This is a genomic window from Nonomuraea sp. NPDC050663, assembly GCF_044456985.1.
Lineage (GTDB): Bacteria > Actinomycetota > Actinomycetes > Streptosporangiales > Streptosporangiaceae > Nonomuraea.
The window spans coordinates 388041-442544 of the sequence record NZ_JBITGL010000001.1 but is presented as its reverse complement, the minus strand read 5'-3'; the positions used below and the strand labels follow the sequence as shown (position 1 = coordinate 442544).

Here is a 54504-nt window from a genome sequence, read left to right as displayed (position 1 = left end):
TCTGCCCGAACGACCGGCGCGGCGTCTCGGTGTGCATCACCGACATCGGCCGCGCCAAGCACGCCGAGGCCCTGCCCACCCACCGCGCCGTGCTCCACGAGATCTTCGCCCCCGTGCACTGAGCGGGCGATCTTCCCAAAGCGTGCCATCCCTTGAGATGCGCCCGATGAGCACGCGGGGATGCCCCTGCTCATGGGAACCGTCTCGCGCGGGTTCAGCGGCACGCACTTCCGCAGACCCGGCCCCGAACTCGCGGACCGGGTGCCTCCGGGGCAGTACCTGGCCGCGGGGTTTCCCGTCCTGACCGCGGGCGCCACCCAGCACATCACCACCGACCGGTGGAGCTTCACCATCCGCGGCGGCCGGGCCGAGCCCAGATGGACCTGGGACGACCTGCTCGCGCTGCCCGCCGAACGGTTCACCGTCGACATCCACTGCGTCACCCGCTGGACCAAGCTCGACACCACGTGGACGGGCGTGCCGCTCGACACGCTGCTCGCCGAGGCCGATCACGACGCGGCCTTCAGCCTCGCCGTCAGCTACGGCGGCTACGCCACGAACCTGCCCGTCGCCGAGATCACCGGTGGCAAGGCCTGGCTCGTCTACCGCTACGACGACGAGCCGATCATGCCGGAGCACGGCGGGCCCGTCCGCATGCTCGTCCCCGGCCACTACCTGTGGAAGAGCGCCAAGTGGATCCGCGAGCTGTGGCTCATGGACGAGGACAGGCCCGGTTTCTGGGAGCAGTCCGGCTATCACAACTTCGGGGACCCATGGCGGCAACAGCGCTACTTCAACGACTGACGTGGCTGCCCGCCGTCATCGCCGACGCGCGGACCGAGACGCCACAGGCCCGCACGCTGGTGCTCGACGTGCCCGGCTGGCCGGGCCACCGCGCCGGCCAGCACGTCGACGTACGGCTGACCGCCGGCGACGGCTACCAGGCGGTGCGCAGCTACTCCCTGGCCTCGGCACCGGGCGAGGAGCCGGCCGTCACCGTGGCGCGGGTGCCCGACGGCGAGGTCTCCCCCTACCTCGTGGACGTGGCCAGGCCGGGCGACCAGGTGGAGATCCGCGGCCCCGTCGGAGGGTACTTCGTGTGGGAGCCCGCCGCGCCGTACCGGTCCGTGCTGCTGGTCGGCGGCGGCTCCGGCGTCGTGCCGCTGCGCTCCATCCTCCGCCACCACCGCCGCACCGCGGACCCGACGCCCATGCGGCTGGTCTACTCCGTGCGCGCGCCGGAACTCGTCATCTACCGCGAGGAGCTCCAAGCCGAGCACCTCGTCTACACCAGGACCACGCCGCCCGGCTGGCCCAGGCCCGCCGGCCACCTCGACCAGGCGCTCCTGCGCGAGGTGGCCTGGCCGCCCGCCGACTCTCCCCTCGCCTACGTCTGCGGCCCCACCGCCTTCGTCGAGCACCTCTCCGGGGCGCTGCTCGACCTCGGCTACCGCGCCGACGACATCCGCACAGAACGTTACGGCTGACCGGGAGGATCCCATGCACGTAGACGGCAACGCCGCCGCCGGCCTGCTCACGCAGGTCTTCGCGCGGGACATGACGGGTGCGCACGGCACCTGCGGATCGTGCGGCCACAACGGCCCGCTGGCCGAGGCCGTCGTGTACGGCGAAGCGGCCGGCACCGTGTTTCGCTGCCCGACCTGCGACAACGTCCTGATGACGCTCGTGGAGGCGCCGGGAAGGATCCTGGCCCGCCTGGCCGGGCTGCGCTGGCTGGCCGTACCCGTCTAGGAGGAGCACGATGTCCGTCATCTCACAGGGCTTCCAGGGCCGCGGCAGGCGCGACGACCGGCTGCCGCCCGGACAGTACGAGACCCACGACTTCCCGGTGCTGTCGGCCGGGCCCACGCCGTACATCTCCGTCGACGAGTGGGAGTTCACCATCGACGCCGAGGACGGCGCCCGCCACACGTGGTCGTGGCAGGACCTGATGGCGCTGCCCAAGAGCACGCCGCACGTCGACATCCACTGCGTCACCCGATGGTCGAAGTTCGACACCGACTGGGCGGGCATCTCGCTCGACGTCCTGCTGGAGGACGTCGAGAGCGCCGCGGAGTACGCGCTGGTGACCAGCTACGGCGGCTACACCACCAACCTGCCGCTGGAGGACCTGATCGACGGCAAGGCGTGGATCGCCTACGCCTTCGACGGCCGGCCGCTGACCCCCGAGCACGGAGGTCCCGCCCGGCTGCTGGTCCCCCACCTGTACTTCTGGAAGTCGGCCAAGTGGGTGCGCGGCATCCGCCTGCTCGACCAGGACGAGCCGGGCTTCTGGGAGACCGCCGGGTACCACAACTACGGCGACCCGTGGCGCGAGCAGCGTTACTGGGGCGACTGACCGGGACGCAGCCAGACCGCGGCCTCGCCCGTCAGCGGCAGGAAGGTGAACGACTCCTGCAGGTAGAGCGTCACCTCGGACGCGGTGTGCCCCAGGTACCCGATCGACAGGTCCTGGCCCAGGTGCAGCTCGAAGTCGCCGCCGCGGGTGGTGAGCACGACCGCGCCGCTCAACGCCGGGGCCCAGACGATGTCGCCGTCGATCAGGCGGCGGATGTGGTCGAGCACCGGATAACCGTGGTCGCTGGTCTCGCTCACCCCCGTGTAGGCCTGCGCGCCCAGCAGCACGCTGTAGGGGCCGTCCACGCCCGCCATCCGCAGGCCGCTCAGCGCCTGGGAGATGCTGTCGGGATAGGCCCGCACGTCGCCGGGCAGGACGAGCGGCGAGTTGCTCGCGGTCGGGATGATCCCCGCGATGCCCGCCGCCGGATACCCGTCGAGCACCGCCCGGTCCTCCGCGACGGCCAGGTCGTGGGCGGCGTCCTTGGCCGGCTGCCAGTCGGAGTCGCCCGAGCCCCGCTCGACGTCGTCGACGGCCGCGCGGGCCAGCGTGAACGGGCGGCGCAGCTCGACCAGGCGCGACACCTCCCGCAGCCGGGCCACCACCCCGCCGGCGGGCCCCTCGACGGCCGTCAGGTGACCGGTGCCCACGGCCGACAACGACGGGCCCTCTGGACCCTTCACGTCGACGACCCGCCGCCCGGCCAGGTGGCGGCGGAAGGTGCGCAGGACTTCCTCTTCGATCTGCTCCCAGGCGCCTTCGGAGACCGGGGCCAGTTCGCGATGCAGGTTGTTCATGCTGACGGGACTCCCTTGAGACTGCCCACGTCCAGCGATCCGGCGTAGGCGGGTGGCGGCGGCTGGGCGAGCCGCTGCAGCCACTCGGTTGAAGGAACGAAGAAGAGCGACCCGGTGACGGCCGTGGAGAAGTCGAGGATGCGGTCGTAGTTGCCCGGCGGATCCCCCACGAACATGTTCGTCAGCATCAGCTCGATGACGTCCGGCGTGCGGCTGTAGCCGATGAAGTAGGTGCCGAACTCCCCGCGCGAGACGCTGCCGAAGGGCATGTTGTCGCGCAGGATCTTCAGCTCCTGCCCGTCGCGCTCGATCACGGTCAGGGCGTTGTGCGCGTTGGCGGGCTTGACGTCGTCGTCGAGCTCCACGTTCGACAGCTTGGTGCGGCCGATGACGCGCTCCTGCTCCTCGACCGTGAGCCTCTCCCAGGCGGCCAGGTCGTGCAGGTACTTCTGCACGATCACATAGCTGCCGCCGGCGAACTCCAGCTCCTCGGAGCCGATCAGCACCGACTCGGCGGCCAGCGCCCCCTCGGGGTTCTCCGTGCCGTCGACGAAACCCAGCAGGTCACGCGCGTCGAAGTAGCGGAACCCGTGCACCTCGTCCGCACTCGCCACCGCGTCGCCCAGCCTGGACATGACCAGGCTGACGAGCTCGAAGCACAGGTCCATCCGATCGGCGCGCACGTGCAGCAGCAGGTCGCCGGGAGTGGAGACGGCGTGGTGCATGCCGCGGATCTCGGCCATGGGATGCAGCCCCGACGGCTTCACCCCGACCCCGAGCGTGTCCCACAACCGCGAGCCGAAGCCGATCACGCACGACAGACGCGCGGCGGGCTCGCGGAACGACACCGTGCGCACCAGCCCGGGCAGGTCGTCGCACAGGTCGCGCACGGCGTCCTGGGTCCCGTCGTCGAGCACGACGACAACGAAGATCGCGGCACTGCTCAGCGGCGTCAGTACGGCCTGCGGTTCGGCGATGGTCATGCAAGGTCCTCTCCGTAGGAGAGCCTTGCCACCTCCGATCGCAACCAGCACCAACGACAGTGCCGGAATCGGCAAACAGATTCACTCGGCCGATCGTTCGCGGCGCCGATGGCTGGTGTCGCAGAAGGGGTAGGCCCGGCTGCGCCTGCACGTGCACAGCGCCACCAGGAACCGGTCGGACCTGGCCGTGGACCCGTCGTCGAGCACCACCTCGACCGGCCCCTCGACCAGCATGGGCCCGCCCTGGACGAGCCTCACCCTGGTCCCGTCAGGCGATCCGTCGTTCCGCCGCCGCTTCTCGCTGGGCACAGATCACCACCAGTTCCTCTTCCCGCTGGCCGGGCCGGATGAGGCCCTGCGCCTCCAGTTGGGCGACCCGTCCCCGCATGACGGGGCCGAAACGTTCCGGCCGCCGGGCCATGACGTGGGTGCGCAGCCCTGCCGCGCGCAGGCGGCGCAGCGACGCCTCCACGCCGCTCAGCGCCGAGTGCACCATCAGCAGCGAGCCTCCCGGCGCCAGGTGATGCGGCGCGGCGCCGCAGATGCGGTCCACGAGCCTGCGGCCGTCGAGCCCGGCGTCCCAGGCCCGCGCCCTGCTGTGCGCGCCGGGCGCCGCCGCCCGCCCCGCCACGTAGGGCGGGTTGGCCAGGATGACGTCGAACTGCTCCCCGGCGAGCGGGTCGAACAGGTCGCCGCGGAGCACGCGCACCCGTCTGCCTCGCACGACGGTGTTGAACCAGGCCGCGATGACGGCACGCAGGCTCAGGTCAACGGCGGTCACCCGCGCACCCGGGTGGCGGGCGGCGATGACCGACATCACCCCGGTCCCCGAGCAGATGTCCAGGATGCTGGCGCCGCGCGGCGGATCCAGCAGGCCGAGCGCATCGGTCAGCAGAGCGGTGTCGCCCTGCGGCCGGTAGACGCCCGGCGGCCTCAGCAAGAACATGACACTCAACTACCGCGAATCGGACATTACTAACTCACGGCAGCGGCCTCAGCAGCGAAGACACCGGTTCCGCCGCCCTCCAGCACCCCAGAACGTGGGCGCCGAACCGCTCCTCGACGAGCTCGGTCGCCTGCACGCCGAAGACCACGTCCGCGGCCAGTTCCGGCTCGCGCTCCAGCAGGTCGCCCAGCACATCCGTGCGCAGCACCTGCTCGTGGACGGCGTCCGCCTCGACGTGCTCGGTGAAGAACAGCGTGCCGCGCGGCCCCACCCCGAGCCGTTCCAGGGCCAGGGCCATGCGCCGCGCGCTCGGCGAGGTGGTGATCTCGGCCGCCGCGAAGTGCCCGGTCAGCGCGCCGCGCAGGGACCGGTGCAGGCCGAACAGGCTCATCATGTTGACCACGGCGAGCATCTGGGCCGGGGCCACGTCGAGATAGGCGCCGTAGGCCGGGTCCAGGTCCAGCTCCTCCATCAGGTCGGCGAACAGCCGGGAGTGCATCATCTCGGCCCTGCCGCCGCCGAACTCGTCGAACTCCACCGCCACCAGCGCCGCCTTGGCCCGGCCCGTCAGCCTCGGGATGACCCAGGCGTGCGGGTCGGCCTCCTTCAGGTGGTAGATGGAGCGATGGACGACGTACTCCCGCAGCTGCCGCCGGTCGCCCCGGTCCTTCAGGTGGTAGGACAGCCCGTCGCCGTCGACCGGCTCGACCAGCAAGGGCTCCAGCACCTCGTCGACGTCGTCGCCGCCCGCCACACGCGCACGCAGCCCGGCCTCGAAGACCCGCTCCAGCTCCCCGCGCACGCGCAGCAGGCCGGGATCCCACTCCCAGGCGTCGTCCACCCCGGAGAAACCCCGGTAGTGCAGCTCGTAGCAGACGTAGAGGGCCAGCTGCAGGTCCTCTCCGAACGGATCGGCGTCACCCACCGGTGGCGCCACCACGTCCCCCCGGCCGGAGAGCATCGTGACGACCGCCTCCGAGAGCGGTCCGCGCGGGGACGGCAGCTTCGGCGCGTCACCGTTCATGAGTGTCCTCCTCGATCGTGGGGACGGCGGCGCGTCGCTGCCGCTCGGCTCCCGTGCCCTCGTGCCTGAGCCACTCCATCAACCGCTTGACCTCCAGCAGGTCACCCGCCTCCTCCAGGGCCGTCCCCACGTGCTCCACCAGGGCTTGCGCCACCTCCCAGGCGTCACGGCGCCGCCCGGCCACCAGGTCCACGGCTGGGCCGTCCATGCCGTACCTGGCGGCGTTCCACACCGCCGCGGCACACAGCTGATCCGAGGGCGTGGCCGGGGCCCGGCCGCCCGCCAGGTCGGCCACGGCCGTCCTGACCAGCGCCCTCGACAGCGCCGCCTGCAGCGCCGCGTCGTCCACGGTGGCCGCCGCGTCTGCCGCGCGGAACTCCACCGTCGGCAGCCGCGAGCCCGGCCGGGCCAGCCAGAACGACATCGAGGCGTCCACCAGCACGCCGCAGGCCACCAGGGCGTCCACCGCGCGGTCGTGGTCGGCCGCCGACCCGAACACCGGCGGCACGCCGGAACCCGGGAAACGTGACTGCTGGACCATGCGCCAGCTGGCGTAGCCGGAGTCACCCGCCGGACCGTAGGGCGAGTTGGCCGACAGAGCGAGCAGGGTGGGCAGCCACGGCCGCAGGTGGTTCAGCACGGCGACCGCCGTCTCCCTGTCGCCCACGCCGACGTGCACGTGGCAGCCGCAGCTCTGGTAGTCGGCGACGACGCCCTTGTACATGCCGCCGATCCGCTCGAACCGCTCGCCCGCCGTCAGCAGTGGCGCCCCGGGCTCGACGGGCGTGCCCACCGACCCCAGCGTCAGCCCCTGCCACCCGGCCGCCTCCGCCAGCGTGGCCCTGCCGTACTGGAGCTGTGAACGCAGCGCGCCGAGCGAGCGGCATACCCCCGTCGCCGCCTCCACCTGGGTCTGGAAGAGCTCCCTGTGGAAGCCGCCGTACTCGTCGGCGCCCGCGTGCCGGCCCGCGGCCTGCAACACCTCCGCGGCCCGCGCGACCGGTTCCCCCGAAGCCGGGTGGAGCAGCAGGAACTCCTCCTCCACACCGACGGTGATGCCGTCGTCCATACCCGCCGCCTACCCGACCAGCTCCGATGCATGCTGCCGTGACCTGCGGGAAGTCGACATGCATGGGTGACAAACGCGAGTCGTACTGGATGGACACCGCCCCGGCGACGTCCTACCCGCCACTGGCCGGCGACCTGGACGCGGACGTCGCGGTCGTCGGCGGCGGCATCGCCGGGCTGAGCACGGCCTGGGAGCTGAGCCGGGCCGGACGCTCGGTCGTGGTCCTGGAGTCCGACCGCGTCGCGGCCGGCGTGACGGGCTACACCACGGCCAAGCTGAGCGCGCTGCACGGGCTGATCTACGCGGAGCTGAGCAAGTCGGCCGGCGAACAGGCCGCCGCCCTCTACGCCGCATCGCAGCAGGAGGCGGTCGAGCACGTCGCCGCCACCGCCGCGCAGTTCGCGATCGACTGCGACCTCGAACGGCTGCCCGCCTACACCTACACCGAGTCCGCCGACGCCGTGGGCGACATCGAGGCGGAGGCCTCGGCCGCCCGCGCCGCCGGGCTGGAGGCGACGCTGGTCACCGGCACCGGCCTGCCGTACGGCGTGGCGGCGGCCGTCCGCGTCGAGAACCAGGCCCAGTTCCACCCGCGCAAGTACCTGCTCGGCCTGACCGAGCTGATGGCGGCACAGGGCGTCGTGGTCCACGAGCGCACCCGCGTCACCGAGCTGCACGAGGGCAGCCCGTGCCGGCTCGTCACCGAGGACGGCCACACCGTCACCGCCCGGGACGTGGTCGTCGCCACCCACTATCCGGTCTTCGACCGCGCGCTGCTGTTCGCCCGGCTGGAGCCGCGCAGGGAGCTCGTGGTGGCCGGGCCCATCCCGGCGGGCAGCGACCCCGGCGGCATGTTCCTGACCGTGGAGGACGACACCCGCTCGGTGCGCACGGCCCCGTACCGCGACAGCGAGAGGTTCCTGATCGTCACCGGAGAGCGGCACGAGCCGGGATCACGCGACGCCCACGAACGTCACCAGCGGCTGCGCGCCTGGGCCCAGGACCGCTTCCCCGGGTTGCGCGTCACGCACGCCTGGTCGGCGCAGGACAACCAGAGCACCGACCGCCTGCCGTACATCGGCCGCTTCCACGTCGGCGGCGAGCACGTCCACGTCGCCACCGGCTTCAACGGCTGGGGCATGAGCACCGGCGTGTTGTCGGGGCGGCTCCTGGCCGCCGAGCTGACCGGCCAGGACTCGCCCTACCGCGACCTGTACGACCCGCGCAGGCTGCACCCGCTGCGCGAGGCGGCCTCCATGGCCAAGCTGCAGCTGAAGGTGGCGCGGCACTTCGTCGGCGACCGGCTGCGCACCCACGCCGACGACGTCGACGACATCGGCCCGGACAGCGGCGCCGTCGTCAGGGTCGGCGGCGAGCGGCGGGCGGTCTACCGGGACCCGTCAGGGCAGCTGCACCAGCTGTCGGCGCTCTGCACCCACCTGGGCTGCGTGGTGGCCTTCGACGAGAACGAGAAGGCGTGGGAGTGCCCCTGCCACGGCTCCCGCTTCGGCACCGACGGCCAGGTCCTCAACGGCCCCGCCACCAGGCCGCTGCCCCGTCGCGACTAGGAACGCCCTGCGTGGGTAAGCGCGAACCTCATGAAGCAGACCATGGCGAAACCGACCAGGATGGCGGGGGGCGTGCTCGGCGGCCTCGTCGCCGGAACCATCTTCAAGCATGTGTGGAAGCTCGCATCGGGCAAGCCGGAACCGCCGGAGGCGGACTCGACCAAGTACGGCTGGGGCGAGGTCCTCGTCGCGGCGGCGATCCAGGGAGCGATCTTCGGCCTCGTCCGGGCGGCCATCGAACGAGCGGCCGCCCGCGACGAGTGAGAGCCGGGCGAGGTCAACGATCGTCAGCCTCGTCGTGGGCCCGGGGATGGAGCAGAGGAGCCGTCCTGCGAAGGCGCCGGCGATGCCGGAGCGGGGCGCCGAGGCCGAGCAGCCGGCGGAGTGAGACGCCGTTCGCCGCCCACTGTTCCAGCTCTCCCCGGCCCACGAGCTGGATCCGGAAGTCGCCCGCCGTCTTCCTGGCGTCGCGGGTGAAATCGCCGTTGGTGACGATGACGGCGACATTCGCTCCGTGCGCGGGCCCCGCCGTGCCGTTGACCTGGTAGACGACCTGGGAGGTCACCTTCCTGCTGGTGACGGTGTGCTTGCACTGCACCACGATCCGGTAGCCGCCGCGATCGTGCCCGATGACGTCGGCCGCCATGTCGCCCCGCTGACCGACGTGATCGGCACGCATGCCGTCGCGGATCATCAGGTCGCGGACCGCCCATTCGAAACACGTCGGCGACATCACGTCGATCTGTTCCAGCGACAGCCGGAGATTCTCGAGCCTGGCGGCGCGGCGGAGGAGTAAGGCGGACTTCCACCAGTGCGATGCCAATAGCCCGAGAAAGGCGACCACCGCAAGGGCCGCCCATATTCTCCAATCACCGAACAGCCAATTGACGATGGCCGGAATGATCCGGACGAGCATGGCGATGGCGATGACGCCGACGACCGCAGCGGCGATCCACTCGCGCCCGCCCACCGGCATGCGCGGGCGCGGCAGGAACGCCGACCGGCGCCGGGCGGTCACGACCCGCTCGACGGCATGACCGGCCAGACCTCGGCGGGCGGCTCGACCTGTGGTTCCTCGGCGGGGACGACCTGGGTCTGCGTGGGCGCGGGCGAGTCACCCTCCGCCTGCGCGCCGAACCCGGAGACCGCGAACCAGCCCACCACCGCCGCGATCGCCAGGACGACCCAGCCCGACGCCTTCCTGTTGACCCTGCGGCGCCTGACGTAATGGCCTCGTCGCCAGTACTTGTCCTGCGGCATGCCGATCTTCCCCTCGCCTTGGTGATCGAATTCAGCCGGAGTGGCTTCGTGTCAGATGGAAACACGAGACACCGACAGAAAAGGCGCTACTCGGCGAGCGAATGCCGCAATAGTGGAATGTTCGACCGAAAATCCAGCTAATAGTTGCTAAATTCCCTATTACGGATGGGCCGAGGTCAGGCAGGGGGCGCCCCCGCACACGTCCGCCACGATCCCGGTCTTGAGGAACACCGACTTCTGCAGCTGAGCCGCAGGTGTGCGGCGCGGGTCCTCGTGGGGGTCGGTGCCCTGCGTGGGCGGGGTGTTGGTGAGCGGCGGCGCCGGGGTGCCGCTGTCCCACACCACCAGCGCCGACCCCGGCCACGCCGCGCCTCTGGCCCGCTTGATGCCCCAGTACGGCACGCGGTCCTGGCTGCGTCCCTCCTCCACGGCGGGCCACAGGACGCGTGCGCCGATCGTCCTGGCCTTCACGTCGGCGGAGACCATGGCCACCTGGTGGTCGGCGAAGGCGACCTGCATGAGCACCTGGTGCCGCGGCGTCCCCGGGTAGGGCGAGTCGGTCAGGTGCGCGGCGTATCCGTTGGTCTCGCCCCTGTCCCACAACATCTGGATCAGCGCCAGGACGAGCTGCTGGTCGAGCTTGTCCGGGTAGGACCGGTCGAAGACCTGCTGGAAGGGCGCCGCGTCGGAGCTGCGGTTGAACAGGGTGCTGTAGTTCATCCCGGTGACCCCGAGCACTCCGAGCCTGATGTCGGGCGACAGGGCGACGAGTGCGCCGCCGAGGATGCCGCCCTGGCTGTTGCCGTCGTAGACGAGGCCCTTGCGGGTGTCGATGAGCGGGCGGCCGGCGGCCCGGAAGGCGTCGTGGGAGGCGAAGCCGTCCCGCGCGGTCATGGCGCGGCCGAGGAAGATGGCGTTGAGGAAGCCCTGCTGGCTGCGGTCGGGCACGGCGGGGAAGCGTGACATGTCGGCGAACGACGACAGCACGGTGGGGATGTCGTCCTCGGCCATGCCGATCCATGGGGTGGCGCAGAAGGCGAAGCCGTGCTCCTGTGCCATGGTCTTGACGTTGCCCGCGCCGACTTCGGTGTGCCTGCCGAGCAGGCCGTGGCCGTACAGGGAGACGCGGACGGGGCGGTCGAGGGCCGTGCGGGGGATCTCGCAGCGGAAGCGGGCGAGCTGCTCGTTGCCGGGCAGTTGGGCGGGCCGGCCGTCGGGGCCGTAGTTGAGGCGGGAGCCGGTGGGCCCGCCGGGCCGGTCGAGGAAGCTGGGCACGCGGACGATGCCCTCGACGCGGCGGGCGATCTGGGCGTCCTGTTCCGGCGTGAACTCGGTGAGGGCGGTGACCTCGAAGGCGGGCGAGCGGCCGCCGAGGGCGCGCAGCGCCTGGTCGCGCATCGACAGGGCACGTCCTGCGAGGTTCTGCTCGCTGGCGACGGTGAAGTCCCAGGCCAGGTAGGGGTCGCGCACGCCGTGGCGGTGCAGTTGCCTCAGCACGGGGGCCAGCTGGCGCTGCCGTGCGGCGAGCTCGTGGCCGGCGGGGAGCGGCGGGCCGGCGACGGCGGCGAAGGCGGCGCCGGGCGGGATCGGCGCGCCGCCCGCGTCGCGCAGGCCGCGCAGCGCGACCAGGTAGCGGTGGCCCTCGCGCAGGTTGCGTGCGGGCCGGATGATCAGCAGCTGCCGGTCGGCGGGGGCGTTGGCGTCGAGTTCGGCCCAGTACGGCCAGCGTTCGCCGGTGTGGGCGTCGAGCAGCACGATGGGCGCGTCACGATCGAGCGATCGCCCGATGTCGGTGATCGGGGCGGCGCCGGTGCGTCCCAGGTCCAGGCCGGGCACCCTGGCCAGCAGCATGGAGCCGGGTGAGAAGCCGTCGTTGCGGTTCCATTCGGCCGGGTCGATCGGCGTGCCCGCCACGGTGACGGGCATGGCCGCGGGGGCGAAGGAGACGCGGCGGCCGGTGGCGGTGGCAGGGTCGGCGACGGTGAGGAAGTCGTTCGGGAAGGGCAGCAGGCAGGCGGCCGGGTCGATCGGGTCGCACACGGCCGGGTCCTGGAGGGCCTTGATGTCAGCGGTGGCGGCGGCCGGCGTGACGAGCAGCGTGCTGGAGACGACCAGCGCGGCGAGCAGGCTGAGGGGGCGCACCCGCCACATGGTCAGGTGCCCGACTCGCCCCCGTCAATCACCTTTGTGATGGGTCACAAAGCCTGACCCATAGCTTTACTGCGCTGTCCAGTTCCCTGGCGGGTGGCCGCATCGTTTCATTGATTCTGCACCTGACCTCGATCAAAGGGAGTCCGCACGTGCAGCGACGTACCTTCCTCGCAGGACTGGGCGCCGTGGCCTTCTCCGGAGCCATGTGGCAGGAGGCCGCTCTGGCCTCCACCACGGCCGGAGCCAGCCCGTACGGCCCGCTCGGCGCTCCGGACGCCAACGGCGTCGCGCTCCCGGCGGGTTTCCGCAGCCGCGTGGTGGCCAGGACAGGCCAGCTGATCGGCGGCACGCTCTGGCACCCGGCGCCCGACGGCGGCGCCTGCTTCGCCGACGGCACCGGCTGGATCTACGTCTCCAACTCCGAGATCCCCCTGGCGGGCGGCGCCTCGGCCATCAAGTTCCGCGCCGACGGCTCGATCGAGCGCGCCTACCGCATCCTGAGCGGCACGAACCTCAACTGCGCCGGCGGCCGCACGCCGTGGAACACCTGGCTGTCGTGCGAGGAGATCTTCCGCGGCAAGGTCTACGAGACCGACCCGTACGGCAACCGCGCCGCGATCCAGCGTCCGGCGATGGGCAAGTTCAAGCACGAGGCCGCCGCCTGCGACCCCGACCACCGGGTCGTCTACCTGACGGAGGACGAGGGCGACGGCTGCTTCTACCGCTTCGTCCCCACCACCTGGGGCGACCTGTCGAGCGGCCGCCTGGAGGTGCTGTGCGAGGGCCCGGTGTGGCGGCCGGTCCCCGACGCCACCCCGGGCGTGTTACAGAAGCAGACGCGCCACCAGGTGAGCTCTGCCCTGCACTTCGACGGCGGCGAGGGCTGCCACTACGGCGGCGGCGTCTGCTACTTCACCGCCAAGGGCGACCGCAAGGTGTGGGCCTACGACGCCAACCGCAACACGCTGGGCTTCGTCTACGACGGCAGCGGAAGCCTCGACGGCATCGACAACATCACCGGCGTCTCCTCCGGCGACTTGTACGTGGCCGAGGACGGCGGGAACATGGAAATCAACATCATCACGCCGGACGGGATCGTCGCACCGGTCATCAGGCTCGACGGCCAGAGCCAGTCGGAGATCACCGGCCCGGCGTTCTCACCCGACGGGTCCCGCCTCTACTTCTCCTCCCAGCGCGGGACGAGCGGCGAGCGGGCCGGGACCGGCGGCATCACCTACGAGGTCGCCGGGCCTTTCAGACACTAGAACCACAGGAGCACCCCCCACATGGCTCTCGCCGCCACCCTCCTGCCCTTCGCGCTCGCGATCATCATGCTCGGGCTCGGCCTGTCGCTGACCATGGCCGACTTCAAGCGTGTGCTCGCCTACCCCAGGGCGACCCTGGTCGCCCTGGGGTGCCAGATCGTCATCCTGCCCGCGCTCTGCTTCGGCCTGGTCATCCTGTTCGACCTGCCGCCGGTGCTGGCGGTCGGCATGATGTTGCTGGCCGCCTCGCCGGGCGGCACCACCGCCAACCTCTACAGCCACCTGTTCGGCGGTGACGTGGCGCTCAACATCACCCTCACCGCGATCAACTCGGTGCTGGCGATCATCACGCTGCCCCTGGTGACCAACCTCTCGATCGGCTACTTCGCCTCCGACGGCACACTGCTGAGCCTGGAGTTCGCGGAGTTCGCCAAGGTCGTGGCGCTGGTGCTGATCCCGGTCGCGATCGGCATGCTGATCCGGGCGTACGCCACGGCCTTCGCCGACCGCATGGCCAAGCCGGTCAAGATCACCTCCGCGGTGGTCCTGATCCTCGTGATCGCCGCCGTCATGATCAAGGAGCGCGAGAACCTGGGCGACTACATCGCCTCCGTCGGGCTGATCTGCCTGATCTTCAGCGCGGTCAGCCTGGCGATCGGCTACTACGCGCCGCGCCTGGCCAAGGTCGAGCGCGGCCAGGCCATCGCGTCGTGCTTCGAGATCGGCCTCCACAACGCCACCCTTTCGATCACCGTGGCCACCACCCTGCTGGCCAACGACCAGATGTCGATCCCCTCGGCCACCTACGGCGTGCTGATGTTCTTCACGGCGACGGCGGCCGGTTTCCTGCTCAGGTCCCGTTCGGCCCGTCTGGAAAGGAGCGCCGCGTGATCCGTACCGCCCGCACCCTGTTCGCCGCCGTCCTCGTCCTCGTCGGACTCACCACCACCCCCGCGCAGGCCGCGGCCGGGGAGGTCTATGTCGCCCTCGGCGACTCGGCCGCCTCCGGACCGCTCATCCCCAACCAGGTCCTGCCCCAGCTCGGCTGCTTCCGTTCCGACCGCAACTACGCCCACCTGACGGCCGCCGCCATCGGCGCGTCGACGTTCCGCGACGTGACCTGCTCGGGCGCCGACACCCGCGACATGTACCAGTCGCAGAACACCGACCTGGGCTCCATGCCGCCGCAGCTCGACGCGCTCAGCGCCGACACCACCCTGGTCACCGTGCAGATCGGCGCCAACGACGTCGGCCTGACCGGCTTCATCGAGGACTGCCTCAACCTGCTGCCGCCGCCGGTCGGCGACTACTGCTACGACGACTACCAGTCGGGCGGGCAGGACGAGTGGCGGGTCAAGACCGACAACCTGCGCCCGGTGCTGGTGCAGCTCGCGGCCGACATCCGCGCCCGCGCCCCGCAGGCGAGGATCTTCGTCGTCGGCTACGCCACCTACGCCCGCGAGAACGGCTGCTACCCGACCGTGCCGATCCTGCGCCGTGACGCCAACTACATCCGCTCGACCCTCATGTACTTCAACCAGATGCTCGCCGAGCAGGCCGCCGCGGCCGGCGTCGGCTTCATCGACCTGCAGTCGCCCAGCGTGGGCCACGACCCGTGCACCGGGCCGAACACCCGCTGGATCGAGCCCTACATCCCGGCCAACCCGGCCACGCCCTTCCACCCCAACGCCAACGGCATGCGCGGCTTCGCCACCGCCGTCATAGCCTCCGTCTCCGCGGCTCACTGACACTCAGGACGGCAGGCGGCCCGGCCAGGCGCCGGGCCGCCAGCGCCGCCCCAATGCGCTGCAGGTGGCCGGGATCCACCGGGTCCAGCCCGGTCAGCTGCGCGGTCCTGCGCAGCCGGTAGTCCACGGTGTTCGGGTGCACGTGCAGCAGTTCGGCGGTCCTGCGCCGATCGAGGCCCGAGTCGAGATAGACCTTGAGCGTCCGCAGCAGATCCGGGTGGTCGAGCAACGGATCCAGCAGTCCCGCCAGTCCCGCGGTCGCCTCGCTAGGCCGGGTCAGCTGGTACTCCAGCAACACGTCAGCCAGCCGGTAACACCCGGGAGGCCGCCGGAAGGCCTGCACCACCTCCAGCACCTCCCTGGCCAGGTGCGCCGCCCCCGGCACGCCGTCGGGGGCGGCCACCTCGGCGGCCATCCACACGGGCGCGCTCGCCGCCGTGTTCACCGCCTCGACCAGCTCGGCCAGTTCGGGCTCCGCCCCCTGGAGCGGGATCAGCACGTGGCCGCCGGTGCCGTCGAGCACGGAGAGCACCTGCTCGTCGGCGTGGCGCTGGATCATGTTCCTGATGCGGTGCAGCTTGCGGCGTCCGGCGATGACCGCGCCCGGTTCGGAGGCACGTTCGTCGGGGTGCGGCCCGATCGCGACGGCCAGCACCAGGTAGCGGGCCGCGAGCCGGACGCCCGCCAGCGCCTCCTGGTCGCCCGCCAGCAGCGCCGAGACGGTGGCGTGCATGGCGTGCTGCTCCTGGCTGAGCATGCCCTCGCGCTCTTCGACGTAGGCGGTGCACACGGCCGCGGTGACCGACTCGGTGTAGACGAGGACGAGCCGGTTGGCGGCGAGCACGTCGGCGAAGTCGTCGGGTTTGGCCCCGGCGAACAGGTGCTCCCAGATGACCCGCGCGCCCAGGTGGTAGGCGGCCAGCAGCGCCTCCAGCGGCACGCCCTCCTGCGCGCGGCGGGCGGCGGAGGCGCGCAGCGGCGCCAGTTCGGCGCGGGTGGGCGAGCGGCGGTCGCGGAACATGCGGCCGATGGTGCGCAGGTTGTACTCCACGATGGCCAGGATCTCGCCGTCGAGCTCCTCCTTCGGCAGCCGCCGGTAGATGGGGATCTCGTCGGCGAACGCCTGCACGAGCTGCCGCGCCAGCCTGCGTGTCTGGCGTTCCAGCAGCTCGTGCACGGGGCACCCGGCCAGGGTGAGCGGCTCGGCCATGCCCGAACCCTGCCAAAGAGAAGGCTCCCGAGCAAGGCTCGGTTCTCTACTCGATCCGGTCGATGATCAGCGGCAACTGCTCGACGGAGGCGGGACCGACCTCGAAACCGCCCTCCAGCGCCTCGAGTCCGCGCTCGAAGCGCGAGGTCTCGTCGGCGTACAGGGTCATCAGCGGCTGGCCGGCCCGCACGATGTCGCCGGGCCTGGCGTGGAGCATGATGCCCGCGCCGAAGGAGACCGGGTCCTCCTTGCGCGCCCGTCCGGCGCCCAGCCGCCAGGCGGCCAGACCCACGGCGTAGGCGTCCATGCGGGTGACGACGCCGGAGGCGGGCGCGACCACGACCGTGCTCTCGGGCGCGGTGGGCAGCAGGGCGTCGGGGTCGCCGCCCTGAGCGGAGATCATCCGGCGCCAGGCGTCCATCGCCGAGCCGTCCTTCAGCGCCTCTTCGGGGTCCTTGCCGTCGACCCCGGCCAGTTGCAGCATCTCGCGCGCGAGCCGTACGGTCAGCTCGACGACGTCGGCGGGGCCGCCGCCGGCCAGCACCTCGACCGACTCCTGGACCTCCAGGGCGTTGCCGACGGCCAGGCCCAGCGGGCGGTCCATGGCGGTCAGCAGGGCGACGGTGTTCACCCCCGCGTCCTTGCCCAGGGCGACCATGGTGGTGGCGAGCTCGCGGGCGTCGGCGACGTCCTTCATGAACGCGCCGGAGCCGACCTTGACGTCGAGGACCAGCGCGCCGGTGCCCTCGGCGATCTTCTTCGACATGATCGACGAGGCGATCAGCGGGATCGACTCGACCGTGCCCGTGACGTCGCGCAGCGCGTAAAGCTTCTTGTCGGCCGGGGCCAGGCCGGTGCCCGCCGCGCAGACGACGGCGCCCGCCGAGCGGATGACGCCGAGCATCTCGTCGTTCGACAACGACGCCCGCCAGCCGGGGATGGACTCCAGCTTGTCGAGCGTGCCGCCGGTGTGCCCGAGCCCGCGGCCCGAGAGCTGCGGCACGTAGGCGCCGCAGGCCGCCACCAGCGGCGCCAGCGGCAGAGTGATCTTGTCGCCGACGCCGCCCGTGGAGTGCTTGTCGGCGGTCGGCCGGTCGAGCATCGACCAGTCCATGCGCTCGCCCGAGCGGATCATGGCGGCGGTCCAGTCGGCGATCTCCCGCCGGTTCATGCCGTTCAGCAGGATCGCCATGGCCAGGGCCGACATCTGCTCGTCGGCGACCTCGCCGCGCGTGTAGGCGTCGATCACCCAGTCGATGTGGCCCGTGCTCAGCTCGCCCTTGTCACGTTTGGTCCTGATGACCTCGATGACGTCCATGTCACACTCCCCGCGAGAGATTGTCGGGGCCGAAGGCGTAGGGCAGCACCTGCGCCATGCGTTGCGGCCCGTCGGGGGTCTCGACCAGCAGGTCGTCGCCCCCGAATTCGTACAGCAGCTGGCGGCAGCGCCCGCACGGCATGAGCAGGTTCCCCTCGCCGTCGCAGCAGGTGAACGCGACCAGCCGTCCCCCGCCGGTCGCGTGCAGCGCCGAGACCAGCCCGCACTCGGCGCACAGGCCCAGGCCGTAGGAGGCGTTCTCCACGTTGCAGCCGGAGATGACGCGCCCGTCGTCGACGAGGGCGGCCGCGCCCACCGGGAAGCCGGAGTAGGGCGCGTACGCCCTGCGCATGGCCTCCCGCGCGGCCGTACGCAGGACCGCCCAGTCGATCATCAGTGGCCCTGCCCGCGCCGGTACGGCACGCCGTCGGCGGCGGGCATGCGCAGCCGCTGAGAGGCGAAGGCCAGCACCAGGAGGGTCACGACGTACGGCGCGGCGGTGGTGAACTGCTCGGGCACCGTGTCGGTGATCGCGTAGACCCAGAAGACCAGGATCGCGATGACCCCGGTCACCACGGCGGCGACGGTGCGCTGCTGGCGCACCAGCAGGAAGACCGCCGCGCCCGCGAGCAGCAGCGCCATGGTGAACAGCAGCGCGTGCACCGAGGTGCCGCCCTGACGCAGCTGCAGCGAGTCGGTGTAGCCGAACAGCAGCGCGCCGCCCGCCAGCCCGCCTGGCCGGTAGTTGCCGAAGATGACAGTGGCCAGACCGATGAAGCCGCGGCCTCCCGTCTGGCCCTCGCGGTAGATGCCCGCGGCGATCAGCGACAGGAACGCGCCGCCCAGACCGGCCATGACGCCGGAGACGATGACGGCCACGTACTTGTAGAAGTAGACGTTGACGCCCAGCGACTCGGCGGCGACCGGCCGCTCGCCGCAGGAGCGCAGGCGCAGGCCGAACGCGGTCTTCCAGAGGATCCAGAAGGTCAGCGGGACCAGCAGGATCGCCAGGATCGTGAAGTAGGAGACGTTCTGCGTCAGGCCGCGCAGCACGCCCGCCAGGTCCGACAGGAAGAAGATGTGCGTCTGCTCCAGCGACTTCAGCGGGTCGCCGATGCCGGGAACGCTGAAGGTGCCCATGGACGGCACGCGCGGCGACTGGGTGTCGCCTCCGCCCTTCATGTCGGCGAAGACCGCGGCGGCGAGGTACTTGGCCACGCCCAGGCCGAGGATGTTGATGGCCACACCGGAGACGACGTGGTCGACGCCGAAGGTGACCGTGGCGATCGCGTGCAGGACCGCGCCGATCGCGCCGCCCAGCGCGCCCATGATCACGCCGACCCACGGGTTGCCCGAGACGATCGCGCCCCACGCGCCGAACCAGGTACCGAAGATCATCATGCCTTCGAGGCCGATGTTGACCACCCCGGCCCGCTCCGACCACAGACCGCCCAGACCGGCCAGGCCGATCGGCACGGCGGCCGCGAGCGCGGCGGACATGGTGCCCGCCGAGGTGATGTCGTTGGCGCCGGAGACCACGCGGGTGACCGACAGCAGCACGAGCAGGCCCAGCAGCCCGAGCAGCAGCGTCTGCCAGGTCAGCCTGAACTTGCGCGGAGCCTTGACCGGTGCGGCGGGAGTCGCCGTCGTGGTGCTCATGCCGAGGCCCCTTCCTTGACGGGAGCGGCCAGCTCGCGGCTGACGCGGCGCTGCTCGGCCGAGATCCGATAGCGGTGCGCCAGCTCGTAGGCGACGACCACGGACAACACGATGATGCCCTGCATGATCTGGACGATCTCCGGCGAGATGTCGTGCAGGTTGAGGATGTTGGAGGAGCTGTCGAGGAAGCCCCACAGGATCGCGCCGAACGCGATGCCGACCGGGTTGTTGCGGCCCAGCAGCGCGATGGCGATGCCGGTGAAGCCGATGCCCGACGGGAAGTCGAGGCTGTAGCTGTAGGAGGCGCCCAGCAGCTGCGGCATGCCGATCAGGCCGGCGACCCCGCCCGACAGGACCATGGCGGTGACGACCATGCGCTTGACGTTGACGCCGCTGGCGACCGCCGCCTCCTGGTTGAGGCCGGTGGTGCGCAGGTCGAAGCCGAAGCGGGTCTTGTTGAGCAGCACGTGGAAGCCGATGCCCAGGGCGGCGGCCAGGAGGATCAGGCCGAAGACCTTGGCCTCGGTGCCGGGGATGAACGCCACGCCCGGCACCCGCGCGTCCTCGGGGATCGGCGCGGTGCCGATGTTGTTGCTGCCCGCGACCGCCACGCCGAAGACGTTGACCAGCAGGTAGGCGACCACGCTGGTGCCGATGTAGTTCAGCATGATCGTGGAGACGACCTCGCTGACGCCGCGGTAGGCCTTGAGCAGGCCGGCGATGGCCGCCCACACCGCTCCGGTGACCGCGGCGGTGACGATGATCAGGATGATCATCAGCCAGCCCGGCAGGTTGAGCCCGGAACCGCCCAGCGCCGCCGCCATGATCGCGGCCAGGCGGTACTGCCCGTCGACGCCGATGTTGAAGAGGTTCATGCGGAAGCCGAGCGCCACCGCCAGGGCCGCGATGTAGTAGAGCGTCGCCAGGTTCAGCGTCAGCACCATGGTGCGCGGCTGCGTGCCGTACTCCACCATGATGCCGATCGTCTCGAGCGGCGGGTTGCCCGTGACGGCCAGCACGATCGCGGTGACGATGCCCGCGAACAGGATGGCCACGACGGGCGCGGCCAGGGCCAGCCATCCGCTCAGCGGGATGCGGCCGAGCAGCCGGTTGAGGAAGGTGTCCTTCGTCCCGGGACTTGTCTGGTTCATGTCGCCTCTCCGGCGCCGGTCATGGCGGAGCCGAGCTCTTCCGGCGTGACGTTCGCCGGGTCCACGTCGGCCACCATGCGGCCGCGCAGGATCACCTTGAGCGTGTCGGACAGGCCGATCAGCTCGTCCAGGTCAGCGGAGATCAGCAGGACGGCCAGCCCCGCCGCGCGGGCGTGGCGCAGGTGGTCCCAGATGGCCGCCTGGGCGCCCACGTCGACGCCGCGGGTGGGGTGGGAGGCGATGAGGAGGACCGGGTCGCCGCTCATCTCGCGTCCGACGATCAGCTTCTGCTGGTTGCCGCCCGACAGCGCCGCCGCCTTGACGTCGATGCCGGGGGTGCGCACGTCGTACTCCTCGACGATGCGCTGGGTGTCGGTGCGCGCGCCCTTCCGGTCGATCCACGGGCCCTTGACGTTGGGCTTCTGCGTCTGGTGGCCCAGGATGCGGTTCTCCCAGAGCGGCGACTCCAGCAGCAGGCCGTGGCGGTGACGGTCTTCGGGGATGAAGCCGACTCCGGCCTCGCGGCGCTTGAGCGTCGGCCAGGCGGAGATGTCGGCCTCGCCGAGGGTGATGGTGCCGGCGGCGACGCGCATGCCCATGATGGCCTCGACCAGCTCGGCCTGGCCGTTGCCCTCGACCCCCGCGATGCCCAGGACCTCGCCCTTGCGCACGTCGAAGCTGATGTCGTCGATGAGGGGGCGGCCGTCGGGGGCGAGCACGGTGAGGTCGCGCACGGACACGGCGACGACGTCGGTGACGGTCGACTCGCGGGTCTCGGGGCTGGGCAGCTCGCTGCCGACCATGAGCTCGGCCAGCTGGCGCGCGGTCACCGACGACGGGTCGACGCTGGCGACGGTGGTGCCGCGCCTGATCACCGTGATGGCGTCGGCGACCTTGAGCACCTCGTCGAGGTGGTGGGAGATGAAGATGATGGTCAGGCCCTCGCGCACGAGGCCCTTGAGGTTCTCGAAGAGCTCGTCGACCTCGTGGGGGACCAGCACGGCCGTGGGCTCGTCGAGGATGAGGATCTTGGCGCCGCGGTAGAGGACCTTGAGGATCTCGACGCGCTGGCGGGTGCCGACGCCGATGTCCTCCACCAGGACGTCGGGGTCGATGCCCAGGCCGTAGGAGTCGGAGATCTCCTTGATCTTCTTGCGAGCCGCGCCGAAGTCGATGCCGACCCCGCCCTTGCGGGGCTCGCTGCCCAGGATCACGTTCTCGAGCACGGTGAGGTTGTCGGCGAGCATGAAGTGCTGGTGGACCATGCCGATGCCGACGTTGATCGCCTCCGCGGGAGAGTGGAAGCTCACCTTGGTCCCGTTGACGGCGATCGTGCCCTCGTCGGGCTTCTGCATGCCGTACAGGATCTTCATGAGCGTGGACTTGCCCGCTCCGTTCTCACCCACGATGGCGTGGATCTGTCCCTTTTCCACGCTGAGGTGGATGTCGCGGTTGGCGACGACGCCGGGGAATCGTTTGGTGATTCCCACGAGCTCGACTGCAGGCGGCTGAGCGCTGATGTCGGCCTCCCTCACTGGACGGCCCCGGATCTTTCGTTGATTACTGACGGTAACCCAAAGGGCCCGGTGTGATGAGCACCGGGCCCTCCTAAAGTCTCAGATCAGACTACTTCTGGGGAACAGTGATCTTTCCGTCGATGATCTGCTGCTTGTACTCGTCGAGCTTCGACTTGATGTCGTCGACCTTGCCGCCGGTGACGGAGTAGTCGACACCGCCCGCCTTGAGGTCGTAGATCGTCGCGCCGGCCTTGACCGTGCCGCCGTCGACCGACTTGAGGAAGTCGTAGACCGCGACGTCGACCTTCTTCAGCATCGAGGTGATGATGACGTCCTTGACCGCGGCGTCGGCGGTCAGGGCCTGGTCGGAGTCGACACCGATGGCCAGGGTGTTCGAGGCCTTGGCGGCCTCGAAGACACCGGCGCCGGAGCCGCCCGCGGCCTGGTAGACCACGTCGGCGCCACCGTCGATCATGCCCTCGGCGGCCGTCTTGCCCTTGGCCGGGTCGCCGAAGCCGCTGAAGTCCGGCGGCTGGGTGAGGTACTTGGTCTGGATCTTGATGTCGGCCTTGACGGCCTTGGCGCCGGCCTCGAAGCCCGCCTGGAACTTGTGGATCAGCGGCACGTCGACACCGCCCACGAAGCCGATGTTGCCGGACTTCGACTTCAGCGCGGCGGCCGCGCCGACGAGGAAGGAGCCCTGCTCCTCGGCGAAGAGGAGGTTGGAGATGTTGGCGCCCTCGACGGCGTCGTCGACGATCGCGAACTTGACGTCGGGGAACTCCTTGGCGACCTTGCCGACCGGGCCGGAGTAGGCGAAGCCCACCGCGATGATCGGGTTGAAGCCGCCCGAAGCGAGCAGGCGCAGGCGCTCTTCCTTCTGCGCCTCGGTCTCGCCGTTGGCGGCCTCGAGCTCCTTGGGCTCCAGGCCGAACTCGGAGACGGCCTTGTCGAGGCCCGCGGCGGCGGCGTCGTTGAACGACTGGTCGCCGCGGCCGCCGATGTCGTAGGCCAGACCGACCTTGGCGCCGGACTTGGCGGGCTCGGCGGGAGCGGAGGACGCGGCGCCGCCCGGGGCCGGGCTCTCGGTGGCGGTGGTGCTGCCGCCGCCACAGGCGGCGGCAGCCATGAGCAGAGCGCCGGTCACACCAGTGACGGCCAGCTTACTGACTCGGTTGCGAAGCAAGGTGGGAACTCCCTCTCCGTGCGCACTAACACGTCGCACGCGCGGAACGCACGGCAACTCTCACACAGGGAAGATAGTTGTTGACGGGGAGTGCTAAGAACCTGGGCATAGCTCCGCAACAGGTCCGTTATCCACCTAGGGCTTGTTCGTGATTTGTCTAGCTTGCCGCCACCTTGATCTCACCGTCGATGATCTGCTGCTTCAGCTCGTCGAGTTGCGCCTTGATGTCGTCGACGTGACCGCCCGTGGTGGCGTAGTCGACCCCGTTCTTGGCCAGGTCGTACATCACCGTACCGGTCTGGACGTTGCCGTTGACGTTGGAACCGATGAAGTCATAGACCGCCACGTCCACCTTTTTCACCATGGAGGTGAGGATGCGGTCCCTGACGTCGGCCGACGCAGTCAGCGCCTGGTCGGAGTCGACGCCGATCGCCCACGCGTTGGCGGACTTGGCCGCCTCGAACACGCCCGCGCCCGAGCCGCCCGCGGCCTGGTAGACGATGTCCGCACCGGCGTCGTACATGCCCTCGGCCGCCGTCTTGCCCTTGGCGGGGTCGGCGAACCCGCTGAAGTCCGGCGGCTGGGTGAGGTACTTGGTCTGGATCTTGGTGTCCGGCTTGACGTGCTTGACGCCCTGCGCGTAGCCGACCTCGAACTTCTTGATCAGCGGCACCTGCACTCCGCCGACGAAGCCGACGTTGTTCTTGGTGGTCTTCAGCCCCGCGGCCGCGCCCACCAGGAACGAGCCCTGCTCGTCGGCGAAGACGAGGTTGGAGATGTTGTTCGCGGTCACCGACGCGTCGTCGACGATGGCGAAGTTCACGTCGGGGAACTCCCCCGCCACCTTCTTCAGCGAGGTCGCGTAGGCGAAGCCGACCGCGATGATCGGGTCGTAGCCGGCGTCCGCCAGGAGGCGCAGGCGCTCCTCCTTCTGGGCGTCGGTCTCGCCGGTCGCCGCCTCCAGCTCCCTGGTGTCGGCGAGCCCGAAGTCCTTCTTGGCCTTGTCGAGCCCGGCCGCGGCCGAGTCGTTGAAGGACTGGTCGCCGCGGCCGCCGATGTCGTAGGCCAGCCCGACCTTCATCGAACTGCCGCCCGCGGTGGCACCGCCGCCGCCGGAGTTCGACGAACCCCCGCTGTCGGACGAACCGCAGGCGGCCGCCGCGGTCATGAGGACGGCGACGGCCAGGAGCCTGGTGATGGAACGCACGGTATCTCCTTCTTTAAGCCCGTTACTCCCTTCAGTGACCGGCTTCCGGTATGGCCAACTACGCCTTCTGGCAAAGAATCCGGCGATTAGCATGGCTTTTGGAGAGGAGGCCGGATGCGTCTGCTCGCCAGCCTGCTCGTCGCCGTGACGACCCTGTTCCCGATCGCCGACCCTCCCGGCCTGGAGGTCCGCGGCAACGCCACCCAGCCGGTCTTCTCCCTCGCCGAGGCGATCCACGAGTCGCTCTTCGTCGAGGTCGCGGGCGTCGACAGCGACGACGACGGCCGCGCGGACCGGGTGGCCGTGAGCGTAAGGCGCCCGCGCGAGACCCGGCTGGGGCTGAAGGTCGCCACGATCATGACCGTCAGCCCCTACTCCGGCGGCGGCGCCCCGGTGACGATGCACGCGGCCGACCTCGACGCACGCGGACAACCGCAGGGCAAGGGCCAGTCCGACGAGGGCTTCCCCGGCACCGAGCCCGACTCCTACTACGACGACTACTTCCTGCCCAGGGGCTACGCCACGGTCGACGTCAGGGCCCTGGGCACGAGCACCAGCACGGGCTGCCCGACCGTGGGCGACGCGGTGGAGGCGGCCGGCGCCAAGGCGGTGATCGACTGGCTCAACGGCAGGGCCAGGGCCTTCACCCGCGACGGCAGGCCGGTCAAGGCGGCGTGGTCGACGGGCAAGGTCGGCATGATCGGGGTGTCGTGGGACGGCTCGATCCCGAACAACGTGGCCACGACGGGCGTCGAGGGCCTGGAGACGATCGTCCCCATCGCCGGGATCTCCTCCTGGTACTCCTACTACCGGGCCAACGGCGCGGTCGTGGCCCCCCAGGGCTACCAGGGCGAGGACGCCGACGTCGCGGGCCGCTTCATCCTGACCCGCCCCGATCCGCCGAAGGCCTGCGAGCGCATCCTGTCGGCCATGGCCAGGGCCCAGGACCGCGAGACGGGCGACTACAACGCCTTCTGGCAGGCCAGAGACTACGTACGGCAGGCCGACGGCGTGCGGGCGAGCGTCTTCGTCGTCCAGGGGCTCAACGACTGGAACGTCCGCCCCGACCAGGCCACCCGCTGGTGGCAGGCGCTCAGGTCGCCGAAGAAGATGTGGCTGCACCAGGGCGGCCACCTCGACCCCATGGCGCTGCGCACCTCCGAGTGGCTGCGCCAGTTGCACGCCTGGTTCGACCGCTGGCTGTACGACCTCGACACCGGCATCGAGACCGAGCCCGCGATCGACGTGGAGACGGCGCCGGGACAGTGGCGCACGTCGGCCGCCTGGCCCCCGCCCGGCACCCAGCAGACCCAGACGGCGCTCGAAGGCCCCGCCCGCGCGACTTACACCGACCAGCGGTCCCGTACGGCAGAGCAGCTCGTCGCCCGCAACCCCCACGCCGCCCTCTGGCAGAGCGCCGAGCTGACCGAGGACTTCCGCCTGGCCGGCACCCCGAAGGTCACGCTCGGCGCAGCCCGGCCCTCCCCCTACCTGACCGCCCTCCTGGTGGATCTGGGCAAGGACACCAGGGCGACCGGTCATCAGGAGCCGACGGGCGAGAACCACTGCTTCCCCGGAGGCGGCTGCTACGACCTGTTCCGGCTGGAGACGAAGAGCTCGCCGTGGAAGATCGTCTCCAGGGGGTGGCTCGACACCAGGGACCAGAAGGGCACCTTCACCTGGGAGCTCATCCCCCAGGACCATCTCTTCAAGAAGGGCCACCGCATCGCCCTGGTGATCACCTCGACGGATCGCGACTACACGCTGAGGCACCCGCCGGGTGCCGTGGTCGAGATCTCGAAGCCGACCTTGGTCTTGCCTGGATCCCCCTCCTGACCGACATTGCGCACATGCGAAGAATTCCGATCGTGCTCGCCGTACTCCTGGCGAGCGCCCTGCTGCCGCCGTTACCGGCCACCGCCGGAGAGCCCCCCAGCGTCAAGATCGAGAACAACGCCACCCAGCCGGTGTTCTCCCGGGCCGACGCCATCCTGCAGACCGTCTACGTGGAGGTCGCCGGCACCGACAGCGACCACGACGGCCAGAACGACCGGGTCGCGGTCGACATCCTGCGCCCGAAGGAGACCGACCAGGGCCTCAGGGTGCCCACGATCATGGAGGCCAGCCCGTACTACGCGGGCATCGACTTCACCGTCCCCAACCACGTCGTGGACGTGGACGAGAACGGCAACCCGCTGCCCTCCCTCCTGGCGGCCGAGGCCACGCCCAGGTCCTTCGCCTTCGACGGCTACTACGACAACTTCTTCCTGCCGCGCGGCTACGCCATCGCCCTGGTGGAGAACCTGGGCAGCGGCCGCGCCACCGGCTGCCCGACGGCGGGCGACGTCAACGAGACCGCGGGCCCCAAGGCCGCCGTCGACTGGCTGAACGGCCGGGCCAGGGGCTTCGACGCCGCCGGCGCCCCGGTCAGCGCCTTCTGGTCCACCGGCAGCGTCGGCATGATCGGCACCTCCTACAACGGCACCCTGCCCAACGCCGTGGCCGCGACCGGCGTCGAAGGGCTCAAGACGATCGTCCCGATCGCCGCGATCTCCTCCTGGTACGACTACTACCGCGCCAACGGCGGCGTCGTGGCCCCCGGCGGCTACCAGGGCGAGGACGTCGACGTGCTGGCCAAGGCGGTGCTCACCCGCGACGGCAAGGAGATCTGCCGCCCGGTCATGGACCGGCTGACCGCCACCCAGGACCGCGTCACCGGCGATTACAGCGCGTTCTGGGACGCCCGCAACTACCTCAACGACGTGAGCAAGGTCAGGGCCAGCGTCTTCGTGGTGCACGGGCTCAACGACTGGAACGTCAAGACCAAGCAGTTCTCCCAGTGGTGGGAGCGGATCAGGACCCCGAAGAAGATCTGGCTGCACATGAGCGGGCACCGCGACCCGTGGACCCTGCGCACCCAGGAGTGGTTCCGCCAGCTGCACGCGTGGTTCGACAAGTGGCTGTACGGCCTGGACACCGGCATCGACCGCGAGCCGGCGGCCGACGTGGAGAGCGCCCCGGGCGTCTGGGGACAACACCGATCGTGGCCGCTGCCGGGCGCCGTCCCGGTGCACCTGTGGCCCTCGTCGGGCGCCAGGCTCGGCCTCCTGCCCCGGCCGCTGTCGCCCCGCGAGTCCTACGTCGACCAGAAGAGCCGTACGGCCGAGCAGCTGGTCGCGAGCGCACCCGCCGCCGACCCCAACCGCCTGGCCTGGCTCACCGCTCCGCTGCCGACCGATGTGCGCGTCTCCGGCACGCCGTCGGTGTCGATCAGGGCGGCCGTCAAGTCCGGCGCCTCGCCGTACCTGAGCGCCTTCCTCGTCGACTTCGGCACAGACGCGCGGCCCACCGGCGGCTCGGTGCTGACCGGGGAGACCTACTGCTACGGCGAGAGCGTGCCGGACGACTCCGGCTGTCTTGGGCTGCGCAGGCACGCGCTGGCCGAGGCGCCGTTCAAGATCGTCACCCGGGGCTGGACCGACGTGCGCAACCGGCACAGCGACAGCAGGACCGAGCCGATCAGGGCGGGCAGGGACTACACCTTCCGATGGGACCTGCAGCCCAACGACTACGTCTTCAAGAAGGGTCACCGCATCGGACTGATGATCACCTCGACCGACCGCGACTTCACCCTGAGGTACCCCGAGGGCACGACCGTCGAGGTCACCCCGGGGCTCTCCTCGATCGTCCTGCCGGTGGTGCTGGGCAGGATCACCTGACGGCCTGACCGGAACCCCGGCCCTGCGGCCGGGGTTCCGTTGAGGATCATCCCCACTCGTAGTCCGGTTCCATGTCCACCATCCTTAAGAGTTGACTTATATAAGTCATAGCTGAAATTCTTGCCGACGTGCAAGCCTTCGACGTGCTCGGCGCGGACGGCACCCGGCGGATGTACGCCGTCGGCCCGGCGCCGCTGCAGGAGGTCGACGTCTGGCTGGAGCGATTCCGCCACTTCTGGAACCAGCGCCTGGACGCCCTGGGGACCGAGCTCGCCCGCGGCAAGCACGAACGCCGGCGGACCACCGCCGCCGCACCACCCCCTGAAACGAGCGAGGACGGTCCATGATCGACATCGTCAACCAGATCAACGCCACCACCCGCGAGATCGGTGAACATCCGGTCGCCGAGGGCGCGGGGCGGTCCCTGGTGCTCCGCCGTACCTACGACGCCGCGATCGACGACGTGTGGGACGCCTGCACCGACCCAGAGCGGCTCTCCCGCTGGCTGGCGCCGGTGGAGGGCGATCTGCGGCTCGGCGGCGCCTTCCAGCTCAAGGACAACGCCGGCGGGAAGATCCTCCGGTGCGAGGAGCCGCGCCTGCTGAAGGTCACCTGGTCGCTGGGCGAGGGCATGGACACCGAGGTCGAACTCCGCCTCACGCCGGGTGAGGGCGAGAGCACCGATCTGGAACTGGTGCACTCCAGCCCGGCCGTGATCGTCGACGAGATGGTGCGCGCCTACGGTCCGGGCGGCACGATCGGGATCGGCGGCGGCTGGGACCTGACCCTGCTCGGCCTCGACCTGCACCTGACCGGCGCCGACTTCGACCCGGCCACGTGGGAGGACTCGGCCGAGGCCAGGGAGTTCGCCACCCGCTCCTGCCACGCCTGGGGAGCGGCCGTCCAGGCCGCGTGGGGGGTCAGCGACGAGGACGTCGCCGCGGCCGTCGCCTTCGGAGTGCAGCACTTCGCCCCGCAGGCGGGTCCCGGTGAAGAGGGCTGAGGTCGCCGGGCGGGCCAGGACGCTGCTCCTGTGCGGGGCGGTCGCCGGGCCGCTCTACATCGCCGTGGTCGTCCTGCAGCTGCTCGTCAGGGACGGCTACGACCTCGGCCGCCACCCCGCGAGCGTGCTGAGCAACGGCGACCTGGGCTGGCTGCAGATCGGCAACTTCGCGGTCACCGGCCTGGCCTTCGTCGCGGGCGCCGTCGGCCTGCGCAGGGAAGGCGCGGGCATCTGGGGACCGCGCCTGATCGGCGGGTTCGGGGCCGGGATGGTCGCCGCCGCGTTCTTCTCCGCCGATCCCGTCGACGGCTTCCCGCCCGGCACCCCGGCCGGGCCTCCGCTCACCGTCAGCTGGCAGGGCCTGGCGCACTTCCTGGTGTCAGGGCTCGCCTTCCTCGCCCTGATCGCCGCCTGCTTCGTGTTCGCCCGCAGGTTCGCCGCCGAGGGCCGCGGGGGCTGGGCGGCCTTCAGCGCGGTCGTCGGCACGCTCTTCCTGGCGACGTGGCTGGCGCTCTTCGCCCTGCAGGGGTCGCGGGCGGCCAACCTCGCCCTGGCGGCCGCCATCGCCCTCGCCCTGATCTGGACGTCGCTTCTGGCCTTGACGCACGCCAGGCGGTAGAGCCGTCAGGCGTGCTGGGCCAGGGGCACGCTCCCCGGCTCGGTCACCTGCCCGAACAGGGCGGTCAGCGCGGTGTTCGTCATGAGCCGCACGCCGATCGCGATGGCCCGCTCGTCGACGTCGAAGGTGCCCTGGTGGATGTCGTAGGTCACCCCGGACTCCGGCGAGCGGGTGCCGAGCCGGGCGAAGGCGCCGGGGATCGACTCCAGGTACCACGCGAAGTCCTCGCCGCCGAGCGACTGCTGGGTCGGCACGACGGAGCCGTCGCCCAGCGCCCTGGCGGCGGCCTCGGCGAACATCTGCACGCAGGCGTCGTCGTTGACGACGGGCGGCACGCCGCGGGTGTACTCCATCGTCGCCTCGATGCCGTAGGGCGCGGCGACGGACTCCAGCAGGGCCTTGATCAGGTCGGGCGCGCTGTGCCAGGCGTTCTCGTCGAGGCAGCGCACGGTGCCCTCGGCCACGCCCTCGTCGGGGATGGCGTTGGCGGCGGTGCCGGCCTCGACGCGTCCCCACACCAGCGACAACGACGAGCGCGGGTCGACGCGGCGCGAGAGCGCGGCGGGCAGCTCGGTGAGGATCTTGGCCAGGGCGAAGACGAGGTCGGCGGTCAGGTGCGGGCGGGCGGTGTGGCCGCCGGGCCCGCTGACCCGGATGGCGAGCTTGTCGCAGGCGGAGGTGATCGGGCCGGACTTGAGCCCGACCTGGCCGACGTCGACGCGGGGGTCGCAGTGGAGGCCGAAGATGCGGTCGACGCCGGTGATGCCGCCGTGGGCCATCACCTCGAGGGCGCCGCCGGGCAGCTCCTCGGCGGGCTGGAAGATCAGCCGGACCCGGCCGGGCAGCAGGCCCGCGTCGGCCTGCTGGGCCAGGAACAGCGCGGTGCCGAGCAGGATCGTGGTGTGGACGTCGTGGCCGCACGCGTGGCAGGCGCCGGGGACGGTCGAGCGGTAGGGGGCGTCCTTCTCGTCCTGGAGCGGCAGCGCGTCGATGTCGGCGCGCAGCGCGATCAGGGGACCGTCGCCGCTGCCGACCTCGCAGATGAGGCCGGTGCCGCGAGGAAGGATCGACGGGAACAACCCGGCCGCCGTCAGCCGTGCGGCGATGAGCTTGGTCGTGCGGTACTCCGCGAAGGCGAGCTCCGGGTGCATGTGCAGGTCACGGCGGAACGCCTTGAGCTCCCGCTCCGCCTCCGCCAGGAACGCGTCGAGTTCCCCCCGCAGCTCACGTCCCTGCATTTGTTCACCGTCCCGAACTGAGAAAAGCGCCGCCAGGCGGCGCAAGGAATGTCCGATGATCGCACCCGCTGGTGTCGGTGCCGAGATCGTCAGAGAGGCAGAAGGGTGGGACCCCGATAACGATGACACCAACTTTAACGCTCTGCCTGCCCTCGACGTGGACAACTACACCAAAAGTTGACCTCGGGCACGACCGAAACCGCAGGTCGTCACGATGCGCGACCCACGAAATAGTCACAAGGGATCATTAGATCATCACCCGAAGTGCTTACTTTCAAACTTGAGCTTGGCCCCGAATCCTGTCACCTCCGGTGCTGTTCATCACACTCCACCGAGGCATGCATTTGAGAAGAATGCGTGTTTCACTCGCTATATGATCACCAATATCCCGTTCGAGGCGAAGCATGCACATCTGAGCATCTTCGAACCGAGGGAGGGGACCCTGGTGGTCGTGCCCTCTCTCTCGCTGCCGCAGGACGAACTCCGCAGGATCACGGGGGCCAGGTGCTACGAGGAACGGTTGTTGTTCCTCTTACTGACCCTCAAGCAACCCGGCGTCAAGGTGATCTACCTGTCGTCCGCGCCCGTTGACCCGGCCATCGTCGACTACTACTTCGGCTTCCTGCCCGACCCGGATGACGCCCGCGAGCGGTTGACCATGATCAGCCTGGACGAACCCGACTCGCAGCCGCTCACCCGGACCATCCTGCGACGACGCGAGATGGTCGAGCGCATGCGCGAGATGCTCGCCGGACAGGACGCCTGGCTGGTGCCCTTCGTGATGAGCGACATGGAGGTACGGCTCGCCGACTACCTGGGCATCCCCATCTACGGACCGGCGATGGAGCTGGCCTACTTCGGCTCGAAGAGCGGCTCACGCGACATCGGCAGGCAGGCGGGCGTGCCCATGGCACGAGGCTTCGGCGACCTGCGCACCGTGGCGGAGATCGAGGACGCCGTCGACTCCCTGCCCGGCGAACGCGTGATCATCAAGCTCAACGACGGCTACTCCGGCCTGGGCAACGCCATCCTGCCCAAGGACGACTGGAACGCCATCGACTTCTCGGCCGACGGCGAGACCTGGCAGAGCTTCATGGCCAAGTTCGCCGAACGCGGAGGCGTGGTCGAGGAGTTCATCGAGCACCGGCCGCTCTTCTACCCCAGCGCGCTGGCGCGCATCACCCCCGGAGGCCACTACGACGTGGTCGCCACCCACGACCAGGTCCTCGACGGCCACGTCTACCAGGGTTGCACCTTCCCCGCCCGCCCGGAGTACCGCGAGCACGTCACGCGCTCGGCCTCCAGGATCGCCAAGACGCTGGCGGGGCACGGTGTGGTGGGCATCTTCGGCATGGACTTCTTCGCGATGAAGACCGACGCCGGCTACGCGGCCCTGCTGTGCGAGATCAACCTGCGCATCGGCGGCACGACGCACCCCTTCGGCGCGACCCTGCTGACCACGGGCGCCACCTACGACCCGGCCACGGGGCTGCTCATGGCGGGAGACCAGCCGAAGTACTACACCGCCACCGACAACTGCTACACGACCTGCATGAAGGGGCGCACGCCCGCTGACGCCATCCGCGCCGTCGAGGCGGCAGGGCTCGGCTTCGACGCCGCCCGCCGTACCGGCAACGTGCTGCACCTGATGGGCGCCATCCCGGAGTACGGCAAGCTCGGCTTCACCACGATCGGTAACTCCAGGGAGGAGGCCGACGAGCTCCACGCGCTCACGCGCCGCGTCCTATGCCCCGGAACCCGATGATCCCCAGGACGGCCGCGAGCACCAGGTTGACCCCGATCAGGATGCCGTGGACCACATAGAAGGCGGTGGGGTGATCGTCGGCCAGGTTAAACCCAAGGCTGATCCATTCGAAGATCATGAATGCGGCCAGCCCGATCAGGAATGCGGCGACCTTTCGTGACATCATCATCCCTCGAGTATCGCGGGTTGATCTTCGGGGAACTGTCGCCACATGGGCGGCTACGCTGAGAGCGCTATGGCGAAGAGATTTGTGGTGTCCGCGGCACTTGTGGGCGTCGTCGCGTGGCAGGCGCCCGCGCTCGCCCACACTCCCCCGGTCGGCGGCGACCTGCTGGGCAACAAGGGGATCGTCCGGCCCGAGGGCATCAAGGCGCCGCCCAAGACGAAGGCCACCTCCTTCGTCGTGGCCGACGCGGGCACCGGGCAGGTGCTGGCCGCCAAGGACGCCCACGGGCGCTACCTTCCGGCCAGCACCCTCAAGGCGCTGACCGCGCTCACCCTGATCCCCAAGCTCGATCCCGACCTCAAGGTCAGGCCGAGCGCCAACGCGGTCAACCAGGAGGGCTCGGCCGTCGGCCTGTCGGTCAAGACCACCTACAAGGTCTCCGACCTGTTCAGGGCGCTGATGATGTCATCGGGCAACGACGCCGCGATGGCACTCGCCGAGACCAACGGCGGCCTCACGCAGACCCTCGCCGACATGAACGCCGAGGCGCGGCGGCTGCAGGCCAACGACACCGTGGCCAAGACTCCCAGCGGCCTCGACAAGAAGGGGCAGAGCAGCTCCGCCTACGACCTGGCGCTCATCGCCAGGGCCGGGCTGCAGAACCCCTCCTTCCGCGAATACATCACCACCAAGGTCGCCAAGTTCCCCGCGCCCAAGAAGTGGTACGAGATCGCCAACCACAACAAGCTGCTGTGGCGCTACAAGGGCATGATCGGCGTCAAGAACGGTTGGACCTCCAAGGCGCTGGGCAGCTTCGTCGGCGCCGCGACCAGGGGCGACAAGACGATCATCGTGGCCGTCATGCGGCACGAGGGATACTTCTGGGAGGAGGTCGCCGACCTGCTCGACTGGGGCTTCGCCGCCAGCGGCAAGGTGGCCCCGGTGGGACAGCTGGTCGACCCGCTGCCCGACCCCGCCGTGGCCCAGGCCGCCGCGCCGAGCGCCACCCCGTCGTCGTCGGCGCCCGCCCGCGCGCAGCCGCTGACCGACGCGGTGGCCGACGGCCAGGACGACACCAGCCGTTCGGCGGGCCTGGCGGTCATCGGCGCGGGGCTGCTGTTCGGCCTGGTCTGGCTGGGCTACGGTCTCAGGCGCCGGCGCCGCTCACGAGTCTGATCCGCCGTTGGTGGGCGGCGGGGTCGGCGAGGGCGGCGGGTTCATGCCCGCCGTGGCCGTCCACGCCGCCACGTAGAGCACCAGCCGGGCCGAGAAGTTGATCCACACCAGCAGGCCGACCATCACCGCGAACGCGCCGTAGATCGGGTTGCCCAGCGTGTGTCCCAGCAGCAGCGAGGCCAGCTGCTTGAGTATGCCGAAGCCGATCGCGCCGAGCAGCGCGCCGCGGGCGATGACCTTGAACGGTTGCACCGGCCTGGCGATCCAGCCCAGCACGATCACGAACATCAGCCAGTCGGCCACCAGCGAGGCCAGGGTGCCGGTGAACCAGACGGTGCTGACGTCCTTGAGCCCGATCCACGTCGCGACGGTCGTCGTGGCCGTCGTGGCGAAGCCCGTGACGAGTGCCGAGGCCAGCAGCGTGGCGCCGACCATGAGCAGCGAGGCCACGTCGCGCACCTTGCCGAGGAAGAAGTTGAGCGGCGGCGAGGTGGTCATGTACATCTCGCGCAGCGACCCTCGCAGCGCGTCGACCGCGCCAAGCCCGGCGTAGGCCAGGCCGATCAGGGCGATGATCCCGGCGCTCGCCCTGGAGTCGGCGATCCGCTGCAGGTCGAGCTGGTCGGCCATGCCGGGCAGCTGGTCGGAGATGACCTTGTTCAGCTCCGACTCCAGGTCGGCGTTGTCGGCCAGGACGAAGCCGAAGATCGAGAACGCCAGCACGATCAGCGGGAAGAACGACAGGAACGCGAAATACGTCACCGCACCGGCGAGACGGTCGCCGAACCGCAGCTGGTAGCGCTGCACGGTCCTGATCAGATGGTCGATCCACGGCCGCCGAACGCGCCAGTGATCGACGAGGCGCCTGCCCCGCTCCTTGGCCGAGTTGACCCGCTCGATCAGCTTCATCGCCCCATCACAACTGCCCTCGTCACCGTGGATGTACCGCTCAGGCGCCCGGCGATGCTGCGGCCGGTCAGCGCGACGATCAAGTGTGCCACTGCCAGCACCCCGATCCACAGGGGTTCCTCCAGGGCGAAGAGCACCACGAAAGGCAGCGGGAACACCAGGAACCTGACGAACACCCGCATCCTGCTCGCCGGTCCCGCCCTGCCCGCGTCGGCGAGGGCCAGGTGGAGCGAGGCCCTCCCGGGTCCCGACCGGTCCCTCCGCATCAGCGGGAGCCCGAGCAGGCACATGAAGCCGATGAAGTAGAGCATCGCGTCACTGGTGAGCTCGGAGTCGACCTCGAACACGGCCAGCACGATCGAGGCCGCCGCTGCCGCGAACCACCAGACGGCGAAGTCGAGCAGGTCGCCCAGGCCCCGCCGTACCAGACCAGGGGGCCGCAGGTCGGCGCGCGGCCGCGGCCACGCCGACGGCAGGACCTTCATCAGCGGTACGGCCAGCAACCAGCCGATCGCCGTGCCCGTCGTGTTGGTGATCAGGTCGTCCACGTCGAAGAGCCGGTAGGGGCACGGGTAGAGGCCCCAGTTCCCGGTCAGCTGGGTGAACTCGACGGTCAGCGAGAGCGCGAAGCCCACCACGACGCTGTGCGCCGGCCCGCGCCCGTAGCGGTACTTCAGGAAGAAGCCCAGCGGGGCGAAGAGCACGAAGTTGAAGAAGACCTGCAGGAAGGCCTGCCGGCGGTCGGCGCCGTAGACGATGTCGTCCAGGGAGGCCAGCGGGCGCAGCTGGGGGTGGGCGAGCGCGGCGTGCGCGCTGCAGAACTGCGCAGGGTCATCGATTTCGGGCAGCGGGAACAGCGTGAAGGCCACCACCGCGCACGCGTAGAGCACCAGCGCGGCCGCCACCAGCCCCGACCAGAGCCCGACCCGGCCGAACCCGGCGTACTGCCGCGAGACGAACGGCAGCGCGCCGAGCACGATGACGAACGGCGCCATGATCAGGGCGATCGCCAGGTTGGTCTCGTACACCCCCACGCTCTATGGCTGCCCGGCGAAAACCCACGTGCCACCCGGGGGACAGTCAACCTATGATCGGCGCCGTGCCCTCGCTGACGGCTCCCTACTGGCGGTTGTGGACGGCCCGGACGATCTCCTTCACCGGCGACTCGCTGAGCCTCGTGGCGCTGATGGTCCACGTCGCCGACTCCACCGGCCGCGCCCTGGCGGTCGCGCTGCTGCTGCTCGTCGGTGACTTCGCGCCCGCCCTGCTGGGCCCGCTGACCGGCGCCGTCGCCGACCGGTACGGCAGGCGGCGCGTCATGGTCGGATGCGAAGTGGTCCAGGGCCTGCTGGTCGCGGCGATCGCGATCTGGCTGCCGCCGCTCCCCGTGCTGCTCGTGCTCGTCGGGCTGCGGGCGATCGCCGGGCAGCTCTTCCAGGCCGCCTCCCGCTCGGTCGTGCCCGAGCTGGTCCCCGACGCCAAGCTGGCCCGCGCCAACACCCTCCTCGGGATGGGCACCAACGGCGGCGAGGCCCTCGGACCGATCGCCGCGGCGGCGCTGCTGGCCGTCTCCGACATCAGGGGCGTGCTGCTGGTCGACGCCGCCACCTTCGCCGTCTCCGCCGTGCTGCTCCTGCGCATGCCCGCCTCGCCTTCGGCTCCCGAGCCGGGCGGCTCCCTGCTCGGCGACACGCGCGAGGGGCTGCGCTACATCTTCACCACGCGCCTGGTGCGAGCGGTCGGCCTGGGCTTCTTCTCGGTGGTGCTGTTCAACGGCATCGACGACGTGGCGCTGGTGTTCCTGGCCACCGAGACCTTCGACGCGGGCGACGCGGCCGCCGGACTGCTGCTGGCCGGGGTGGGGATCGGGCTGTTCGCCGGATACCTGCTGCTGACCAGGACGGTCCGGCTGTCGATGGTGACGCTGCTGCTGCTCGGATTCGCCGTCAGCAGTGCGGGCAACCTGGTCACCGGCTTCGCGTGGGCGGTGTGGGCGGCGATGGCCGTGCAGACGATTCGCGGGCTCGGCATCGCGGCCATGGACGTCGCCTCCAACACCCTCATCCAGCAGGAGGTTCCCGCGCAGCTGCTGGGCCGGGTCTTCGGCACCCTCTACGGCGCCATCGGCGTGGCCGCGGCGGTGTCGTACCTGGGCGGCGGGGCGCTGCTGGAGATCACCTCGCCGCCCGTGGCGTTCGTCGTGGCGGGCGCGGGAGGGCTGCTGGCGACCGTGCTCACCTGGACAGCTCTGCGTCGCGTTCGGCCGTGATCCGGCGCTCGATCTCGGTCCAGTCGATCGGGAGCGTGCCCGCGTCGGCCTGCCAGAAGACGAAGGTCGACTCCTTCATCACACCCCGGAGCTTTCTCATCGTCGTCTTGTGCGGTTCCGCGGCGGCGTAGGCGTAGACGGCCTTCTTGTCGCTCCAGGCGGAGACGGTCCAGAAGGTGCGCTTCGTCAGGTCGGCGCGCAGCGAGACGCCCAGGGCGCCCGGGGAGCGCAGCGCCTGACGCCAGACGGAGATCGACTTGAGGAAGAAGCGGGGGACGTGGCGGAGTGACTTGACCTCCAGGCGGGAGGCCATGACGACGGCCTCGCCGTCGTGGTCGCCGGTCTTGATCCACGGGATGGTGGGCATGGTGGGTCCTTTCAGAGGGAGGCCGCGATGGCGGCCGCGATGTAGAAGACCTGCTCGATCGACCTGCGCACGATCGGCGTCGCCGGCTTGCCGAGCAGCGTGACCTGCCGTCGCGCGGCCGAGACGTTCGCCGGGAACATCACGACCATCAGCACCGCCAGCGCGATGGCGGCCGCGGTGGCGGTGCGCTCGATCAGCAGGCCCACCGCCCCCGCCAGCTCCAGCACGCCGGTGACGGTCACCAGCAGCCCGGGGGCGGGCAGCGACGGCGGCACCATCGCGATCAGGTCGCGCCGCATGGCGGGCACGAAGTGGGCGCTGGCGGTGACCGTGAACATCAGCGCGAGCCCGCCGCGCAACGCCGGCTGCCAGCCGTCGAGCGCGTCCACTCCGGCCAGGCCGATCAGGCGCAGGACGATGAATCCGCCGATGAGGGAAACCAGGGGGGCCATGGGACCAACTCCAATCTTGTCACTGACAAGATGCCACGATGCGCTAAACTTGTCAATGACAAGATGGGAGCACGATGTCCTACCACCACGGGAACCTGCGCCGAGCCATCATCGACGCCGCCGTCGAGGCGATCGGCGAGACCGGCACCGCCACCTGGAGCCTGCGCGAGCTGGCCAGGCGCGCGGGCGTCTCACACGCCGCGCCCGCCCACCACTTCGGCGACAAGGCGGGCCTGCTGACGGCCGTCGCCGCCGAGGGGTTCGAGCTGTTCGCCGACGCCCTGGGCGGCGCCGGCGACGACTTCCTCGACGTCGGAGTCGCCTACGTGCGCTTCGCCGTCGAGCGTCGCGCCTACTTCGAGGTCATGTGGAGGCCGGAGCTGTACGACACCGACGACCCGTCGGTGGTGCGTGCCCGCAGCCGAGCAGGGGAGATTCTCGTGTCCGGATCCCGTTCGCTGCCGGGGAACGTCGAGGGCGACTGGGCGGGGGCGATCGCCGCCTGGTCGACCGCGCACGGCTTCGCCAACCTGTGGCTGACCGGCGCCCTGCCGTCCTTCGTCGGCGACGACCCGGCCGCGGCGGCCCGCCCGGTCCTGGAGGTGCTCACCCGCGGGCGGGCGACGGAGTGAATCAGCTCCCGGGTCGCGGGATCCCGTCGCCCTCTACTCGATCCGCCGCCCCATCAGATATCCCCGTGCCGCCACCCCTTCGGCCTCCGGCTCCCGCACCATCCGCACGTCGACACGGAAGCCCGCTGCGACCAGCAGCCCGGCCACCCGTTCCAGGGGCCGCAGATGAGTGGTCAGCGAGATCTCCATCCCGAACCCCTCGGCGAGGTGCCGGGTCTCGTCCCCCACCTGGAAGGCGAGCGCCACCCGCCCTCCGGGCGCCAGCACCCGGCGGAACTCGGCGAAGACCCCCGGCAGCCGCTCGTCGGGCACGTGGATGATCGAATACCAGGCGACGATCCCGCCCAGCGACCGGTCGTCCCTGACGATCGCGGTCATCGACCCCACCTCGAACCGCACCCCCGGATGCGCCAGCCGGGCCAGCTCGACCATCCGAGAAGACAGGTCGACCCCCGAGACGTCCACCCCCAGCCCGTGCAGGTAGCCGCTCACGCCCCCGGGCCCGGCGCCCACGTCGAGCACCGGCCCCGCGACCTCCTCGGCGAAGGCGCCCAGCAGGGCACGCTCGATCGGCGTCGAGGCCAGTTCGTCACGAAACCGCTCGGCATAGCCGGCGGCGACGGCGTCGTAGGAGTCTCGGGTAGCGCTCAGGAAGGCGGGCTCGGTCATGCCAGAGAACCCTAGCCAAGCCCTCCGACAATGCATCCGCCCAAGGTGTCGGCCAGCCGCGTCACGTCGACCTTCCGGGTGGTGTCCACGACGTGCGTGCATCCCAGCCCCATCGGCCCGGCCCCCTCGGCGAGCCGCCGCCAGTCGTCGTCGCCGACCAGAGCGCCCCGGTGCACCGCGTGCCTGGACGGCTCCCGCGCCTCGTACCTCTCGCGCGCCACCGCGGCGGGCACCTCGCACCACACCTCGTGCGCGGCCGGCGCCCCCGCCCTCCGCAGGCCGTCCAGCGCCACCTGGCGCAGAGCGGGGCGCCAGAAACTCTCCAGCACCGCCCCGCGCCCGGAGTCGGCCAGCAGCGCCCAGAGCATCTCACCGGAGGCCATGCCGAGGCTCTGGCTCCACGCGCGGGGGCTCATGCCCGGCGGGGTGGGGAGCGTGTCGGCCAGGGTCTCCTTCACGCGGTCCTTGGCGAGGAGCGGGAGGCCCATTTCCTCGGCCAGCCGCACGGCGAGCGTGGTCTTGCCGGCGCCGGGCAGGCCGTTGACCAGGATGGCGATCATCGCGGGCCTCCGGCGCCTCTCTCACGCTCCGGGCAGGAACCCCACCCGGTCGCGCACCTGCGCCATGGTCTCCTGCGCCACCGCCCGAGCCTTGCTCGCTCCCGCCGCGAGCAGCCGGTCGAGCTCGCCCTCGTCGGCGAGCAGCTTCTCGGTGCGCTCCCTGATGGGCTCGAACGTGGACACGACCACCTCGGCCACGTCCTTCTTGAACGTGCCGTACCCCGCCCCCGCATACCGCTCGACGAGCTCGGGGATGGGCGTGCCGGTCAGGGCCGACTGGATGCGCAGCAGGTTGGAGATCCCCGGCTTGCCCTCCTCGTCGAAGAGCACCTCGGACCCGGTGTCGGTGACGGCGCGCATGACCTTCTTGCGCAGCGGCCCCGGCTGCTCGAGCACGTCGAGGATGCCGGCGGGCGAGGAGGACGACTTGGACATCTTGGCCGTGGGGTCCTGGAGGTCGGTGATCTTCTCGACCTCCTTGAGGATGTACGGCTCCGGCAGCGTGAAGGTGTCGCCGAGCCGGTGGTTGAAGCGCTGGGCCAGGTCGCGCGTGAGCTCGAGGTGCTGCTTCTGGTCGGCGCCGACGGGGACCCGGTTGGCCTGGTAGAGCAGGATGTCGGCCGCCTGCAGGATCGGGTAGGTGAACAGCCCGACGCTGGCGGAGCTCTCGCCGTACTTGGCGGACTTGTCCTTGAACTGCGTCATGCGGGCGGCTTCGCCCATGCCGGTGATGCAGTTGAGGATCCAGGCGAGCTCGGTGTGCTCGCGCACGTGCGACTGCACGAAGACCGTGGAGGCCGACGGGTCGAGGCCGCAGGCGAAGAGCTGGGCGGCGGCGACGCGGCTGCGGCGGCGCAGGTCGGCGGGGTCGGTGGGCACGGTGATCGCGTGCAGGTCGACCACGCAGTAGAACGCGTCGTGGGTCTCCTGCAGCGTGACCCACTGACGGACCGCACCCAGGTAGTTGCCCAGGTGGAAGGAGTCCGCGGTGGGCTGGATGCCGGAGAGAACACGAGGTCTGGCCATAGCCGTCAATTGTGTCAGCTTTCGGAGGCGGGGGGCGACTCGATCACGGCGTGCCGCTTGACGTGTACGCGGGCGACGCGGCGGCCGTCGAGTTCGGTGACGGTCATCTGGAAGCCCGGGATCTCGACCTGTTCGCCGAGGTCGGGCACGTGGCCGAGCGCGGCCATGACGAAGCCGCCGAGGGTCTCGTAGGGCCCGTCGGGCAGGCGGATGCCGGTCTCGCTGGCGAAGTCGTTGAGGTTGGTGAGCCCGTCGATCTCGATCTCGCCCGGCAGGCGCACGGTGGCGTCCTCGGAGTCGTACTCGTCGCGGATGTCGCCGACCAGTTCCTCGACGAGGTCCTCCAGGGTCACGATGCCGGCGGTGCCGCCGTACTCGTCGACGACGATGGCCAGGTGGTGTCCTTCGCCGCGCATCTCCGACAGCGTCGACAGCACCCGCTTGGAGGCGGGCACCATCTTGACGGGGCGGATGGGCACGAGCTGGCTGATGGGTTCGATGCGTCCGGTGAGCACCGGGTCGAGCAGGTCGCGCACGTGGACGAATCCGAGGATCTCGTCGTATGACTCGCGGTAGATAGGGAAGCGGGAGTGCGGCATGGCCGCGGCCAGCACGGCGGCTTCGGCGAGAGGGGTGTCGGCCTCCATGAACTCGACCTCGGTGCGCGGCAGCATGACCTCGCGCAGCTGGCGTTTGCCGGCGGCGAAGACCTCGGCGATGAGGTTGCGCTCGTCGGCGGTCAGTTCGGCGTGTCCGACCACCATGTCGCGCAGTTCCTCGGTGGTCATCTTCTCGCGGTCGGCCTCGGGGTTGCCGCCCAGGAGGCGGACGACCCCGTCGGTGGACTTGGACAGCAGCCAGATGACCGGCCGCGACAGGGAGGCGATCCGGTCGAGCATCGGCGCCACGAACAGCGCGAAGCCTTCGGCACGTTGCCTGGCCAGGCGTTTGGGCGCGAGCTCTCCCAGCACGAGGGAGACGTAGGAGATGGCGATGGTGACGAGCACCAGCGCGACGACCTGCGAGATGGCGTGCGGCACTCCCCAGGATTCGAGCACGGGGAAGAGCACGGCCGCGAAGCGGTCGGCGCCGAAGGCGGCCGAGAGCATCGTGGCCAGGGTGACGCCGATCTGGACGGCGGACAGGAATCGGTTGGGGTCGCGGACGAGCTTGGCCACGTGGGCTCCGCGTCGGCCCCGGGTGCTGAGTTTGCGCACCTGGGACTCACGCAGGGAGACCATGGCCATTTCGGCCGCGGCGAAGTATCCGCCCACCACAATGAAGAGCAGGACGAGGGCGATGTTGGCGATTAGCACGTTCACGGCGGTGCCAGCGTACTCGGGAGGCGTATGCTGAGAAGAGCCACACATTCAAACTTATTCCAACAGAGGTGAACATGAGGCTCCTGGTCACCGGAGGCGCCGGTTACATCGGCAGCGTCGTCGCCGCACAGTTGCTCGAAGCGGGACACGAGGTGACCGTGCTCGACGACCTGTCCACCGGGCACGCCGACGCCGTCCCCAGCGGCGCGCGCTTCGTCCGGGGCGACATCGCCGAGCCCCCGCTCGACGGCATCGAGGCGGTGCTGCACTTCGCCGCCAAGTCCCTCGTGGGCGAGTCGGTGGAGAAGCCGAGCCTGTACTGGTCGCACAACCTGGGCGGCACGCTCGCCCTGCTCGACGCGATGCGCCGCGAGAACGTGAACAAGATCGTGTTCTCCTCCACGGCGGCCGTCTACGGCAATCCCGAGGGCTCCCCCATCCTGGAGACCGCCCCCACCCGCCCGACCAGCCCCTATGGCGCCTCCAAGCTGGCGGTCGACACCGCGCTGACCACCTTCGCCGGGCTGTACGGCCTGGGCGCGGTCAGCCTCAGGTACTTCAACGTGGGCGGCGCCTACCAGAGCTTCCGCGAGCGGCACACGACCGAGACGCACCTCATCCCCAACGTGCTGAAGGTCGCGACCGGCGAGAGGTCCCAGGTCAACGTGTTCGGCACCGACTACCCGACCGACGACGGCACCTGCGTCAGGGACTACATCCACGTCTCCGACCTGGCCAGGGCCCACCTGCTGGCCCTGGAGGCCTGCACGCCGGGCGAGCACCGGATCTACAACCTGGGCAACGGCACGGGCTTCTCGGTCAAGGAGGTGATCGAGGTCTGCCGCGAGGTGACCGGTCACGCGATCCCCACGGAGGTCGGCCCGCGCCGCGAGGGCGACCCGGCGATCCTGGTCGCCTCGAGCGACAAGATCCAGCAGGAGTTGGGCTGGAAGCCGGAGAAGACCGAGATTTCGGACATCGTCAGGGATGCCTGGGAGGCGCTTCCCCTGAAATGACGCGCCGAAGCTGAAAGTATGCTGTGATGCCGAATGTGAGGAGCTTTTCACCAAGGGTCACCAGATTGATCTTTGTCGCCCTCATCCTGGTCGGCAGCAGCCTGGCAGCGGCCGGAGTGGTGTTCGCGACATCCGCCCCCACTCCGGCGCGCATCCCGCAGCCCACCTGCACCCTCCAATCGGGATAAAACACCTCAACGGTAATCTTCCGGGCATGCTCCCCGAACCCGGCCCCGTTCGCGCGCTCTCCCTCGCCGTGCTCCTGCGATCCACCGGTCGCGGGCTGTTCCTGACGGTCAGCGTGCTCTACTTCCTCAACGTGGTCGGCCTCTCGGAGACCCAGGTCGGCCTCGGCCTGACCATCGCCGGCCTCGCGGGCCTGCTGGGCAGCCTGCCCGCGGGACGCCTGTGCGACGTGATCGGGCCCCGCGCGGTCAACGTCGCCTTCTGCGCCGCCGGGGGCCTGCTCGTCGCCTGCTACGGCTTCGTCACCGGTTTCGTCGGCTTCGCCCTGGTCGCCGCCCTCGTCTCCTTCGCCGAGGCCGCGGACGGCACCGCCCGCGCCACGCTCATCGGCGGCGCCGTACCTGCGGAACGACGCGTCGAGGTGCGCGCCTACCTGCGCGCGGTCACCAACGTCGGCTGGTCGCTCGGCGGCCTGGTGGCCATGATCGCGCTGGCGGTCGGCACCCGACCCGCCTACCTGGTCATGCTGTACGGCTGCGCCGCCGCCTACCTGGCCTCCGCCGCGCTCACCCTGCGCGTGCCGGACGTCCAGCCGGTCGCCAAGCCCAAGGACGGCCCCACCTGGGTGGTCCTGCGCGACCGCCCCTACGCGCTGCTGGCCGTACTGAACGCGATCCTGGTCATTCACGGACCGCTGCTCATGGTCATCCTGCCGATGTGGGTCAAGCACGTCGGCGCGCCCAACCTCATGGTCGCCGCGATCGGCCTGATCAACACGGTCATGGTCACGTTCCTGCAGGTACGGCTGAGCCGCAACACCCATGATCTGACCGGTTCCGCCAACGCCCAGCGGCGCGCCGGAGTCCTGCTGCTGCTGGCCTGCGGCCTGTTCGCCCTGGCCGCCGGTCAGCCGGAGTGGCTGGCGATCACCGTGCTGGCCGCCGGCGCGATCCTGCACGTGTTCGGCGAGATCCTCCAGGCGGCCGGCTCGTGGGGGCTGTCGTACGAGCTGGCCCCGGCGCACGCCCTGGGGCAGTACCAGGGCCTGTACAACATGAGCTGGCAGGCGGCCAACGTCGCCGCCCCCGCCCTGCTCACCGCCGTGATCATCGGCTGGGGATGGCCGGGCTGGCTGCTGATCGGGCTGGTCTTCGTCGCGGCCGGCTGTGCCGTACCGCCGGCGACCCGATGGGCCGAGCGCAGCCGCGCGCGCGAGGCCGTCGCGGTCACGGCCTGAACATCACCCGCGAGACGTTGTTGGCCGGCCGCCGGTCGCCGAGCACGGACGAGTAGACGTTGGCGACCACCGGCCGCCGCCCCCCGCCCAGGCCCAGGCGCAGCTTGAGCCGCTTGCCCGAACCGACGGTCCGCAGGCGGCACAACACGTGGCCGGGGCGCGGACGGCACCGCGCGCCCTCCGCCGAGATGAGCCTGCTGGCGCCGGTGCGGAAGTAGAGCAGCGCGTCGCGTACGGCACGCGGCCCGCGGTTGCGCACCACCGCCGACAACTGGTGCCTGCCCGCCGAGCGCAGCCGTACCTGCAGGTCGGCACCCTCGTCCACCCGCGTGAAGGTCATGTGCGTGTTGTCGGCCTCGTTGGCGTCGGAGACCTCCGACGTCAGGGAGGCGACGGCGCGCAGCGGCCCGATCGCGCCGGGCCGGACGATGCCGCTGATCTGCACCTCACCGGTGCCGCCCGCGAGCACGTCGGACGACGAGGGGCAGGTCACCTCGTTGGGCGCGCGTCCGGGGCGGCAGGTCGCCACGTTCACGCCGACGATGTCGACGTCGGCGGGCAGCACCACCTTGAGCACCGGGAGCACGGCGTCGCCCGGCCCGGCGTTCTTCACCCGCACGCGGAAGAGGATGGGCTGGCCGGGCTGGGCGATTCTCGGATGCGAGCTGAGCTGTACCGAGAGGTCCGCACCGCCCCATTCGCCCGCGTACACCGCGCTGGGTGCCACGATCACCGCCATGCCGACAAGACCGGCGCACAACTGTGCCGGAAAGCGCCCCATTGAAAACCCCCTGGTCACATTCAACGCTGTGACCAGGGGGAACGGGTTGTCCGACACACCCCTAAACGAGGCGCCCGTCAGATGAGGCCGAGCTCCCTGACCGCGTCGCGCTCCTCGGCGAGCTCCGCGACGGAGGCGTCGATGCGCTGGCGGGAGAACTCGTTGATCTCCAGGCCCTGGATGATCTCCCACTGCCCGTTGACCGAACGGCACGGGAAGGAGGAGATGATGCCCTCGGGCACGCCGTACGAGCCGTCGGACGGCAGCGAGACCGAGGTCCAGTCGGTGCCGTTGACCCAGTCGTAGACGTGGTCGATCGCGGCGTTGGCCGCGCTGGCGGCGCTGGACAGGCCGCGCGCCTCGATGATCGCCGCGCCGCGCTTGGCGACGGTCGGGATGAAGGTCTCCTTGTACCAGGCCTCGTCGACCTGCTCGGCCGCGATCTTGCCGCCGACCTCGGCGTGGAACAGGTCGGGGTACTGGGTGGAGGAGTGGTTGCCCCAGATCGTCATGTTCTTGATCTCGGTGACCGGGACCTGCAGCTTGGCGGCCAGCTGGGCCAGCGCGCGGTTGTGGTCGAGACGAGTCATCGCGGTGAACCGGTCGGCCGGGACGTCGGGCGCGTTCTGCTGCGCGATGAGCGCGTTGGTGTTGGCCGGGTTGCCGACCACCAGGACGCGGATGTCGTCGGCGGCGTGGGCGTTGATCGCCTGGCCCTGCGGCTTGAAGATGCCGCCGTTGGCGCTGAGCAGGTCGCCGCGCTCCATGCCGGCCTTGCGCGGCATCGCACCCACCAGCAGGGCGACGTTGGCGCCGGCGAAGGCGACGTTGGGGTCGTCGGTGATCTCGATGCCCGACAGCAGCGGGAACGCGCAGTCGTCGAGCTCCATGGCGGTGCCCTCGGCCGCCTTCACCGCCTGGGGGATCTCCAGCAGGCTCAGCTTGACGGGCACATCGGCGCCGAGCAGCTGCCCTGAGGCGATGCGGAACAGCAGCGCGTAGCCGATCTGGCCGGCGGCTCCGGTGACGGTTACCTTGACGGGCGTGGCCATGGCCTTCCCCTCACTCGCAGTTGGATGGTGACGTGTGGATGTTACCGCCCGTCAATCGCAGGGGGTCGCGGTGGGCTGCTTGGTCTCGGCCTCGAAGCGAACCTTGCCGAAGTACTGACGCATGAGCTTGGCCATGCGGCCGCTGGAGTACAGGTCCGAGACGATGCCGTTGATGGCCTTGCAGGTGCGCACGTCTCCCTGCCTGATGCCGATGCCGTACGGCTCGTCGCTCATCTTCAGCCCGAGCACGCGATAGCGCACCGGCTCACGCTGGGCGAACCCGGCCAGCAGGTAGTCCTCGCCGGGGACGGCGTGCACGGCGCCGCTCTTGAGCAGGTTCATGCAGTCGCCGTAGTCGAGACCGCGGACGATCTTGTAGTCCTTCAGCACGTCCTGCAGGCTGCCCACGGCCGCGCTCGGCTGCCCGCAGATGGCCTTGCCCTCCAGGTCCTTGGCGCTCGCGATCCCCGCCCCGTCGGCCACCAGGACGTCGTGGTGGGCCAGGTAGTACGGCCCGGCGAACGTCACCTTGTCGCTGTCGTTCACCGTGTAGGTCGCGATCACCAGGTCGACCGTGCCGTTGGCCAGCCACTTGGCGCGATCGGCGCGGGCGACGGGCTTGAAGGTGATGTCGGCCTTGGGGTTGAGCGCCAGGGCGATGCGCCTGCCCAGCTCCACCTCGAGACCGGTGATGACGCCGGTGTCCTTGTCCTCCAGGGCGATGTTCGGCAGGTCGGCCTTGACCCCGATCACGATCTTCCCGGTCTTGGCCACCTTGTCGGCCAGGGAGGAGAACCTCTCCTCCTGCGGGACGGTGGGCGCGGGGGTGGGCCGCTGGCTGAAGGTGAGAGGGATCACACCCTGCATCACCAGCGCCACCGCCGCCGCGACCACCAGCACCACGCCCAGGGCCAGGCCGATCCACGGGCCCTTCCTGCGCTGACGTGCCGGAAGCTCGGGCCCGGCCGTCTCGACGGTCGGGACCGGCGGCGGGATCGGCATCGACGGCTCCGCCACCGTCAGCCGCTGCCTCGGGATCGGCGCCGTGTCGTCGCTGGCCAGGACCGCCCCCTGGCTGAGCACCGCGGTGTCGGCGCCGTGGGTCTCCGGCTGGCCCAGGAGCCTGAGCAGGATCTGGTCGGCCGTGGGCCGCTTGCCCGGCTCCTTGGTCAGCGCCGCCTGCACGGCACCGCGCAGCGGCTGCGGGATGCCGCTCACGTCGACCTCGTGGTTGAGGATGCGGTTGAGCACCACCGCGATCGAGGTGCCCTCGAAGACCGCCTGGCCGGTCGCCGCGAACGCGATGGTCGCGCCCCAGGCGAACACGTCGGTGTAGGGGCCCACGTCGTCGCCCGAGATCTGCTCGGGCGCCATGTAGGCGGGTGTGCCGATCGCCCGGCTGGTGATCGTGCCGGTCGAGTCGATGATGCGCGCGATGCCGAAGTCGACGACGCGCGGACCGTCGGCCGCGATCAGCACGTTGTCGGGTTTGAAGTCGCGGTGCACGATCGAGGCGTGGTGGATGGCCACCAGCGCCGTCGCCGTCCCGATCGCCAGCCGGTCGAGCTTGGCGCCGCTCAGCGGCCCGTCGCTCTCGACGACCTCCCGCAGCGGGCGGCCGTCGATGTATTCGCTGGCGATGTACGGAGTGTCACCCTCCAGGTCGGCCTCGACCACGCGTGCCGTACAGAACGACGCCACCCGCTCGGCCGCCTTCAGCTCCCTCGCGAAACGCGATCTCGCCGACTTGTCCCCGCTGAACTTGATGTGCAGCAACTTGATCGCCGCACGCTCGCCCTGGTCGTTCTCGCCGAGGTAGACCACCCCCTGGCCACCCTCGCCGATGCGCCCGGCCAGCTTGAACGAGCCCAGTTCTCTGGGATCGCCCGCCACCAGTGGCGCGATCTGCGGCATTCGTCATCCCCACGTAGCACAAAGCCTGACGAGGCAAACTTTACGACGCTCAGGAAGTCCACAGTTAACAGTTAGTCGTTCGTTACGGACCACCCACGATCGACCGGAAGCCTCCAGAGTGACATTCTGGAGAGCGTGTACGACATCGTGCTCTTCGGCGCATCCGGCTTCACCGGCAGGCTCACCGCCGAATACCTGGTCAGGCATGCCGGGCCCGACGTGCGCTGGGCCCTGGCCGGGCGCGACCGTGCCAAGCTGGAGTCCCTCGGCCTCGACGTCCCGGTGATCGTCGCCGACGCCTCCGACCCGGCCGCCCTGGCCGCGCAGGCCCGCGTCATCGCCACCACCGTCGGGCCGTACGTCAGCTACGGCGAGCCGCTGGTCAAGGCGTGCGCCGAGGCGGGCACGCACTACCTCGACCTGACCGGCGAGCCGGAGTTCGTCGACCGCATGTTCCTGCGCTACGACGCCGTCGCCGCCGCTTCGGGCGCCAAGATCGTCCACGCGTGCGGTTTCGACTCCATCCCGTGGGACCTCGGAGTGCTCCACACCGTGCTGCGGCTCCCCGAGGGTGTGCCCATCACCGTCCGCGGCTTCCTGCGCGGCCACCTGCGCGCCTCCGGCGGCACCCTGGCCTCGGCGCTGACCGCCTTCTCCCGCCTGCCCCACATGATCGAGGCCGGGGCCCAGCGCCGCACCGCCGACCCAGAACCGCCCGGCCGCCGCATCAGCTCACTCCCCGGACTGCTCCGCTACGTCGGCGGCTGGGCCATCCCGATGCCCACGATCGACCACCAGATCGTCGGCCGCTCGGCCCGCCTGCTCGACCGCTACGGCCCCGACTTCACCTACCGGCAGTACTTCGGCGCGGGCTCCCTGCCCGCGGCCCTGTCGGCCGGCGTCGGAGCCGTGTCGCTCGTCGCCCTCGCCCAGATCCCTCCGGCCCGCGCGTGGCTCGCCCGCCGCCTGCCCGCCGGCTCCGGCCCGACGCCGTCACAACGCGCCGCCCACTGGTTCCGCGCCACCTTCCTCGGCGAGGGCGGCGGCCGCCGCGTGGTGACGCACGTCGCCGGCGGCGACCCGGGCTACGACGAGACGGCCAAGATGCTGGCGGAGTCGGCGTTGTGCCTGGCGTTCGACGACACCCCCAAGATCGCGGGCTCGGTGACGACGGCCAGCGCCATGGGCGAGCCGCTGATCAGGCGCCTGCACGCGGCGGGGATCACGTTCTCCTAGTACGGCAGACTCCTGGAGGCGAACGCCGAGCGCAGGGTGGGCGCCTTGAACTTGGGAAAGGCCACCGTGGCCGCGTCCCCGTCCGAGGTGTACCTCATGTCGGGGTTGTCCTTCAGCCAGTCCAGCCAGGCCGTCGAGCAGAACTGCGTGCAGTCCCCCTTGCGGTCCATCGCCCGGATCCGCGGGATGTTGAGCGCGTCGAAGCTCTTGCTGAACGGCGAGTTCGACGGCGTGTACCCCGCCAGGAAAACGCCCTTGTGCGCGTATCCGTTCCCCTTCTGCGCCCACGCCTGCTTGCGAGGCTGGTTGCCGTACGGCAGGGCCAGCGTGACGGGCGTGTGGTAGGCGAACTTGTTCACCATCTTCTGCACGCTCATGATCTGCCTGGCCACCTCGTCCCGCGAGCGGCTGCGCAGGTTGACGTGGTCGAGCGTGTGGTTGCCGATGTCGAACCCGTTGTCCTTCAGCCACAACAACGTCTGCGCCTGCTCCTCCGGCGTCGACTTGCCGAACATGTCGCGGGTGACGTAGAAGGTCGCGACCGGGCGGAAACCTTCGTACTTGGCCGCCGCCTCGCGCAGGATGGCCACCGCGGTGTCGGGCTTGGGGTTGCCCAGTTCGTCGAGCGACAGCTGCGACGGCGAGGAGTCGTCGAAGGTCAGCACGACGGGGTGCTTGCCCGCCGGGATGTCGATCTTCCCGGTGACGAACTCGGCGGCGGTGATGGGGACGTAGCCGTCCTTGGCCATCCTGGCCAGGTCCGCGCGGAACTTGGCGGGCGTGCGGTCGTCCTGGGAGCCGGGGTTGTCGATGATCCGGTGGTACATCAGCACCGGGATCTGCCCCAGCTCGTTGGCCTTGACCTGCTTGGCCGCGGCCGCCCTGGCCTCCTTGGCCTGCTTCACCCTGGCGGCGTCGTCGACCTTGGCCACCTGCGCGGTCTGCGGGTGAGTCCCGCACCCGCCGCACAACACGGCCGCGACCACCACGAGAATCCCTTTGCGCATGCCCCACCCCCGAACCCCGAACCCCAGACACGGGGACTCCTACCGCAAGATCGGAGATGCCACGCCGGGCCGGCGGGCAAGAGATCTCAAAGGTCGCAAAGGTCAGGGTCTGCGAGCGACCCCCGCGGCCAGCCAGAGGCGCTCGGACGGCTCGGAGTCGTCGGGGCGCCAGCGCGACACGTCGACCAGCCCGGGTTCGACGAGCTCGAAATCGCCGAAGAAGGTCCGGATCTCGCCGCGCGTGCGGACGGTGACGGGGGCGTTGGTGCGCTTGTAGACGTCGAGGGGGTCGGCTTCCGTCTCCTCGTCCCAGAATCCGTGGGTGATCGCCAGGTAGCTGCCCGGCACGAGCGCCTCGCGGAAGCGCGCGACCAGCTCGTGGGCGCCTTCGGGGATGAAGTGCAGGATCGCCACGAACAGCACGCCGACCGGCCGGGAGAAGTCGAGGTGGGAGGCGGCGTCGGCCAGGACGGCCTCGACGTCGCGCACGTCGCGCTGCAGCAGCACCGCCTGGGTGTTCTCCAGCAGCGCCCGACCGTGCGCGGCCACGACGGGGTCGTTGTCGACGTAGACGACGAGGGCGTCGGGACCGGCCACCTCGTGGACGTTGCCGGTGGCGGGCAGGCCGGTGCCGAGGTCGAGGAACTGCTCGACGCCGCTCGCCCGCATGTGCCGTACGGCACGGCCGAGGAAGGCCCTGTTCTCCGTGGCCAGCTGCCTGACGTTGGGATAGGCCCGGATGATCTGCTCCGCGGCGGCCCTGTCGGCTTCGTAGTGGTTCTTGCCGTCCAGGAAGTAGTCGTAGATCCGCGCCACGCTGGGCGTAGTCGAGTCGATCTCCATCGGAACCTCCTCGTCGGATATGCGAAGACTAGCCAGCCAGATCATGAAAAGTCACCCAGGTCGCAGCGGCGCCGGGCACCCGATATCTTGATATCAAGCAATCTCGCATACGTGGAGCGGACTTCCCGTGACTGATTCGACCATCATTTACACGCACACCGACGAGGCCCCAGCCCTGGCCACGTACTCGTTCCTGCCGGTCATCCAGGCGTACGCCGCCACGGCGGGCGTGCGGGTGGACAGTCGTGACATCTCCCTCGCCGGGCGGATCATCGCCAGCTTCCCCGAGCGCCTGACCGAGGCGCAGCGGATCGGTGACGCGCTGGCCGAGCTGGGTGAGCTCGCCAACACGCCCGAGGCGAACATCATCAAGCTGCCCAACATCTCGGCGAGCATCCCGCAGCTGAAGGCGGCCGTCGCCGAGCTGCAGAGCCAGGGTTACGCCCTGCCCGACTACCCGGAAGACCCGCAGACCGACGAGGAGCGCGACATCCGCGCCCGCTACGACAAGGTCAAGGGCAGCGCGGTCAACCCGGTGCTGCGCGAGGGCAACTCCGACCGCCGCGCCCCCGCCAGCGTGAAGGCCTACGCCAAGGCCCACCCGCACCGCATGGGCAAGTGGACCCCCGAGTCGAAGACGAACGTCGCGCACATGACGGCCGACGACTTCCGTTCCTCGGAGAGGTCCGCGATCCTCGGCAAGGCCACGACGCTGCGCATCGAGCTGCACGGCGACGACGGCAGCACGACCGTGCTCCACAACGGCGTCAAGGCCCTCGACGGCGAGATCGTCGACGCCGCGGTCATGCGCGTGGCCGCCCTGCGCGAGTTCCTCACCGAGCAGGTCGCCCGCGCCAAGCAGGAGGGTGTGCTGTTCTCGGTGCACCTGAAGGCCACCATGATGAAGGTCTCCGACCCGATCATCTTCGGCCACGTCATCCGCGCGTTCTTCCCCAACACCTTCGCCAAGTACGGCGAGCAGCTCGCGGCGGCGGGCCTGAGCCCGAACGACGGCCTGGGCACGATCCTCGCCGCGACCACCGACGAGATCAAGGCCTCGTTCGTCGAGGAGATGAACGACGGCCCGGCGCTGGCGATGGTCGACTCCGACCGCGGCATCACCAACCTGCACGTGCCGTCCGACATCATCGTCGACGCGTCGATGCCCGCCATGATCCGCCAGTCGGGCCACATGTGGGGCCCCGACGGCGAGGAGGCCGACACCCTGGCGGTCATCCCCGACAGCAGCTACGCCGGCATCTACCAGGTCGTCCTCGACGACTGCCGCGCCAACGGCGCCTACGACCCCGCCACCATGGGCTCGGTGCCGAACGTCGGCCTGATGGCGCAGAAGGCCGAGGAGTACGGCTCGCACGACAAGACCTTCGAGATCCCGGTCACCGGCACCGTGAAGGTCACCGACGCCGACGGCACCGTGGTGCTGGAGCACGTCGTCAGCCAGGGCGACATCTGGCGCATGTGCCAGACCAAGGACATCCCGGTGCAGGACTGGGTCAAGCTCGCCGTCACCCGCGCCCGCGCGAGCGGCGACACCGCGGTCTTCTGGCTCGACGAGACCCGCGCCCACGACGCCAGCCTCATCGAGAAGGTCAACGCCTACCTGCCGCAGCACGACACCGAGGGTCTCGACATCAAGATCCTCTCCCCGGTCGAGGCGATCAAGCTGTCGGTCGAGCGCATCCGCCGCGGCGAGAACACCATCTCCGTCACCGGCAACGTGCTGCGCGACTACCTGACCGACCTCTTCCCGATCCTGGAGCTCGGCACCAGCGCCAAGATGCTGAGCATCGTCCCGCTGCTCAACGGCGGCGGCCTGTTCGAGACCGGCGCCGGCGGCTCGGCCCCCAAGCACGTGCAGCAGCTGGTCAAGGAGAACTACCTGCGCTGGGACAGCCTGGGCGAGTTCCTCGCGCTGGCCGCGAGCTTCGAGCACCTGGCGACCACCACCGGCAACGCCCGCGCGCAGATCCTGGCCGACACGCTCGACCGCGCGACGGCGTCGCTGCTCAACGAGAACAAGTCGCCGGCCCGCAAGCTCGGCAGCATCGACAACCGCGGCAGCCACTTCTACCTGGCCATGTACTGGGCGCGGGAGCTGGCAGGGCAGAGCGACGACGCGCAGCTGGCCGAGTCGTTCAAGAAGCTGGCCGAGACGCTGACCGAGCAGGAGGAGACCATCGCGGCCGAGCTGCTCGCGGTCCAGGGCTCCCCCGTCGACCTCGGCGGCTACTTCCAGCCCGACCCGGCCAAGGCGGCGGCGGTCATGCGGCCGTCGAAGACCTTCAACGAGGCCCTCGCGAGCCTCTAGCCGAACAGATCGAGCACCATGGGCTTGAGCACGTCACCGAACTCCATGAACAGGGAGGCGGTGACGAGGCCCGAGCCCATGAGGCCGAGCACGATCATGTCGGTACGGCGGGAGCGCACTGCCAGCTGCCCGCCGTACCCGGCGAAGCGCAACGCGGCGGCCACGAGCAGGACCGACCCCAGCGCGAACGCGCCCCATTCGGGGTCGAACCAGAAGATCCCGAGCACGCCGAGAACCGCACCCGCCAGGATCAGCGGGTACGGTCCCCAGGCCTCATCGCTCGTCAATAGGCTTCCACTTCTGGTCGCGCTCTCCGATGTACTCGCTGTCCGGCCGGATCAGCCGGTTGTCGGCGTGCTGCTCGATGACGTGGGCGGTCCACCCTGACATCCGGCTCACCGAGAAGACCGGCGTGAACAGGTCCGTCGGGATACCCAGGTAGTGGTAGACCGACGCGGCGTAGAAGTCGACGTTCGGGTAGAGGCCCTTCGTCTCGAAGACGACCTCCTCCATGTCCTTGGACATACGGTAGTACTTCGGGTCGCCGTTCGCCGACAGCTCTTCCGACATCCGCCGCAGGTGGGTGGCGCGCG

At 70.3% G+C, this 54504-nt stretch carries 58 protein-coding genes (2 of these 58 running past the window's edge); 24 read left to right on the top strand and 34 right to left on the bottom strand.

Annotation, left to right across the window (positions count from 1 at the left end):
- From ACIBH1_RS02280 to ACIBH1_RS02260, 5 genes are all read left to right on the top strand, one after another.
- On the top strand, positions 1-122 hold the end of the coding sequence (locus ACIBH1_RS02280) for a MarR family winged helix-turn-helix transcriptional regulator (protein WP_397311726.1). It extends 244 nt beyond the left edge of the window; 122 of the gene's 366 nt are visible here — the last part of the coding sequence; its start codon lies off the left edge, out of view; the stop codon is at positions 120-122.
- Positions 123-192: 70 nt separating this feature from the next.
- Entirely contained in the window at positions 193-804 is a 612-nt protein-coding gene (locus ACIBH1_RS02275; RefSeq protein ID WP_397311725.1) for a molybdopterin-dependent oxidoreductase, read from the top strand.
- On the top strand, positions 774-1487 hold the full coding sequence (locus ACIBH1_RS02270) for a ferredoxin reductase (protein WP_397311724.1): 714 nt from the start codon (positions 774-776) through the stop codon (positions 1485-1487). Before ACIBH1_RS02275 ends, ACIBH1_RS02270 begins: the two co-directional genes overlap by 31 nt.
- Before the next feature lie 13 nt (positions 1488-1500).
- Positions 1501-1752 carry a DUF6510 family protein gene (locus ACIBH1_RS02265; protein ID WP_397311723.1) on the top strand — a complete coding sequence of 84 codons (252 nt, stop codon included), beginning with the start codon at positions 1501-1503 and terminating at the stop codon, positions 1750-1752.
- Between the two features lie 10 nt (positions 1753-1762).
- A complete protein-coding gene (locus tag ACIBH1_RS02260) occupies positions 1763-2359 on the top strand; it encodes a sulfite oxidase-like oxidoreductase (RefSeq protein ID WP_397311722.1) in 597 nt (198 codons plus the stop codon).
- On the opposite strand, the gene ACIBH1_RS02255 is transcribed toward ACIBH1_RS02260, so the two are convergent.
- The 6 genes from ACIBH1_RS02255 to ACIBH1_RS02230 form a co-directional block, all read right to left on the bottom strand.
- Positions 2344-3156 carry a family 1 encapsulin nanocompartment shell protein gene (locus tag ACIBH1_RS02255; protein WP_397311721.1) on the bottom strand — a complete coding sequence of 271 codons (813 nt, stop codon included), beginning with the start codon at positions 3154-3156 and terminating at the stop codon, positions 2344-2346. The genes ACIBH1_RS02260 and ACIBH1_RS02255 overlap by 16 nt on opposite strands.
- Complete coding sequence (locus tag ACIBH1_RS02250) at positions 3153-4139, bottom strand: Dyp-type peroxidase (RefSeq protein WP_397311720.1); 987 nt, start codon at positions 4137-4139, stop codon at positions 3153-3155. The genes ACIBH1_RS02255 and ACIBH1_RS02250 overlap by 4 nt, the downstream gene beginning before the upstream one ends.
- An 81-nt stretch (positions 4140-4220) precedes the next feature.
- On the bottom strand, positions 4221-4373 hold the full coding sequence (locus ACIBH1_RS02245; RefSeq protein WP_397312181.1) for a CDGSH iron-sulfur domain-containing protein: 153 nt from the start codon (positions 4371-4373) through the stop codon (positions 4221-4223).
- 34 nt (positions 4374-4407) lie between these two features.
- Entirely contained in the window at positions 4408-5085 is a 678-nt protein-coding gene (locus tag ACIBH1_RS02240; protein WP_397311719.1) for a HemK2/MTQ2 family protein methyltransferase, read from the bottom strand.
- A gap of 34 nt (positions 5086-5119) precedes the next feature.
- On the bottom strand, positions 5120-6109 hold the full coding sequence (locus tag ACIBH1_RS02235; RefSeq protein WP_397311718.1) for an iron-containing redox enzyme family protein: 990 nt from the start codon (positions 6107-6109) through the stop codon (positions 5120-5122).
- Positions 6099-7178, bottom strand: a complete 1080-nt coding sequence (locus ACIBH1_RS02230) for a glutamate--cysteine ligase (protein WP_397311717.1) — start codon at positions 7176-7178, stop codon at positions 6099-6101. Before ACIBH1_RS02230 ends, ACIBH1_RS02235 begins: the two co-directional genes overlap by 11 nt.
- Before the next feature lie 62 nt (positions 7179-7240).
- Here ACIBH1_RS02230 and ACIBH1_RS02225 point away from each other — a divergent pair, with 62 nt between their 5' ends.
- Positions 7241-8746 (top strand): FAD-dependent oxidoreductase, encoded by a 1506-nt coding sequence (locus tag ACIBH1_RS02225; RefSeq protein ID WP_397311716.1) that lies wholly within the window; start codon positions 7241-7243, stop codon positions 8744-8746.
- A 42-nt stretch (positions 8747-8788) separates the two neighbouring features.
- Positions 8789-9010 (top strand): DUF4235 domain-containing protein, encoded by a 222-nt coding sequence (locus ACIBH1_RS02220; protein WP_397311714.1) that lies wholly within the window; start codon positions 8789-8791, stop codon positions 9008-9010.
- 13 nt (positions 9011-9023) lie between these two features.
- Here the strand turns inward: ACIBH1_RS02220 and ACIBH1_RS02215 are convergent, their stop codons facing one another.
- The 3 genes from ACIBH1_RS02215 to ACIBH1_RS02205 form a co-directional block, all read right to left on the bottom strand.
- A complete protein-coding gene (locus tag ACIBH1_RS02215; RefSeq protein WP_397311713.1) occupies positions 9024-9764 on the bottom strand; it encodes a restriction endonuclease in 741 nt (246 codons plus the stop codon).
- Positions 9761-10006: a hypothetical protein gene (locus tag ACIBH1_RS02210; RefSeq protein WP_397311712.1), complete on the bottom strand. Its 246-nt coding sequence runs from the start codon at positions 10004-10006 to the stop codon at positions 9761-9763. Before ACIBH1_RS02210 ends, ACIBH1_RS02215 begins: the two co-directional genes overlap by 4 nt.
- A 159-nt stretch (positions 10007-10165) precedes the next feature.
- Complete coding sequence (locus ACIBH1_RS02205; RefSeq protein ID WP_397311711.1) at positions 10166-12148, bottom strand: hypothetical protein; 1983 nt, start codon at positions 12146-12148, stop codon at positions 10166-10168.
- A 158-nt stretch (positions 12149-12306) separates the two neighbouring features.
- On the opposite strand from ACIBH1_RS02205, the gene ACIBH1_RS02200 reads away from it, so the two are divergent.
- Genes ACIBH1_RS02200 through ACIBH1_RS02190 form a run of 3 tightly spaced genes read left to right on the top strand, consistent with a single transcriptional unit; the run spans position 12307 to position 15170 of the window.
- Positions 12307-13422: an alkaline phosphatase PhoX gene (locus ACIBH1_RS02200; RefSeq protein ID WP_397311710.1), complete on the top strand. Its 1116-nt coding sequence runs from the start codon at positions 12307-12309 to the stop codon at positions 13420-13422.
- 21 nt (positions 13423-13443) lie between these two features.
- Positions 13444-14313, top strand: coding sequence for a bile acid:sodium symporter family protein (locus tag ACIBH1_RS02195; protein WP_397311709.1), 870 nt, complete (start codon positions 13444-13446; stop codon positions 14311-14313).
- Positions 14310-15170, top strand: coding sequence for an SGNH/GDSL hydrolase family protein (locus tag ACIBH1_RS02190; protein ID WP_397311708.1), 861 nt, complete (start codon positions 14310-14312; stop codon positions 15168-15170). The genes ACIBH1_RS02195 and ACIBH1_RS02190 overlap by 4 nt, the downstream gene beginning before the upstream one ends.
- Here the strand turns inward: ACIBH1_RS02190 and ACIBH1_RS02185 are convergent.
- From ACIBH1_RS02185 to ACIBH1_RS02150, 8 genes are all read right to left on the bottom strand, one after another.
- A complete protein-coding gene (locus ACIBH1_RS02185) occupies positions 15142-16380 on the bottom strand; it encodes a PucR family transcriptional regulator (protein WP_397311707.1) in 1239 nt (412 codons plus the stop codon). The two genes, ACIBH1_RS02190 and ACIBH1_RS02185, sit on opposite strands and share 29 nt — an antisense overlap.
- Before the next feature lie 46 nt (positions 16381-16426).
- Complete coding sequence (locus tag ACIBH1_RS02180; RefSeq protein WP_397311706.1) at positions 16427-17698, bottom strand: thymidine phosphorylase; 1272 nt, start codon at positions 17696-17698, stop codon at positions 16427-16429.
- A gap of 1 nt (position 17699) precedes the next feature.
- On the bottom strand, positions 17700-18092 hold the full coding sequence (locus ACIBH1_RS02175; RefSeq protein WP_397311705.1) for a cytidine deaminase: 393 nt from the start codon (positions 18090-18092) through the stop codon (positions 17700-17702).
- On the bottom strand, positions 18092-19357 hold the full coding sequence (locus ACIBH1_RS02170; protein ID WP_397311704.1) for an ABC transporter permease: 1266 nt from the start codon (positions 19355-19357) through the stop codon (positions 18092-18094). Before ACIBH1_RS02170 ends, ACIBH1_RS02175 begins: the two co-directional genes overlap by 1 nt.
- Complete coding sequence (locus ACIBH1_RS02165; protein WP_397311703.1) at positions 19354-20508, bottom strand: ABC transporter permease; 1155 nt, start codon at positions 20506-20508, stop codon at positions 19354-19356. The genes ACIBH1_RS02170 and ACIBH1_RS02165 overlap by 4 nt, the downstream gene beginning before the upstream one ends.
- On the bottom strand, positions 20505-22028 hold the full coding sequence (locus tag ACIBH1_RS02160; protein ID WP_397312180.1) for an ABC transporter ATP-binding protein: 1524 nt from the start codon (positions 22026-22028) through the stop codon (positions 20505-20507). The genes ACIBH1_RS02165 and ACIBH1_RS02160 overlap by 4 nt, the downstream gene beginning before the upstream one ends.
- A 106-nt stretch (positions 22029-22134) precedes the next feature.
- Positions 22135-23211 carry a BMP family protein gene (locus ACIBH1_RS02155; RefSeq protein ID WP_397311702.1) on the bottom strand — a complete coding sequence of 359 codons (1077 nt, stop codon included), beginning with the start codon at positions 23209-23211 and terminating at the stop codon, positions 22135-22137.
- Positions 23212-23368: 157 nt separating this feature from the next.
- Complete coding sequence (locus ACIBH1_RS02150) at positions 23369-24418, bottom strand: BMP family protein (protein ID WP_397311701.1); 1050 nt, start codon at positions 24416-24418, stop codon at positions 23369-23371.
- A gap of 114 nt (positions 24419-24532) precedes the next feature.
- On the opposite strand from ACIBH1_RS02150, the gene ACIBH1_RS02145 reads away from it, so the two are divergent.
- The 5 genes from ACIBH1_RS02145 to ACIBH1_RS02125 all read left to right on the top strand — a co-directional run bounded on the left by ACIBH1_RS02145 (position 24533) and on the right by ACIBH1_RS02125 (position 29759).
- Entirely contained in the window at positions 24533-26254 is a 1722-nt protein-coding gene (locus tag ACIBH1_RS02145; RefSeq protein ID WP_397311700.1) for a Xaa-Pro dipeptidyl-peptidase, read from the top strand.
- 14 nt (positions 26255-26268) lie between these two features.
- Positions 26269-28137 carry a Xaa-Pro dipeptidyl-peptidase gene (locus tag ACIBH1_RS02140; protein ID WP_397311699.1) on the top strand — a complete coding sequence of 623 codons (1869 nt, stop codon included), beginning with the start codon at positions 26269-26271 and terminating at the stop codon, positions 28135-28137.
- Between the two features lie 128 nt (positions 28138-28265).
- Positions 28266-28484: a hypothetical protein gene (locus ACIBH1_RS02135; RefSeq protein ID WP_397311698.1), complete on the top strand. Its 219-nt coding sequence runs from the start codon at positions 28266-28268 to the stop codon at positions 28482-28484.
- Complete coding sequence (locus ACIBH1_RS02130) at positions 28481-29140, top strand: SRPBCC domain-containing protein (RefSeq protein ID WP_397311697.1); 660 nt, start codon at positions 28481-28483, stop codon at positions 29138-29140. Before ACIBH1_RS02135 ends, ACIBH1_RS02130 begins: the two co-directional genes overlap by 4 nt.
- Complete coding sequence (locus tag ACIBH1_RS02125; RefSeq protein WP_397311695.1) at positions 29127-29759, top strand: DUF998 domain-containing protein; 633 nt, start codon at positions 29127-29129, stop codon at positions 29757-29759. The genes ACIBH1_RS02130 and ACIBH1_RS02125 overlap by 14 nt, the downstream gene beginning before the upstream one ends.
- Before the next feature lie 5 nt (positions 29760-29764).
- On the opposite strand, the gene ACIBH1_RS02120 is transcribed toward ACIBH1_RS02125, so the two are convergent.
- Positions 29765-30997 (bottom strand): M20 family metallopeptidase, encoded by a 1233-nt coding sequence (locus ACIBH1_RS02120; RefSeq protein WP_397311694.1) that lies wholly within the window; start codon positions 30995-30997, stop codon positions 29765-29767.
- A gap of 55 nt (positions 30998-31052) precedes the next feature.
- Between ACIBH1_RS02120 and ACIBH1_RS02115 the strand changes: the two genes are divergently transcribed.
- The gene (locus tag ACIBH1_RS02115) at positions 31053-31178 is read left to right on the top strand and encodes a hypothetical protein (RefSeq protein WP_397311692.1); all 126 of its coding nucleotides are present in this window, start codon (positions 31053-31055) and stop codon (positions 31176-31178) included.
- A gap of 192 nt (positions 31179-31370) precedes the next feature.
- Entirely contained in the window at positions 31371-32762 is a 1392-nt protein-coding gene (locus tag ACIBH1_RS02110; RefSeq protein ID WP_397311691.1) for a peptide ligase PGM1-related protein, read from the top strand.
- Here the strand turns inward: ACIBH1_RS02110 and ACIBH1_RS02105 are convergent.
- Entirely contained in the window at positions 32728-32925 is a 198-nt protein-coding gene (locus ACIBH1_RS02105; protein WP_397311690.1) for an SCO4848 family membrane protein, read from the bottom strand. The two genes, ACIBH1_RS02110 and ACIBH1_RS02105, sit on opposite strands and share 35 nt — an antisense overlap.
- Positions 32926-33015: 90 nt before the next feature.
- Here ACIBH1_RS02105 and ACIBH1_RS02100 point away from each other — a divergent pair, with 90 nt between their 5' ends.
- On the top strand, positions 33016-34104 hold the full coding sequence (locus tag ACIBH1_RS02100; RefSeq protein WP_397311689.1) for a D-alanyl-D-alanine carboxypeptidase family protein: 1089 nt from the start codon (positions 33016-33018) through the stop codon (positions 34102-34104).
- Here the strand turns inward: ACIBH1_RS02100 and ACIBH1_RS02095 are convergent.
- Positions 34093-35013 (bottom strand): YihY/virulence factor BrkB family protein, encoded by a 921-nt coding sequence (locus ACIBH1_RS02095; protein ID WP_397311688.1) that lies wholly within the window; start codon positions 35011-35013, stop codon positions 34093-34095. The two genes, ACIBH1_RS02100 and ACIBH1_RS02095, sit on opposite strands and share 12 nt — an antisense overlap.
- The gene (locus tag ACIBH1_RS02090) at positions 35010-36041 is read right to left on the bottom strand and encodes a VanZ family protein (protein ID WP_397311687.1); all 1032 of its coding nucleotides are present in this window, start codon (positions 36039-36041) and stop codon (positions 35010-35012) included. The genes ACIBH1_RS02095 and ACIBH1_RS02090 overlap by 4 nt, the downstream gene beginning before the upstream one ends.
- Positions 36042-36100: 59 nt before the next feature.
- Between ACIBH1_RS02090 and ACIBH1_RS02085 the strand changes: the two genes are divergently transcribed.
- Entirely contained in the window at positions 36101-37282 is a 1182-nt protein-coding gene (locus tag ACIBH1_RS02085) for an MFS transporter (protein ID WP_397311686.1), read from the top strand.
- Here ACIBH1_RS02085 and ACIBH1_RS02080 read toward each other — a convergent pair.
- The gene (locus ACIBH1_RS02080; RefSeq protein ID WP_397311685.1) at positions 37248-37649 is read right to left on the bottom strand and encodes a hypothetical protein; all 402 of its coding nucleotides are present in this window, start codon (positions 37647-37649) and stop codon (positions 37248-37250) included. The two genes, ACIBH1_RS02085 and ACIBH1_RS02080, sit on opposite strands and share 35 nt — an antisense overlap.
- Positions 37650-37660: 11 nt before the next feature.
- Entirely contained in the window at positions 37661-38101 is a 441-nt protein-coding gene (locus ACIBH1_RS02075) for a hypothetical protein (RefSeq protein WP_397311684.1), read from the bottom strand.
- A 74-nt stretch (positions 38102-38175) separates the two neighbouring features.
- Here ACIBH1_RS02075 and ACIBH1_RS02070 point away from each other — a divergent pair, with 74 nt between their 5' ends.
- Positions 38176-38733: a TetR/AcrR family transcriptional regulator gene (locus ACIBH1_RS02070; protein WP_397311683.1), complete on the top strand. Its 558-nt coding sequence runs from the start codon at positions 38176-38178 to the stop codon at positions 38731-38733.
- A gap of 33 nt (positions 38734-38766) precedes the next feature.
- On the opposite strand, the gene ACIBH1_RS02065 is transcribed toward ACIBH1_RS02070, so the two are convergent.
- The 4 genes from ACIBH1_RS02065 to ACIBH1_RS02050 are packed head-to-tail and all read right to left on the bottom strand — an operon-like array spanning position 38767 to position 42310.
- Complete coding sequence (locus tag ACIBH1_RS02065; RefSeq protein WP_397311682.1) at positions 38767-39402, bottom strand: class I SAM-dependent DNA methyltransferase; 636 nt, start codon at positions 39400-39402, stop codon at positions 38767-38769.
- Positions 39403-39413: 11 nt separating this feature from the next.
- Positions 39414-39962 (bottom strand): AAA family ATPase, encoded by a 549-nt coding sequence (locus ACIBH1_RS02060; protein WP_397311681.1) that lies wholly within the window; start codon positions 39960-39962, stop codon positions 39414-39416.
- Between the two features lie 21 nt (positions 39963-39983).
- Positions 39984-40988: a tryptophan--tRNA ligase gene (trpS, locus tag ACIBH1_RS02055; RefSeq protein ID WP_397311680.1), complete on the bottom strand. Its 1005-nt coding sequence runs from the start codon at positions 40986-40988 to the stop codon at positions 39984-39986.
- A 14-nt stretch (positions 40989-41002) separates the two neighbouring features.
- Positions 41003-42310 carry a hemolysin family protein gene (locus ACIBH1_RS02050; protein ID WP_397311679.1) on the bottom strand — a complete coding sequence of 436 codons (1308 nt, stop codon included), beginning with the start codon at positions 42308-42310 and terminating at the stop codon, positions 41003-41005.
- A 74-nt stretch (positions 42311-42384) separates the two neighbouring features.
- Between ACIBH1_RS02050 and galE the strand changes: the two genes are divergently transcribed.
- Positions 42385-43326 (top strand): UDP-glucose 4-epimerase GalE, encoded by a 942-nt coding sequence (galE, locus tag ACIBH1_RS02045; RefSeq protein ID WP_397311678.1) that lies wholly within the window; start codon positions 42385-42387, stop codon positions 43324-43326.
- A 214-nt stretch (positions 43327-43540) separates the two neighbouring features.
- Entirely contained in the window at positions 43541-44749 is a 1209-nt protein-coding gene (locus ACIBH1_RS02040; RefSeq protein WP_397311677.1) for an MFS transporter, read from the top strand.
- On the opposite strand, the gene ACIBH1_RS02035 is transcribed toward ACIBH1_RS02040, so the two are convergent.
- The 3 genes from ACIBH1_RS02035 to ACIBH1_RS02025 all read right to left on the bottom strand — a co-directional run bounded on the left by ACIBH1_RS02035 (position 44739) and on the right by ACIBH1_RS02025 (position 48496).
- A complete protein-coding gene (locus ACIBH1_RS02035) occupies positions 44739-45530 on the bottom strand; it encodes a hypothetical protein (protein WP_397311676.1) in 792 nt (263 codons plus the stop codon). The two genes, ACIBH1_RS02040 and ACIBH1_RS02035, sit on opposite strands and share 11 nt — an antisense overlap.
- Before the next feature lie 77 nt (positions 45531-45607).
- Entirely contained in the window at positions 45608-46582 is a 975-nt protein-coding gene (locus ACIBH1_RS02030) for a malate dehydrogenase (RefSeq protein WP_397311675.1), read from the bottom strand.
- Between the two features lie 51 nt (positions 46583-46633).
- Positions 46634-48496 (bottom strand): serine/threonine-protein kinase, encoded by a 1863-nt coding sequence (locus tag ACIBH1_RS02025; protein WP_397311674.1) that lies wholly within the window; start codon positions 48494-48496, stop codon positions 46634-46636.
- 135 nt (positions 48497-48631) lie between these two features.
- On the opposite strand from ACIBH1_RS02025, the gene ACIBH1_RS02020 reads away from it, so the two are divergent.
- Positions 48632-49732: a saccharopine dehydrogenase family protein gene (locus ACIBH1_RS02020; RefSeq protein ID WP_397311673.1), complete on the top strand. Its 1101-nt coding sequence runs from the start codon at positions 48632-48634 to the stop codon at positions 49730-49732.
- On the opposite strand, the gene ACIBH1_RS02015 is transcribed toward ACIBH1_RS02020, so the two are convergent.
- Positions 49729-50739: a polysaccharide deacetylase family protein gene (locus ACIBH1_RS02015; RefSeq protein ID WP_397311672.1), complete on the bottom strand. Its 1011-nt coding sequence runs from the start codon at positions 50737-50739 to the stop codon at positions 49729-49731. The genes ACIBH1_RS02020 and ACIBH1_RS02015 overlap by 4 nt on opposite strands.
- Positions 50740-50841: 102 nt before the next feature.
- A complete protein-coding gene (locus tag ACIBH1_RS02010; RefSeq protein WP_397311671.1) occupies positions 50842-51582 on the bottom strand; it encodes an SAM-dependent methyltransferase in 741 nt (246 codons plus the stop codon).
- 127 nt (positions 51583-51709) lie between these two features.
- Here ACIBH1_RS02010 and ACIBH1_RS02005 point away from each other — a divergent pair, with 127 nt between their 5' ends.
- Positions 51710-53911 carry an NADP-dependent isocitrate dehydrogenase gene (locus ACIBH1_RS02005; RefSeq protein WP_397311670.1) on the top strand — a complete coding sequence of 734 codons (2202 nt, stop codon included), beginning with the start codon at positions 51710-51712 and terminating at the stop codon, positions 53909-53911.
- Here ACIBH1_RS02005 and ACIBH1_RS02000 read toward each other — a convergent pair.
- Both ACIBH1_RS02000 and ACIBH1_RS01995 read right to left on the bottom strand, forming a co-directional pair.
- Positions 53908-54198, bottom strand: a complete 291-nt coding sequence (locus tag ACIBH1_RS02000) for a DUF3017 domain-containing protein (RefSeq protein ID WP_397311669.1) — start codon at positions 54196-54198, stop codon at positions 53908-53910. The two genes, ACIBH1_RS02005 and ACIBH1_RS02000, sit on opposite strands and share 4 nt — an antisense overlap.
- A protein-coding gene (locus tag ACIBH1_RS01995) for a citrate/2-methylcitrate synthase (RefSeq protein WP_397311668.1) crosses the window boundary here: on the bottom strand, positions 54185-54504 show its end. The gene runs 802 nt beyond the window's last position; the window shows 320 of its 1122 coding nt (coding positions 803-1122); its start codon lies beyond the right edge, outside the window; it ends in the stop codon at positions 54185-54187. Before ACIBH1_RS01995 ends, ACIBH1_RS02000 begins: the two co-directional genes overlap by 14 nt.

Bases quoted from the DNA above. Each gene is read 5' to 3' on its own strand.
- ACIBH1_RS02245 (WP_397312181.1), bottom strand. From the start codon at position 4,373: ATGCTGGTCGAGGGGCCGGTCGAGGTGGTGCTCGACGACGGGTCCACG.
- ACIBH1_RS02270 (WP_397311724.1), top strand. From the start codon at position 774: ATGGCGGCAACAGCGCTACTTCAACGACTGACGTGGCTGCCCGCCGTC.
- ACIBH1_RS02115 (WP_397311692.1), top strand. From the start codon at position 31,053: ATGATCGCACCCGCTGGTGTCGGTGCCGAGATCGTCAGAGAGGCAGAA.
- ACIBH1_RS02130 (WP_397311697.1), top strand. From the start codon at position 28,481: ATGATCGACATCGTCAACCAGATCAACGCCACCACCCGCGAGATCGGT.
- ACIBH1_RS02275 (WP_397311725.1), top strand. From the start codon at position 193: ATGGGAACCGTCTCGCGCGGGTTCAGCGGCACGCACTTCCGCAGACCC.
- ACIBH1_RS02080 (WP_397311685.1), bottom strand. From the start codon at position 37,649: ATGCCCACCATCCCGTGGATCAAGACCGGCGACCACGACGGCGAGGCC.
- ACIBH1_RS02085 (WP_397311686.1), top strand. From the start codon at position 36,101: ATGATCGGCGCCGTGCCCTCGCTGACGGCTCCCTACTGGCGGTTGTGG.
- ACIBH1_RS02260 (WP_397311722.1), top strand. From the start codon at position 1,763: ATGTCCGTCATCTCACAGGGCTTCCAGGGCCGCGGCAGGCGCGACGAC.
- ACIBH1_RS02250 (WP_397311720.1), bottom strand. From the start codon at position 4,139: ATGACCATCGCCGAACCGCAGGCCGTACTGACGCCGCTGAGCAGTGCC.
- ACIBH1_RS02175 (WP_397311705.1), bottom strand. From the start codon at position 18,092: ATGATCGACTGGGCGGTCCTGCGTACGGCCGCGCGGGAGGCCATGCGC.
- ACIBH1_RS02095 (WP_397311688.1), bottom strand. From the start codon at position 35,013: ATGAAGCTGATCGAGCGGGTCAACTCGGCCAAGGAGCGGGGCAGGCGC.
- ACIBH1_RS02065 (WP_397311682.1), bottom strand. From the start codon at position 39,402: ATGACCGAGCCCGCCTTCCTGAGCGCTACCCGAGACTCCTACGACGCC.
- ACIBH1_RS02120 (WP_397311694.1), bottom strand. From the start codon at position 30,997: ATGCAGGGACGTGAGCTGCGGGGGGAACTCGACGCGTTCCTGGCGGAG.
- galE (WP_397311678.1), top strand. From the start codon at position 42,385: ATGAGGCTCCTGGTCACCGGAGGCGCCGGTTACATCGGCAGCGTCGTC.
- ACIBH1_RS02240 (WP_397311719.1), bottom strand. From the start codon at position 5,085: ATGTTCTTGCTGAGGCCGCCGGGCGTCTACCGGCCGCAGGGCGACACC.
- ACIBH1_RS02140 (WP_397311699.1), top strand. From the start codon at position 26,269: ATGCGAAGAATTCCGATCGTGCTCGCCGTACTCCTGGCGAGCGCCCTG.
- ACIBH1_RS02235 (WP_397311718.1), bottom strand. From the start codon at position 6,109: ATGAACGGTGACGCGCCGAAGCTGCCGTCCCCGCGCGGACCGCTCTCG.
- ACIBH1_RS02180 (WP_397311706.1), bottom strand. From the start codon at position 17,698: ATGGACGTCATCGAGGTCATCAGGACCAAACGTGACAAGGGCGAGCTG.
- ACIBH1_RS02110 (WP_397311691.1), top strand. From the start codon at position 31,371: ATGATCACCAATATCCCGTTCGAGGCGAAGCATGCACATCTGAGCATC.
- ACIBH1_RS02165 (WP_397311703.1), bottom strand. From the start codon at position 20,508: ATGAACCAGACAAGTCCCGGGACGAAGGACACCTTCCTCAACCGGCTG.
- ACIBH1_RS02035 (WP_397311676.1), bottom strand. From the start codon at position 45,530: ATGGGGCGCTTTCCGGCACAGTTGTGCGCCGGTCTTGTCGGCATGGCG.
- ACIBH1_RS02010 (WP_397311671.1), bottom strand. From the start codon at position 51,582: ATGGAGATCGACTCGACTACGCCCAGCGTGGCGCGGATCTACGACTAC.
- ACIBH1_RS02105 (WP_397311690.1), bottom strand. From the start codon at position 32,925: ATGTCACGAAAGGTCGCCGCATTCCTGATCGGGCTGGCCGCATTCATG.
- ACIBH1_RS02185 (WP_397311707.1), bottom strand. From the start codon at position 16,380: ATGGCCGAGCCGCTCACCCTGGCCGGGTGCCCCGTGCACGAGCTGCTG.
- ACIBH1_RS02210 (WP_397311712.1), bottom strand. From the start codon at position 10,006: ATGCCGCAGGACAAGTACTGGCGACGAGGCCATTACGTCAGGCGCCGC.
- ACIBH1_RS02070 (WP_397311683.1), top strand. From the start codon at position 38,176: ATGTCCTACCACCACGGGAACCTGCGCCGAGCCATCATCGACGCCGCC.
- ACIBH1_RS02170 (WP_397311704.1), bottom strand. From the start codon at position 19,357: ATGAGCACCACGACGGCGACTCCCGCCGCACCGGTCAAGGCTCCGCGC.
- ACIBH1_RS02015 (WP_397311672.1), bottom strand. From the start codon at position 50,739: ATGCGCAAAGGGATTCTCGTGGTGGTCGCGGCCGTGTTGTGCGGCGGG.
- ACIBH1_RS02230 (WP_397311717.1), bottom strand. From the start codon at position 7,178: ATGGACGACGGCATCACCGTCGGTGTGGAGGAGGAGTTCCTGCTGCTC.
- ACIBH1_RS02225 (WP_397311716.1), top strand. From the start codon at position 7,241: ATGGGTGACAAACGCGAGTCGTACTGGATGGACACCGCCCCGGCGACG.
- ACIBH1_RS02040 (WP_397311677.1), top strand. From the start codon at position 43,541: ATGCTCCCCGAACCCGGCCCCGTTCGCGCGCTCTCCCTCGCCGTGCTC.
- ACIBH1_RS02220 (WP_397311714.1), top strand. From the start codon at position 8,789: ATGGCGAAACCGACCAGGATGGCGGGGGGCGTGCTCGGCGGCCTCGTC.
- ACIBH1_RS02195 (WP_397311709.1), top strand. From the start codon at position 13,444: ATGGCTCTCGCCGCCACCCTCCTGCCCTTCGCGCTCGCGATCATCATG.
- trpS (WP_397311680.1), bottom strand. From the start codon at position 40,988: ATGGCCAGACCTCGTGTTCTCTCCGGCATCCAGCCCACCGCGGACTCC.
- ACIBH1_RS02145 (WP_397311700.1), top strand. From the start codon at position 24,533: ATGCGTCTGCTCGCCAGCCTGCTCGTCGCCGTGACGACCCTGTTCCCG.
- ACIBH1_RS02030 (WP_397311675.1), bottom strand. From the start codon at position 46,582: ATGGCCACGCCCGTCAAGGTAACCGTCACCGGAGCCGCCGGCCAGATC.
- ACIBH1_RS02255 (WP_397311721.1), bottom strand. From the start codon at position 3,156: ATGAACAACCTGCATCGCGAACTGGCCCCGGTCTCCGAAGGCGCCTGG.
- ACIBH1_RS02060 (WP_397311681.1), bottom strand. From the start codon at position 39,962: ATGATCGCCATCCTGGTCAACGGCCTGCCCGGCGCCGGCAAGACCACG.
- ACIBH1_RS02025 (WP_397311674.1), bottom strand. From the start codon at position 48,496: ATGCCGCAGATCGCGCCACTGGTGGCGGGCGATCCCAGAGAACTGGGC.
- ACIBH1_RS02265 (WP_397311723.1), top strand. From the start codon at position 1,501: ATGCACGTAGACGGCAACGCCGCCGCCGGCCTGCTCACGCAGGTCTTC.
- ACIBH1_RS02075 (WP_397311684.1), bottom strand. From the start codon at position 38,101: ATGGCCCCCCTGGTTTCCCTCATCGGCGGATTCATCGTCCTGCGCCTG.